At 32.8% G+C, this 46,484-nt stretch carries 47 protein-coding genes (1 of these 47 only partly in view); 11 read left to right on the plus strand and 36 right to left on the minus strand.

Annotated features, from left to right (window positions below):
* The 7 genes from LBV24_RS13480 to LBV24_RS13510 all read right to left on the minus strand — a co-directional run.
* Nucleotides 1-127 carry the start of a CaiB/BaiF CoA transferase family protein gene (locus tag LBV24_RS13480; protein ID WP_224479184.1) on the minus strand. It extends 914 nt beyond the left edge of the window, so the window shows 127 of its 1,041 coding nt (coding positions 1-127); its start codon is at nucleotides 125-127; the stop codon falls past the left edge of the window.
* Between the two features lie 89 nt (nucleotides 128-216).
* Nucleotides 217-2,376 carry a xanthine dehydrogenase family protein molybdopterin-binding subunit gene (locus LBV24_RS13485; RefSeq protein ID WP_224479185.1) on the minus strand — a complete coding sequence of 720 codons (2,160 nt, stop codon included), beginning with the start codon at nucleotides 2,374-2,376 and terminating at the stop codon, nucleotides 217-219.
* Nucleotides 2,377-2,387: 11 nt separating this feature from the next.
* The gene (locus LBV24_RS13490) at nucleotides 2,388-2,849 is read right to left on the minus strand and encodes a (2Fe-2S)-binding protein (RefSeq protein ID WP_224479186.1); all 462 of its coding nucleotides are present in this window, start codon (nucleotides 2,847-2,849) and stop codon (nucleotides 2,388-2,390) included.
* A gap of 73 nt (nucleotides 2,850-2,922) precedes the next feature.
* Nucleotides 2,923-3,417, minus strand: a complete 495-nt coding sequence (locus LBV24_RS13495; protein WP_224479187.1) for a nucleoside-triphosphatase — start codon at nucleotides 3,415-3,417, stop codon at nucleotides 2,923-2,925.
* A complete protein-coding gene (locus LBV24_RS13500) occupies nucleotides 3,410-4,417 on the minus strand; it encodes a hypothetical protein (protein WP_224479188.1) in 1,008 nt (335 codons plus the stop codon). Before LBV24_RS13500 ends, LBV24_RS13495 begins: the two co-directional genes overlap by 8 nt.
* A gap of 11 nt (nucleotides 4,418-4,428) precedes the next feature.
* Entirely contained in the window at nucleotides 4,429-5,001 is a 573-nt protein-coding gene (locus tag LBV24_RS13505) for a nucleotidyltransferase family protein (protein WP_224479189.1), read from the minus strand.
* A complete protein-coding gene (locus LBV24_RS13510) occupies nucleotides 4,998-6,020 on the minus strand; it encodes an XdhC family protein (protein WP_224479190.1) in 1,023 nt (340 codons plus the stop codon). Before LBV24_RS13510 ends, LBV24_RS13505 begins: the two co-directional genes overlap by 4 nt.
* Before the next feature lie 168 nt (nucleotides 6,021-6,188).
* On the opposite strand from LBV24_RS13510, the gene LBV24_RS13515 reads away from it, so the two are divergent.
* Nucleotides 6,189-7,190 carry a 2-hydroxyacid dehydrogenase gene (locus LBV24_RS13515; RefSeq protein WP_224479191.1) on the plus strand — a complete coding sequence of 334 codons (1,002 nt, stop codon included), beginning with the start codon at nucleotides 6,189-6,191 and terminating at the stop codon, nucleotides 7,188-7,190.
* Nucleotides 7,191-7,225: 35 nt separating this feature from the next.
* Here LBV24_RS13515 and LBV24_RS13520 read toward each other — a convergent pair whose 3' ends face one another.
* On the minus strand, nucleotides 7,226-7,639 hold the full coding sequence (locus LBV24_RS13520; RefSeq protein ID WP_224479192.1) for a CBS domain-containing protein: 414 nt from the start codon (nucleotides 7,637-7,639) through the stop codon (nucleotides 7,226-7,228).
* Between the two features lie 128 nt (nucleotides 7,640-7,767).
* Between LBV24_RS13520 and LBV24_RS13525 the strand changes: the two genes are divergently transcribed.
* Together LBV24_RS13525 and LBV24_RS13530 are read left to right on the plus strand one after the other, a co-directional pair.
* Nucleotides 7,768-8,139, plus strand: coding sequence for a hypothetical protein (locus tag LBV24_RS13525; RefSeq protein WP_224479193.1), 372 nt, complete (start codon nucleotides 7,768-7,770; stop codon nucleotides 8,137-8,139).
* A 1-nt stretch (nucleotide 8,140) separates the two neighbouring features.
* Nucleotides 8,141-9,844 carry an ABC1 kinase family protein gene (locus LBV24_RS13530; protein ID WP_224479194.1) on the plus strand — a complete coding sequence of 568 codons (1,704 nt, stop codon included), beginning with the start codon at nucleotides 8,141-8,143 and terminating at the stop codon, nucleotides 9,842-9,844.
* A 46-nt stretch (nucleotides 9,845-9,890) separates the two neighbouring features.
* Here the strand turns inward: LBV24_RS13530 and LBV24_RS13535 are convergent, their stop codons facing one another.
* Nucleotides 9,891-10,496: a hypothetical protein gene (locus tag LBV24_RS13535; protein WP_224479195.1), complete on the minus strand. Its 606-nt coding sequence runs from the start codon at nucleotides 10,494-10,496 to the stop codon at nucleotides 9,891-9,893.
* 215 nt (nucleotides 10,497-10,711) lie between these two features.
* On the opposite strand from LBV24_RS13535, the gene LBV24_RS13540 reads away from it, so the two are divergent.
* The 6 genes from LBV24_RS13540 (at nucleotide 10,712) to LBV24_RS13565 (ending at nucleotide 16,851) form a co-directional block, all read left to right on the plus strand.
* Nucleotides 10,712-11,494 carry an MlaE family ABC transporter permease gene (locus LBV24_RS13540; RefSeq protein ID WP_224479196.1) on the plus strand — a complete coding sequence of 261 codons (783 nt, stop codon included), beginning with the start codon at nucleotides 10,712-10,714 and terminating at the stop codon, nucleotides 11,492-11,494.
* The gene (locus tag LBV24_RS13545; RefSeq protein ID WP_224479197.1) at nucleotides 11,494-12,252 is read left to right on the plus strand and encodes an ABC transporter ATP-binding protein; all 759 of its coding nucleotides are present in this window, start codon (nucleotides 11,494-11,496) and stop codon (nucleotides 12,250-12,252) included. The genes LBV24_RS13540 and LBV24_RS13545 overlap by 1 nt, the downstream gene beginning before the upstream one ends.
* Before the next feature lie 2 nt (nucleotides 12,253-12,254).
* A complete protein-coding gene (locus LBV24_RS13550) occupies nucleotides 12,255-13,247 on the plus strand; it encodes an MlaD family protein (protein WP_224479198.1) in 993 nt (330 codons plus the stop codon).
* A 50-nt stretch (nucleotides 13,248-13,297) separates the two neighbouring features.
* The gene (locus tag LBV24_RS13555) at nucleotides 13,298-13,927 is read left to right on the plus strand and encodes an NAD(P)H-dependent oxidoreductase (protein ID WP_224479199.1); all 630 of its coding nucleotides are present in this window, start codon (nucleotides 13,298-13,300) and stop codon (nucleotides 13,925-13,927) included.
* 74 nt (nucleotides 13,928-14,001) lie between these two features.
* Nucleotides 14,002-15,201, plus strand: coding sequence for a DegT/DnrJ/EryC1/StrS family aminotransferase (locus tag LBV24_RS13560; protein ID WP_224479200.1), 1,200 nt, complete (start codon nucleotides 14,002-14,004; stop codon nucleotides 15,199-15,201).
* An 87-nt stretch (nucleotides 15,202-15,288) separates the two neighbouring features.
* Nucleotides 15,289-16,851, plus strand: a complete 1,563-nt coding sequence (locus tag LBV24_RS13565; protein ID WP_224479201.1) for a family 16 glycosylhydrolase — start codon at nucleotides 15,289-15,291, stop codon at nucleotides 16,849-16,851.
* On the opposite strand, the gene ribB is transcribed toward LBV24_RS13565, so the two are convergent.
* From ribB to pheT, 9 genes are all read right to left on the minus strand, one after another.
* Nucleotides 16,848-17,993 carry a 3,4-dihydroxy-2-butanone-4-phosphate synthase gene (ribB, locus tag LBV24_RS13570; RefSeq protein WP_224479202.1) on the minus strand — a complete coding sequence of 382 codons (1,146 nt, stop codon included), beginning with the start codon at nucleotides 17,991-17,993 and terminating at the stop codon, nucleotides 16,848-16,850. The genes LBV24_RS13565 and ribB overlap by 4 nt on opposite strands.
* Before the next feature lie 28 nt (nucleotides 17,994-18,021).
* Nucleotides 18,022-20,004, minus strand: a complete 1,983-nt coding sequence (locus LBV24_RS13575; RefSeq protein WP_224479203.1) for an LptF/LptG family permease — start codon at nucleotides 20,002-20,004, stop codon at nucleotides 18,022-18,024.
* A gap of 17 nt (nucleotides 20,005-20,021) precedes the next feature.
* Nucleotides 20,022-20,663 (minus strand): LolA family protein, encoded by a 642-nt coding sequence (locus tag LBV24_RS13580; protein ID WP_224479204.1) that lies wholly within the window; start codon nucleotides 20,661-20,663, stop codon nucleotides 20,022-20,024.
* 19 nt (nucleotides 20,664-20,682) lie between these two features.
* Entirely contained in the window at nucleotides 20,683-23,091 is a 2,409-nt protein-coding gene (locus tag LBV24_RS13585) for an FtsK/SpoIIIE family DNA translocase (protein WP_224479205.1), read from the minus strand.
* A 24-nt stretch (nucleotides 23,092-23,115) separates the two neighbouring features.
* On the minus strand, nucleotides 23,116-23,907 hold the full coding sequence (locus tag LBV24_RS13590; RefSeq protein WP_224479206.1) for a M15 family metallopeptidase: 792 nt from the start codon (nucleotides 23,905-23,907) through the stop codon (nucleotides 23,116-23,118).
* 69 nt (nucleotides 23,908-23,976) lie between these two features.
* Nucleotides 23,977-24,345 carry a diacylglycerol kinase family protein gene (locus tag LBV24_RS13595; protein ID WP_224479207.1) on the minus strand — a complete coding sequence of 123 codons (369 nt, stop codon included), beginning with the start codon at nucleotides 24,343-24,345 and terminating at the stop codon, nucleotides 23,977-23,979.
* 17 nt (nucleotides 24,346-24,362) lie between these two features.
* On the minus strand, nucleotides 24,363-24,863 hold the full coding sequence (tpx, locus tag LBV24_RS13600; protein WP_224479208.1) for a thiol peroxidase: 501 nt from the start codon (nucleotides 24,861-24,863) through the stop codon (nucleotides 24,363-24,365).
* A 77-nt stretch (nucleotides 24,864-24,940) separates the two neighbouring features.
* Complete coding sequence (locus tag LBV24_RS13605; protein WP_224479209.1) at nucleotides 24,941-25,249, minus strand: hypothetical protein; 309 nt, start codon at nucleotides 25,247-25,249, stop codon at nucleotides 24,941-24,943.
* A 1-nt stretch (nucleotide 25,250) separates the two neighbouring features.
* Complete coding sequence (gene pheT / locus LBV24_RS13610) at nucleotides 25,251-27,677, minus strand: phenylalanine--tRNA ligase subunit beta (RefSeq protein ID WP_224479210.1); 2,427 nt, start codon at nucleotides 27,675-27,677, stop codon at nucleotides 25,251-25,253.
* Between the two features lie 142 nt (nucleotides 27,678-27,819).
* Between pheT and LBV24_RS13615 the strand changes: the two genes are divergently transcribed.
* Nucleotides 27,820-29,034, plus strand: a complete 1,215-nt coding sequence (locus LBV24_RS13615; protein ID WP_224479211.1) for a peroxiredoxin family protein — start codon at nucleotides 27,820-27,822, stop codon at nucleotides 29,032-29,034.
* A 54-nt stretch (nucleotides 29,035-29,088) separates the two neighbouring features.
* Here LBV24_RS13615 and LBV24_RS13620 read toward each other — a convergent pair whose 3' ends face one another.
* The 3 genes from LBV24_RS13620 to LBV24_RS13630 form a co-directional block, all read right to left on the minus strand.
* A complete protein-coding gene (locus tag LBV24_RS13620) occupies nucleotides 29,089-29,847 on the minus strand; it encodes a DUF6090 family protein (protein WP_224479212.1) in 759 nt (252 codons plus the stop codon).
* A 172-nt stretch (nucleotides 29,848-30,019) separates the two neighbouring features.
* Nucleotides 30,020-30,361, minus strand: coding sequence for a hypothetical protein (locus tag LBV24_RS13625; RefSeq protein WP_224479213.1), 342 nt, complete (start codon nucleotides 30,359-30,361; stop codon nucleotides 30,020-30,022).
* Between the two features lie 117 nt (nucleotides 30,362-30,478).
* The gene (locus LBV24_RS13630; RefSeq protein ID WP_224479214.1) at nucleotides 30,479-31,021 is read right to left on the minus strand and encodes a TPM domain-containing protein; all 543 of its coding nucleotides are present in this window, start codon (nucleotides 31,019-31,021) and stop codon (nucleotides 30,479-30,481) included.
* A gap of 258 nt (nucleotides 31,022-31,279) precedes the next feature.
* On the opposite strand from LBV24_RS13630, the gene LBV24_RS13635 reads away from it, so the two are divergent.
* Nucleotides 31,280-31,798, plus strand: coding sequence for a hypothetical protein (locus LBV24_RS13635; protein WP_224479215.1), 519 nt, complete (start codon nucleotides 31,280-31,282; stop codon nucleotides 31,796-31,798).
* 146 nt (nucleotides 31,799-31,944) lie between these two features.
* Here the strand turns inward: LBV24_RS13635 and LBV24_RS13640 are convergent, their stop codons facing one another.
* From LBV24_RS13640 to LBV24_RS13710, 15 genes are all read right to left on the minus strand, one after another.
* Nucleotides 31,945-32,451, minus strand: a complete 507-nt coding sequence (locus tag LBV24_RS13640; RefSeq protein WP_224479216.1) for a hypothetical protein — start codon at nucleotides 32,449-32,451, stop codon at nucleotides 31,945-31,947.
* Nucleotides 32,452-32,591: 140 nt separating this feature from the next.
* The gene (locus LBV24_RS13645; RefSeq protein WP_224479217.1) at nucleotides 32,592-33,605 is read right to left on the minus strand and encodes a hypothetical protein; all 1,014 of its coding nucleotides are present in this window, start codon (nucleotides 33,603-33,605) and stop codon (nucleotides 32,592-32,594) included.
* Nucleotides 33,606-33,821: 216 nt separating this feature from the next.
* Nucleotides 33,822-34,835 (minus strand): DUF6090 family protein, encoded by a 1,014-nt coding sequence (locus LBV24_RS13650; RefSeq protein WP_224479218.1) that lies wholly within the window; start codon nucleotides 34,833-34,835, stop codon nucleotides 33,822-33,824.
* Between the two features lie 171 nt (nucleotides 34,836-35,006).
* Nucleotides 35,007-35,735, minus strand: a complete 729-nt coding sequence (locus tag LBV24_RS13655) for a DUF6090 family protein (protein ID WP_224479219.1) — start codon at nucleotides 35,733-35,735, stop codon at nucleotides 35,007-35,009.
* Between the two features lie 149 nt (nucleotides 35,736-35,884).
* Nucleotides 35,885-36,646 carry a DUF6090 family protein gene (locus LBV24_RS13660; protein WP_224479220.1) on the minus strand — a complete coding sequence of 254 codons (762 nt, stop codon included), beginning with the start codon at nucleotides 36,644-36,646 and terminating at the stop codon, nucleotides 35,885-35,887.
* A gap of 132 nt (nucleotides 36,647-36,778) precedes the next feature.
* Nucleotides 36,779-37,516, minus strand: a complete 738-nt coding sequence (locus LBV24_RS13665) for a hypothetical protein (protein ID WP_224479221.1) — start codon at nucleotides 37,514-37,516, stop codon at nucleotides 36,779-36,781.
* 81 nt (nucleotides 37,517-37,597) lie between these two features.
* Nucleotides 37,598-37,942, minus strand: coding sequence for an MmcQ/YjbR family DNA-binding protein (locus LBV24_RS13670; protein ID WP_224479222.1), 345 nt, complete (start codon nucleotides 37,940-37,942; stop codon nucleotides 37,598-37,600).
* A gap of 3 nt (nucleotides 37,943-37,945) precedes the next feature.
* Entirely contained in the window at nucleotides 37,946-38,716 is a 771-nt protein-coding gene (locus tag LBV24_RS13675; protein WP_224479223.1) for a DUF6090 family protein, read from the minus strand.
* Nucleotides 38,717-38,900: 184 nt separating this feature from the next.
* Nucleotides 38,901-39,638 carry a DUF6090 family protein gene (locus tag LBV24_RS13680; RefSeq protein ID WP_224479224.1) on the minus strand — a complete coding sequence of 246 codons (738 nt, stop codon included), beginning with the start codon at nucleotides 39,636-39,638 and terminating at the stop codon, nucleotides 38,901-38,903.
* Nucleotides 39,639-39,885: 247 nt separating this feature from the next.
* The gene (locus tag LBV24_RS13685; RefSeq protein WP_224479225.1) at nucleotides 39,886-41,064 is read right to left on the minus strand and encodes a DUF6090 family protein; all 1,179 of its coding nucleotides are present in this window, start codon (nucleotides 41,062-41,064) and stop codon (nucleotides 39,886-39,888) included.
* 232 nt (nucleotides 41,065-41,296) lie between these two features.
* Nucleotides 41,297-42,022: a DUF6090 family protein gene (locus LBV24_RS13690; RefSeq protein ID WP_224479226.1), complete on the minus strand. Its 726-nt coding sequence runs from the start codon at nucleotides 42,020-42,022 to the stop codon at nucleotides 41,297-41,299.
* Between the two features lie 21 nt (nucleotides 42,023-42,043).
* Nucleotides 42,044-42,775 (minus strand): DUF6090 family protein, encoded by a 732-nt coding sequence (locus LBV24_RS13695; protein ID WP_224479227.1) that lies wholly within the window; start codon nucleotides 42,773-42,775, stop codon nucleotides 42,044-42,046.
* A 296-nt stretch (nucleotides 42,776-43,071) separates the two neighbouring features.
* Complete coding sequence (locus tag LBV24_RS13700) at nucleotides 43,072-44,538, minus strand: vanadium-dependent haloperoxidase (protein WP_224479228.1); 1,467 nt, start codon at nucleotides 44,536-44,538, stop codon at nucleotides 43,072-43,074.
* 203 nt (nucleotides 44,539-44,741) lie between these two features.
* Nucleotides 44,742-45,500: a DUF6090 family protein gene (locus tag LBV24_RS13705; RefSeq protein ID WP_224479229.1), complete on the minus strand. Its 759-nt coding sequence runs from the start codon at nucleotides 45,498-45,500 to the stop codon at nucleotides 44,742-44,744.
* 168 nt (nucleotides 45,501-45,668) lie between these two features.
* Nucleotides 45,669-46,376: a DUF6090 family protein gene (locus tag LBV24_RS13710; protein WP_224479230.1), complete on the minus strand. Its 708-nt coding sequence runs from the start codon at nucleotides 46,374-46,376 to the stop codon at nucleotides 45,669-45,671.
* Nucleotides 46,377-46,484 lie beyond the last annotated feature (108 nt).

Genomic DNA, 46,484 nt, shown 5'->3' on the forward strand with positions numbered 1-46,484 from the left:
TAACATCTCCTTTAGTAAGTTTATTTTCTATTTTAATAACCTTTGCGCCTAACTCTGCAAAGAAAGTACCAGTTAATGGACCAGCCAAAACGCTTGCTAGCTCAACTACTTTTAAGTTTTTAAACATATGATGATTTCTAAAAGAGCGTTTATTTTTTCTATAGGAGAATCATGATTGTTCAACGCATTCATAGGTTCTTCCTGTTATTTTTTACATTAAACGCTTAAATCTGTTTTCCGATTTTTAATGGATTTAATAAAAGGCTGTTTTAGCAAAATCTGTCCTGTTGCGGCCTTTATAGCATTTGCTAATGCACCGCCTGCTGGAGGAAGACCTGGTTCTCCAAGTCCGGTAGGAGATAGATCATTTTCAACAAAATGAGTCTCTACAATTGGAGTATCCTTCATGCTAATTAGACGGTAAGAACCAAAATTAAGATCTTGAGGTTTGCCGTTTTTAAAACTGAAATCACCATACATTGCATGTCCTATTCCATCAATTACACCGCCTTCTATTTGATTTTTGGCGCCTGTTGGGTTAATTACTATACCGCAATCAACAGCAACAGTTACTTTTTCTATGATTGGACGTCCGTTATTTAATGTTATATCTACAACTTCAGCTACATGAGTATTATGACTGTAATATGCAGCAAATCCTTGATACGTGTTACCATTAGTTTTTCCCCAATTTCCTTTTTTGGCTGCTAGTTTTATGGTATCTGTCATCCGTTTGGCAGAGTACTCTATAGACTTATCTTCTCCATCTTTTACATTTTTCAATAAATCAAGCCTTAACTGAACAGGATCTTTATTTATAGCATCTGCTATTTCATCGAAAAAACTTTGTTCTGCAAAAGCGAGGAAATTAGTATATGGAGCACGCCAAGCACCTGTAGTGATTTTACTCTGAAAATTACCTGTTTCTACTTTATAGTTTGCAATTGCTCCTGCTGGAAAGAAATTTGGTATAAGCCCATACATATTGGAGTTAATTGCAGCTTCTTTTAAATGGTATCCGGTGACTTCACCACTTTTTATAGAAGCTTTAATTCTATACTTTATAGCAGGTCTGTAAATCCCAGCACCCATATCGTCCTCTCGGGAGTAAACTACCTTAACAGGCTTTTTGGTAATGTTTGATATCTCTGCTGCCTCTAGCACAAAATCACCATATAGTCGTCTTCCAAAACCACCTCCCATTCTAGTCATTTCTAAATGAACTTCCTCTGGATTTCTGTTTATTAAATCTGCTACGCGACGAGCAGTACCGGCTGGTGTTTGTATTGGTCCTACTAAATGAACTTTATCTTCGGATACATTCGCATAGAAGTTCATAGGTTCCATGCAATTATGAGGTAGAAAAGGTGATTGATAAGTGCGCTCAAGAATTTGATCAGCTTCGGCAAATGCCTTATCAATATTACCATCTTCACGTCTTAAATCCAGATTCTTACTATTTAGTATAGCGTCTAACTCTTCATTATGTTGACTACTACTTTCTAAGTCATTACTACTAGACCAATTCACATTAAGAGCTTTTTTGCCTTTCATTGCAGCCCATGTATTGGTTGCTAATACAGCAACTTTATCACCAAACTGAACAATTCTTTTAACACCATTTATGGACTTCGCTTCCGTTTCATCAAATGAAATTAGCTTTTGTCCAAAAGCAGGTGGTCTGCTTACCGATGCAATTAGCATGCCTTCAGCAACATAATCAGAACCAAATAAAGGTTTACCGGTAATTATTTTATCTATGTCTACATTGATAGCACCCTTACCAATAATCTTATAATCTTTCGGAGATTTTAGCGTAACATTTTCAGGTACTTCTAATTGTGCTGCTTCATTTACAACATCACCATATCCTAATTTTTCACCATTTGAATTTTTAATGATACCATTAGATGCTGTGCAAGTACTTGCATCAACACCCCATTTAGCTGCCGCGGCATTAACCAACATTTGCTTGGCAGTTGCACCCGTCTGTCTCAGGGCATCCCAGCCAAATCTAATGGATTGGCTACCACCAGCTACTTGGCGCTGAAAATTTTTAGTATCTAAAGCTCCTTGTTCTACACTCACATGATCCCATGGTACGTCTAATTCTTCAGCGATTATCATTGGCATAGAGGTTTTTACGCCCTGACCAATTTCTGGGTTAGGTGAAAAAATAGTGACATAACCATTCTCAGCTATTTTTATAAAAGCATTAAAATCTTTAAAATCTAATTTTGAAATATCAACAGGAGGTACAGTAGCTTCTTTACAAGAATTAAAAAAGTTAAATCCAATTAAGAGACCACCACTGGCCAGTGCAGAAGTACGAATGAAATTTCGTCTGCTAAATGTGATTTTATCGTTAGTTTTCATAATAATTTAGCTTAAGACATTTTTTTTGCAGCTAAAGCAACCGCTTTTTCTATTCTATTGTAACTAGCACATCTACACAAATTCGCATTCATTGCATTTCTAATCTCCTCTTTGTTAGGATTCGGATTTTGTTTTAAAAATGATGAAGCCGTCATAATCTGACCTGCTTGGCAATAACCACATTGCGGTACATCTAATTCTTTCCATGCCTCTTGGACAGGATGTAATTTATCAGTTTCCAGCCCTTCAATTGTTGTAATTTCAGAACCCTCAAGTCTCGAAGCTGGCAACAAGCAACTTCTTGTAGCAACACCATTAACATGCACAGTACAAGTGCCGCATTGACCAATACCGCATCCGTATTTTGTACCAACTAAATTGATCTCATCTCGAAGTACCCATAATAATGGAGTATCATCATCTGAAGTAATGTTGTAGACCTTTCCATTTACTTTTAAACTATAGTTTGCCATAGATTTTGATATTTAGTTAAAGTTAAAAAATATTAGAATAGATATGTATAAATCTTTCAACATTAACAATAAACTAATTGTTAGTGAGAAACTTGTGATTAAAATCTTTCAAGTTAATAACCTCAAAGTTTTTCAGTTTATATTTTGTTATAAAATCCTGTAAACAAGATTCTCTTACTACAAAGAAAAGCTTTGGATTATTAGTAGCTATTTCTGTTAGTTTAAGAACTAGATTGTGAAAACCTTGATTTTTATTTATTTCTAAGGGTCCTATTTCATCAATAATAATAGTTTGGTTGCTATTACCTGAAGATAATTTGAGGACCAATTCAGCTACAGTTTCAAAACTTTTTTTATTGAATGAATACCTACCAATTATAAGTTCCTTTGATTCTGTTTCCATTGGTAGATAATTATTAGTTTCAATAATTTGAAACATTCTTTTGCCATTTACTATAGGAGTTAAAAACCCTTTGAGTTGAGGATTGATTTTTACCCATTTTTGAAGGCTGGTAGTTTTACCAATTCCTTTTTTGTCTGAAAGTATATAAATTTTAGGGTTATGCATTATCATCAAAATCGTAATAAAGGGAGAGGCTTAACCAGTTTATTGTAAATGACTTAGCTCTTTTCCAAATGTTTTTTTCATTCAAAGAAAGACTATTGGCAGCAGTGACATTTCTTCTAATTGAAGGCATTAACTCTATTATGTTATTTAGAGTTTCATTTTGTGATTTCTTTTTCTTTTTAGCCCATTTCTGAATTAAAATTTTAAATATGGGATTAAAAATAAATAGGAAAAAAATTATAGCACCCATTGTTCTCAATACTATATAAAGTGCGCTATTTAAGGAACCAGAAAACACAAATACCAGAACTGAAAAGAGTAGTAAAAATCCAATTAGATAAATTCTCCTTTTCTTGTGCTTACGTTTACTTAATCCATTGTCATTAAATTTGATTTCAGAACTATTGATTGTTTTTGCGTTTTCATAAACACGGTTTGGTAATCTAATAGCGATTAAGCCAATTACTATACCAATTACCAGGTAAAGTAATGCATATAGACCTAGAAACACCCATGGTAAATCCGAGATCCAATCCATATTTAATTTATCCTGAATTCCATTGAAGAATTCTTTAATAGATTCCCATAATCCAATTCCAAATATTATGGTTAAGGTGAGAATTTTTTGAAATGCTGATTCTAACAAAGCAATTGCTCCGAACATTGTGGTACTAAACTTGTTAACGCCAAAAGCAGCGTAAATACATGCACCTAATACCCCTTGAAATAAAACCGCAATGTATGCCATTGGCGGTGAATGTGGGCTTGCCGTAACTTTAATTAATACTACTAAAAATGTTGCTTTTAAAATTGCATTAAATTTATTGGGGCTGATGTATGCGAGATAGGTGATAATAAGAACCGCAAAACTTCCAAGGAATAATCCACTAAATGGTAACTTTAAAGCGTGTATCAATCCGCCAAGCCCGCTCTCACTAACTGCCCATATAGCAGTGAGTTTTATATTGAATAAATATGGTTTATTTTGAAACTTAATCATTAATCAACCAATTAATTTTTATTCAGTAATTCATAATCATGTGGTGTGTCCACATCAAAAAGATTTACTGGCGTTTCTATAACTTGAACTAGTTGGTAATTCGAATTCAATAATGACTTCGCTCCTGTATCACCTTTTAGATTTAATAGTTCAGAATAGAATTGACTGGGAAAAATGGCTGGGACGCCATTATGTTTTTCATATTTAGAAGCAATTATTTTATTGGGTTTTTTAATGCATAATTCAATTAATTCATTAAAATAATTTGAAGTGACAAGCGGTTGATCTCCAAGGGCGATTATTACTGAATCATAATGTTGTAGTTCAGTTACACCTTTAATTATACTTGAGCTCAATCCTTTTTCAAATTCTTTATTTATAATAACACTTATATTTTTTGGTAAGTTAGGTCTAATCAAATTGGCATGTGCTCCTAAAACAACATGAACACTACTAGCACGAGATTTTAAACTATTATTAATAACCTGACCAAGCATAGTCGTATCTCCATGTTTTAAAAGTTGTTTTGGAGTGCCCATTCGCCTTGAATTCCCAGCAGCAAGTATAAGGATAGCAGTTTTCAATTAGTTCTTTTATTTGATCTCTGATTTAATTCTCTTAAAGAAACTGTTTCTTTTTTTCTAACTACAGACATAATTTCTGATAATATCGATAGCGCAATTTCTTCAGGAGTAATGGCTCCAATATTTAAACCAGCTGGGCTATAAATTGAATCCAAATAATCTAAGTTGAGGTCAGAAGAATAATTGAATAAATCGTTTTTTAATTGTTCTCGCCTCTTAGCAGACCCTAAAACTCCTAAATACATAATCTCTTCTTTTTGCAACCTTACTAAATACTTAAGATCTAATGCATAATTGTGTGTCATTAATACTATTGCAGTGTCTTTGTCAATTTTCACATTTAAAAGCTCAGGTTCTTGTGAATCAACAGAATGCGCACCAGGAAAATCTTTTAACTCTTTTGGGTCTTTCACAGAAGTGATTACATCTACCACCCAGCCTAACAGGTTGGCCATTTCACATAATTTAACTGCATCATGTTCACCACCGATAATTAAAAGTTTAAAGCAAGGATTTAAAATCTGCGAAAAGAGTTTTAAGCCATCCTGATTTTTAGGATTAAATTCTTTTGAAAATGTGAAGCTTTTTTTACCAAAATAAATGGTGCTTCCAAATTGGCCAATAATGTCATCGCCAATTTCAAATTGTGATTCTATTTTATAATTCTCTCGTCTATTTAAGACATCTTCAAAATTATCAAACAACGAATCTGAAACGTTAAAAGGCTCAATTAATATATGCAAAACTCCTTCACAGCCTAAGCGATAGCGACCATCATAAGAGATAACTTTTGGTTTTCCGTTATCAAATACTGATGAAGCTCTTCGTTTAATTTCATTTTCAACGCAACCACCACTCACAGCACCAATCATAACTCCATTTTCACAAATGAGCATTCTTACTCCGGGTTTTCTATAAGACGAACCCGTAAGGTGCACTACTGTTGCTAAGACACATTTAATTCCTAATTGTTGATTTATACGTGCTTTTTGAATAATATTAATTAATTCATGAGTCATGAAAAATGATAATTTTTAAGTTAGTTAATTTATAAAAAAGAAATGGTAATTATGGATTCAATAATTAATTAATATTCATTTATATGGACATGGCTAAAGTGAGCAAAATCATTTCTCTAAAATCTAATTATCCATAGTTTTAAGGTGTTAATATTAACTAGTTGTAACATGAAAGTTTTAATCTATAGTGCTAAAGCTTTTGAAATTCCATTTCTAGAAAAAGCCAATAGAAATAAACACCAAATAAAATTTATAGAAGATCGTTTAAATTCTAAAACTGCTGTAAAAGCAGTTGGTTATGATGCTGTTTCAATTTTTTCTGCCGATGAAGCATGCTTTTTAACTATTGAGAAACTTAAGGAGTTTGGTATAAAATATATAGCATTACGTTCAGTAGGATATGATAATGTAAATCTTAACGCAGCCTCAAGATTAGGAATAAAAGTTGCTAATGTACCAGACTATTCGCCATTTGCAATATCAGAACATGCTGTGAGTTTAATACTGACATTAAATAGAAAGATTGTAGAATCTAATGAACGAGTAAAGAGATACAATTTTAATTTAGACGGTTTGGTTGGAGTTGATCTTAATGGAAAAACAATTGGTATTATTGGTACTGGTAGAATTGGGTCAGTTATGGCTAAGATTATGAATGGTTTTGGTTGTAAACTGCTCGGTTATGACCTTTCTGAAGATCAAAACTTAATTGAAAAGTATCAGCTGGAGTATACATCGTTAACTAATTTGTGTGAACGTTCTGATATTATAACAATACATGTACCACTGAATTCTGACACACATTATCTGCTAAATGAAGATCTTTTGTCATTAATGAAATCTAATGTGATTATTATAAATACGGCAAGAGGTGCAATTATCAAGACTGAAGATGTAATTGATGCACTAAAGAATAACAATATTGGTGCACTAGGTATTGATGTATACGAGAATGAACGAGGTGTCTTTTTTAAAGATAGATCGCAAGAGGTGCCAGATGAATTAATGTTAATGCAATTAAATGCTTATCCAAATGTTCTTATTACTGGACATCACGCCTATTTAACTCATGAGGCTTTAACCAGAATTGCAGAAATGACATTTTATAATTTAAATCAATGGGAAAAAGGGATTGTATCCGAAAATGAACTCACGGACACTTCAGATTGATCAAAAAATTTAATATTAAAGAATAAATAAGGGTTTTATTCAGATTCTGCTAACTCTAAAAAATGTTTTATTATATCTGCAGTAGAGACGATTCCGATTACCTTATTATCTTCTAGTACCGGTATTGCTCTAAAACGACCTTCTTTAAGAACTGACGCTACTTCTTTTACTGTTGCATCTGTTGTAACATAAAAAGGATTTGGAGACATAATATCTTTTACCTTCAGGGTTTTGTACACTTCATGGTTATCGCTAAGACCAGCGCCAGAAATATGATACATAAAATCAACAAGACTAACCATACCCACAAGCTTATCGTTTTCTACCACTGGTATATGATGGTGAAATTCTTTTTTCTCATAAATATGTTTAACATCTAAAAGAAATTGATCCGGTGAAATACAAACCACATTTTTGGTCATTACTTCGGTAATTTTTCGAGTTTTCATGTGTAGTGGTTAAAAAGTTTTACATGTTTAAATGTATCATATAATTCAGTCATTTTAAATGATTATGGTCATTTTAGACATTATATTAATGTAATACATTTAAGTAAGATTACTTTAATACGTTAATCATGAAAACCAAGACCATAATAGAGTTGCTAACCTTAAGTTCAAGTTTATACTTCATGGCCAGAGACGCACAGATTTTAGATAAACTTGGTGATATGTCAGACAAAGGAATTGATAACATCAATAAGTTTATGGCAGAACGCCAATTAGATGAAAATGGTAATGAAATGCAGTTTGTTGAACATATCATTTCTAAGGTTCAAGAACTAAAAGAACAACTTAATGATAAAATCGAATCTCAAGTTGTTAGTTTTTATAAAACAATTAATGTGGCACATCTGGACGAAATCAAGGCGCTAAATGAAAAACTTGAAAAATTAGATGCGTCAGTTGCACTGCTCGAAGCACGAATAAATCACTTGGAACAAAAGTAAAATGAGTATATTTTCTGGTTTAGGAAAGAATTTTAGATCTATTTCTCGATACAACCAAATCCTCAAGGTATTGCTTAAATACGGTTTTGAAGATTTGGTACAATATCTTGAGGAGAAAAAGAGATATACCTTTCTTCAAAAACTAGTGCCAAAGAAATCTCGAAAGCATGCCTTACAATACAGTAAGTGGGCCAAAATGCGACTGGTTTGTGAAGAACTAGGGCCAACATTTGTAAAGTTTGGTCAGATTTTGAGCAATAGACCAGATTTGATTCCACTAGAATTGACCTTTGAGCTAGAAAAATTACAAGACAATGTGCCACCAATGTCTGAGGAGGAAGCTAGAAGGGTAGTGGAGACCGAACTAAAGAATGATGTTAATACTTTATTTGCATGGTTTGATCCTAAACCATTTGCATCTGCTTCAATGGCACAAGTCCATAAAGTAACCTTACATTCTGGGAAACGTGTTGCGCTAAAAGTTCAGCGTTCTGGTATTGGAGAAGTAATAGAAGAAGATATTAAGGTGATGTATAAGATTGCTGAGGTTTTAGAAAACCGTATGCCTTCTTTAAAAAGTTTTGATCCTGTTGGTCTGGTCAGAAATTTTGAAGATTCAATTAAAAAAGAAATTGACTTTATAAATGAATCCATAAACGTACAACGCTTTTACAATAATATAGAAGCAGACAAATCCTTAGATCAATATGCACATGGACCTCAAGTTTATCCGGAGTATACAACCTCCAAAGTGTTGGCATTAGAGTTTATTGATGGGATTAAAATTGATGAGGTAGAGCTTCTTGCCGAAAAGGAATATGATATTAAAATTATAGGTAGACGATTGGCAATAAGTTACTTTAAACAAATATTTGAATATGGATTTTTCCATGCAGACCCACATCCTGGAAACCTGGTAGTTCTACCAAATAGTCATATATGTTATTTAGATTTTGGTATGATGGGTAGTATGCTACCAAGAGATATTTCCATTTTTGGAAAGCTGTTCTTAGCAATTACCGAAAAAGATGTTAAGCGCATTATACAAACCTTGCAACAGTTATCAAACAATGCTCCGGTAAAGGATATGAGACATTTGGAGTATGATATCAATGAATTTTTAGAAAAATATTATGTACGAGATACTCATGAAAATGAATTGAGTACTATTTTACTAGAATTAAAAGATATAATTATGGCTCATGGGCTAAGGGTGCCAACCTATTTCTTCTTATTTGCGAGGTCATTGGTCACTCTTGAAGGTGTAATAAATAAATTGTATCCAGAAATGGAACAATTTGATATTGTAAAACCATACCTGAGAAAAAGTGCAACCCAGAATTATAATCCGATATTAATGGGTAAAAAAGTTGCAAATTCTGTTATAGAATTTACTAATTACTTGGAGGAATTTCCTTCAGATTTAAAAAATGCAATCAGAAAAATCAATTCTGGAGAAGTAAAGGTAGACTTTACACATAAAGGAATTGATCCTATGGTCCATACCATACAACGCGTGGCCAAACAATTGATAACGGCATTTATAATGGTTGCATTAATCGTTGGTGCATCACTATTTATAATTTTTGAAATAACACCATTATGGAATGGTATTTCCATTTTAGGAATGACAAGTTTTTCGCTTGCTGTTATTCTTGGATTTGGAATGGTGATGAATATAAGGAAGGGCGACTATGATACCTGATAATAAAAAGCACAATTTTTAAATTGTGCTTTTTATTTTGAAACTCTTAAACAGGTTTTGAAAATGCCTTTTTAAAGTGATCAAAAGCTTCTGAAATTTCAATTTGAAAATGCTCAAATTGAGAAACTTCTTTCTTCTCAGCATACTTGCCTTTAAGCCTTTCTATAAATGAGTTGAAGTTTTCTTTTCCTTTTTCAAATGTATCTTTCGCCTTATCTTTTTCAGTATCAAATTTCTGTTCTAATATTTCTAATTGAATTTTAAACTGCTCAATTTCTATAAGTGACAAAGCATATATGCGATTTAGAGTATCATTGGTTTTTATTTTAACTTCAATTTCATGAAGCTTAGCTAAAAGCTCTTTTTTCTGCTTTTTGAAAGCATCTTTGGTTTCGGCCTTACCTAAAGCGAGTTGAACGCGCAACTCATCAAACATAGTATTGACTTCTTCTATTTTTTCTTTGATGCCTTTGATTTTATATTCACTATCATGAATAAAATGATTAAACTTTTTCTTAATCTCCTCATATTTATCCTTGGCATCTGCCTTTCCTAAGGCTGCTTGAACTTGAAACTCCTCAAGTTCAACAGCAGATTTTCTTAATGCGTTTATAACTTTATCCACAAAATGGATTTCTTGATTTGCTTTCATGATGTGTAAGATATTTGTTGAAATTAAATGTCATACATTATTGGGAATATCACAATGATTAATATCAGTTAAACAGCCAATTAGTTTCATCTTAATCAATTGGTTTTTAGTACAAAATACTCCATAAACTATGGTATTCCTTATTGATTCACCTGACCATTATCATTTTAAAAGCCTAAGAAATACGATACATTTGATAAGAACCTTTAACCAAAATGAGCGGATTGAATGAAATAAAATCCAGGCTAACTAACTTCTTTATTGAAACAGGGGAAATTGCTTATTTCACCAAACGATTTTTTACGGAAATGTTTAGGCGACCATTTGAAATGAAAGAGTTTTTCCGTCAATGTTATCAAATGGGAAATAGGTCCCTGCTATTAGTTGGCATTACAGGTTTTATCATTGGATTGGTGCTTACATTACAGACTCGGCCAACATTAATGGAGTTTGGCGCTGAATCTTGGATGCCCTCTATGGTTGGTATTTCAATAGTTAGGGAAGTTGGGCCTATTATAACTGCCTTAGTATGTGCTGGTAGAATAGGATCCAGTATTGGTGCAGAATTAGGTTCTATGAGAGTTACTGAGCAGATTGATGCTATGGAAGTTTCTGGGACCAATCCATTTAAATATTTGGTTGTGACAAGAGTGCTAGCAGTCACGCTAATGCTTCCATTATTAGTGTTATTTGGTGATGCCATAGCTTTATTTGGTTCTTATTTGGTAGAAAACATAAAAGGAGATGTTTCTTTTATGCTCTACTTTAATAAGGTATTTGATGCACTTGAATTTGGTGATATTATTCCAGCAACGATCAAGTCATTCTTTTTTGGTTTAGCAATTGGTATTGTAGGTTGTTTTAAGGGATTTAATTGTAAGAAGGGAACTGAAGGTGTAGGTAAAGCTGCTAATACAGCTGTAGTTTTAACATCTCTATTACTTTTTATTATTGACTTTATTGCAGTATTTGTAACAGATATATTCTATGATCTATGATGTCAAATTCAGAAATAGAAGCTAGGAAAACAGTACTTCAAATTAAAGATTTGAGAAAAAGTTTTGGAGACAATCATGTATTGAATGGTTTTAATATGGAATTATACCAAGGTGAGAATCTTGTTATAATGGGTAAATCTGGTTCTGGAAAATCTGTCATGATTAAATGCCTTGTTGGATTATTAGAAGCTGATAGCGGAACAATTCGAGTGATGGACAAAGACATTACAAAGTTAGATCAAAGTGCAATGGATATATTACGCGCAGATATCGGCTTTTTGTTTCAAGGAAGTGCGCTTTATGATTCAATGACAGTTAGAGAGAATTTAGAGTTTCCGTTACGACGTCATTCAAAGAAATTTGGTGATGAGATGAATACAGAGCAAATGGTTCATGAAGCATTGGAAAATGTTGGTCTTTTAAATGCTATAGATTTAATGCCTTCTGAATTATCTGGAGGAATGAAACGACGTATCGCCTTGGCAAGAACATTAATATTAAGGCCAAAGATAATTTTGTATGATGAGCCTACAAGTGGATTAGATCCAATTACTGCTAAAGAAATAATTCTCTTGATGCAAGAGATTCAGAATAAGTACAATACATCGTCATTAATTATCACACATGATGTAGACTGTGCAAGAGCAATTTCAGATAGAATGATTCTGTTAATTGATGGTGTAGATTATGCAGTTGGGACTTTTGACCAACTGGCATCTGATAATGATCCGAAAATAAAAGCATTTTTTAAGCATTAGTTATGAGACGTACAAAGACGCAAAAGGCAAGATTAGGGTTGTTTGTTATATTGGGTACAATCATTTTTGTTGTGGCTGTATATCTAATTGGACAACGACAAAACATGTTCAATAAAACCTTTACTATTAGTTCATACTTTCAAAATGTCAATGGTTTACAGCGCGGAAACAATGTGAGATATTCAGGTATTAATATTGGTACTGTTAGAGATATAAGTATGTTAAATGACTCTACAATAAAAGTGGATATGAATATCCAAGAACGAATTATATCTCACATAAAAAAGAATGCAATTGCAACCATAGGCTCTGATGGTTTGGTTGGTAACATGATAGTAAACATAGTACCTGGAAGAGGACATGCTGAGTTAATAAACAATGGAGATACAATAGAGTCTTTTAGTAAAATTGGAGCAGATGATATATTAAGTACACTGAGCGTTGGATCAGAAAACGCCGCCATTTTGACAGCAGATTTAATAGATGTTACTTCTGCTATGTTACATGGAAAAGGGACTGTTGGTTTGTTGTTAAATGATACCGTAATGGCTCAAGATTTAAAATCTTCAGTGAATAATTTAAAAATTGCAAGTTACCATGCATCACAAACAATTGATGAGCTAAAAGACATCATCGCGTCATTAAAAACCAATGATAATAGTGTATTGGGAATGATTATGAATGATACTATTTCTGGAGAGAAACTTAAGAATGTGGTTGACAATTTAGAGGCTTCTAGTGTCGAAATTGAAAAGGTAATATCTCAGGCCAATACATTTATTGAGGATGCAAAAAATAGCGAAGGCGCCTATAATTATATTGTTAATGATACATCTTTGGTCAATAGTTTAAAATCTACGCTAAAGAATATAGACGAGGGAACTGCCAAGTTTAATGAAAATATGGAAGCAATGAAACATAATTTCTTATTTAAGGGATATTTTAAAAAATTAGAACGGCAAGAAAAAAGAGAAGCAAAGCGTTCTGATAATTAGGGTTAATTTTTAAAGCGTTGTATGTATCTTTGCAAAAAAAAAGAACAGCAATGTCTATTATAGAAAAATTAAATTGGCGATATGCCACTAAAAAGTTCGATACTACTAAACAGCTTTCAGATAGTCAATTAGAAACTTTAAAAGAAGCCTTTAACTTAACTGCTTTGTCCTATGGACTTCAAACCCTAAAAATGGTTGTGGTAGGTGATAAAAGTATAAGGGAAAATTTGGTTGCAATTTCATATGGCCAAAGACAAGTGGCAGATGCTTCACACTTGCTTGTATTGTGTATTCAAAATGAAATTGACACAGATGATGTAGAAGAACATTTTGATACCATTAAAGCTATTAGGAATACACCTGATGAGATTTTAAATCCTTTCAAAGAACAATTAAAATCTACAATTGAAACCATGCCTTATTCTAAGAAATCAGATTGGGCTACGAAACAAGCTTATATAGCACTTGGAAACTTAATGACTGTCTGTGCCGTAGAGGAAATAGATAGTTGCCCGATGGAAGGATTCTTACCAGAAGAATTAGACAAGGTTTTGAATTTGAATAAATATGGTTTAAAGTCTGTATTGCTTTTACCAGTTGGGTTTAGAGCTGAAGACGATATGTTTGCTTCTCTTAAAAAAGTAAGAAAGCCAATTTCTGATACGGTCTTAGAATTGTAAAAAAGAATATTCCAAAACATCTCTAAAGACTTATATTTGTTAGTGAATTTTTAATTTAATAAAGTTTCCAATTTATGCCAGGATTTGAATTATTTAGCGATTTAGAACGAAAGGAAGTAAATGATGTTTTAGACAATGGTGTTTTAATGCGTTATGGTTTTGATGGCATGCGCAAAGGTCATTGGAAAGCAAAAGAATTAGAGAGTGAGCTACAACATGCATTTCAAAGTAAACATGTACAATTAGTGTCTTCAGGCACAGCAGCGGTTTCTGTTGCCTTGGCATCTGCAGGAGTTGGAGCAGGTGATGAGGTTATTATGCCAACTTTCACATTTGTGGCAAGTTTTGAAGCTATAATGATGCTTGGTGCAATTCCGGTATTAGTTGATATTGATGATACATTAACCTTAGATCCAAAGGCAGTAGAATCCGCAATAACACCAAAAACAAAGGCTGTAATGATTGTACAAATGTGTGGAAGTATGGGTAATATGGACGCACTAAAGGCAATTTGTAGGTCAAATGACTTAATATTTGTTGAAGACGCCTGTCAGGCCATTGGAGGAACTTATAAAAATAAGCCATTGGGTAGTATTGCAGATGTTGGTTGTTTTTCTTTCGACTTTGTTAAAACCATTACATGCGGAGAAGGTGGAGCCGTCGTAACAAACAATCCTGAATACTATCGTCATGCGGATCATTATAGTGATCATGGTCACGACCATATTGGTAATGATAGAGGAGCAGAAACACATCCGTTTTTAGGTTATAATTTCAGAATATCAGAATTAAATGCCGCCGTAGGATTGGCTCAAGTTAGACGTTTACCAGAATTTATAGCCATTCAGAAAAAGAACTTTACCATAATAAGGGATGAACTATCAAAACTATCTAGTGTAACTTTCAGGACAGTACCTGATGGTGGTGAGGAAAGCTATGCTTTTTTAAATTTCTTTTTACCGAAACTTGAAGATGCAAGACAAGTTTCTAAGGCATTTAAGGAGAATGGTATTGATGCATGTTTCCATTATTACGATAATAATTGGCATTATATCAGAAAATGGGATCATCTTAAGGATCTAAAATCATTGTTTCCAATTACGCAGGAAGTAAAACAAGGATTAAAATATCTTGAGACAAAAACCTTTGAGCAATCAGATCAGTATATTGCTCGTAATATTTCATGCTTAATAAAATTGTCCTGGGCAGAAAATGAGGTTATTGAGCGTGCCAAAAAAATGTCAGAAATTATAAGCTCTACAATAGCAAAATAGGCTTTTGTCATTATTGTATGGTTAAAGTATAGGTAATCCTTTCCCTTCTGGTTTCATTGTTTCGTATATTTCAAAAAAAATAAATATATGTTAAAGAATTACGCCTCAGTAATATTGCTTTCAATATGTGTACAGATCTCAGTAGCACAGCAAATGCCAATTGACTTTGCCGATAATCAAGATGTGTTTATTCCATTTGCGGGCAGTGGTTTTGCATTAACCGTAGATCCGCAGAATTCAAATGATGAAGCTGGTCAGTTTTTAAATGATGGCAGTGATATTTGGCAGGGATTTTATATTGATCTTAGCCAACCTTTAGATCTTAGTGTTGAACAACAGATTACCTTAGATTTTTATCAGTTTGATCCAAATGCTCATACCATACTACTAAAACTAGAAAATGGTACAAATCAAGATGTTGAGGTACAGCAAACAGCTTCTGGTGCTGGTTGGGATAACGATATTTTATTTGATTTTGCAAATGCTACTATAAGTGGTACAGGTACTAGTGTTAATGCCACAGGTAGTTATACAAGACTTGTGATATTTATTGATGGAGGTGTAGCGCAATCAGGAACTTATATCATTGATGATATTGATGATGGTTCTGACCCAGGAGATCCTCATGCATTGGACGTAATTTACACTGATTTGGTCTGGTCTGATGAGTTTGATAGTACAATTCCTGAAGCCTTAGACGCCACAAAATGGTATCATCAGACATTCGGTCCAAATGGTGGGCAATGGTTTAATGGAGAGCAACAGCATTACACAGATAGACTTGATAATTCTTATGTGGAAAATGGGAATTTAAATATTGTTGCAAAAGTCGAGAATTTTACACAAGATGGTGTAACTTTAGGCTATACATCGGCACGTCTAAATTCTAAATTTGCATTTACCTATGGTAGAGTAGATGTAAGGGCTAAACTACCATTTGGTGAGGGAACATGGCCTGCAATCTGGACTTTAGGAAAAAACATCACAGAAACGGGTGCTTATTGGGAAACTCAAGGTTTTGGAACAACAGGCTGGCCTGCTTGTGGTGAATTAGATATAATGGAACATGGTTTAGGAGCCACAAATCATGTAAGTAGCGCTATACATACACCTTCAAGTTTTGGAGCGACTGAAAATTTTCAATCTTACATACTCCCTGATGTTGCCAATAATTTTCATGTATATTCTATGAATTGGTCTCCAAATCAAATTACTTTTTTAATTGATGATGTTGGTTTTTATACTTACAATCCAGCAGTTAAGGATTCTAGTACTTGGCCTTTTGATGCAGATCAATATTTACTTCTAAATATTGCAATGGGTGGTGTGTCAGGTGCAATAGACCCTAATTTTGTAGAAAGTAATATGGTAATTGACTATGTAAGGGTATTTCAGAATAATGGATTAAGTATTGATGAGAATTTTGCAAATAAATTTAGCGTTTATCCTAATCCTACATCAAGTCTAATCAATATAAGTTCAACCGAGCAAGTTGATAGAGTAGATCTATTTAATCCGTTGGGTCAAATTGTACTGAGTAAAACCAACAACGTAACAAAATTAAATGTAGAAAACCTTAAGCAGGGTTTATATGTATTGAAGTTATACTCAGGTAATAAAAGCGTAACTAAGAAAATTATTATAGATTAATAATTTACGTAATCTACAATCTCCAATCCATAACCAATCATTCCAACACGTTTAGTCTGAAGACTGTTTGAGATTAGCTTTAATTTGCTAATCTTTAAATCGTGAAGTATTTGAGCACCTATACCAAAGTCTTTACTATCCATTCCAATACTTGGTGCTTTTACCAATTTTCCTTCAACTTGATTCTCTTTAAGTATAGAGAGTCTCGTTAAAAGATTCATAGACTGTGATTGTTGATTAATAAAGATAATAGCACCCTTGCCTTCATTATTGATAACATTAAACATGTCATCTAATTGCTTGTCAGCATTATTGGTGAGTGTACCAAGAATATCATTATTGACTAATGTTGCATTAACACGCGTCAAAACAGATTCACCAGATTTCCAATTGCCTTTGGTTAAGGCGATATGAATTTGATTGTTGGTTGTTTGTAAATAAGCTCGAAGTCTAAATCTCCCAAAACGAGTTTCAATTTCGAAATCTTCTTTTTTCTCGATTAAAGAGTCGTACTCCATTCTGTAGGCTACTAAATCTTCAATTGAAACTATTTTTAAGTCAAACTTATTTGCCACTTCAATTAATTGAGGTAGTCGTGCCATAGTACCATCCTCATTCATAATCTCCACAATTACTCCAGCAGGAGAAAATCCTGCTAGTCTAGCAAAATCAATTGCTGCTTCAGTATGGCCTGTTCTTCTTAAAACGCCTCCTTCTTTGGCAACAAGCGGAAAAATATGTCCAGGTCTTGCTAGCTCAAATGCTCGTGTCTCGCTGTTAACCAATGCTTTAATAGTTTTAGCACGGTCTCTAGCTGAAATACCAGTACTTACACCATTTCCTCTTAAATCTACGGATACCGTAAAAGCTGTTTCCATTGGGTCAGTATTATTTCTAACCATCATGTTTAGCTCAAGTTCTTCACATCTGTTTTCGGTTAGTGGTGCACAAATTAAACCACGACCGTGTGTAGCCATGAAATTGATCATTTCTGGAGTAACCTTATCTGCAGCAGCTAAGAAATCGCCTTCATTTTCTCTGTTTTCATCATCAACCACAATAATCACCTTGCCCTGACGAATGTCTTCAATGGCTTCTTCAATCGTATTTAGAGAGGTTTTGGTTTTTGCAGTAGTACTCATAGAATCAATTTATAGGGCAAAGATAAGTTTATTTTATATTACTAATACAGCTTAGATAGAAGTGTTGTTCTATTCTATTTTTAAGGAAGATATATTTTAAAGGATAGAGTGGAAGGGTAATAAAAAACCAAAGTGGGTTGACTCGTTTTTTCTCTTCTTTGATTGTTTTGTAAAACTTTGAATAAACAAGTGCCGACACTACAGCATATATTGCCAGGAATATAAAACTTATAATGCTTAGACTTAAAGATGCTTCAGCCAATTCAGGTAGTTTATTATTTCTAAAAACAAAATGCAATATCAATAAGATACCACCTATTGAAAAACTAACTAAGCTTGTCTTGGAGTAATCCTTAAAGTCTTTGAGTATGGATTTGGCATCTATGAGTTTGTTTGGTATCTCTAAACCTTCAGTTTTTAAGTTTTCAAGTGAAATATTACGGTTAAGTAAGTTATGAAGCGCAATCTCCTTTGGTCTTTTGTCTAAATCATATTCACCTTGACTTTTAATGACATTCACCAGTTCTTCAACTGTATACTTTTTGTAATAATTATATTCTTTGGTCTCACTTTCTGATAATCGGATAGGACTTTTAGAGGTAAACATCTGTTTTAACGGGACAAGAACAGCATCGAATTGGAACACGCCCTTATCATTGGTAGCACGTGATGTCAAATAAATACTCAACGGCAACATAACTGATGTGGATAACCAAGAACCTATAATAGGATTTAAACTTCCTTTTTCTGCACTGTTAATAGCAAAAATCCCAAAGAAATGATAGGTGAGAAATAAAACAATGGCAACGACCATGGGTAAACCTAAGCCGCCTTTACGAATTAAAGCGCCCAAAGGTGCTCCTACAAAAAACAAAATAATACAAGCGACAGCCAATACAAACTTGTCGTGCAAAGCAGTGATATGTTTGTTGTACCATATTTTTTTGGTCGCAAAATTTCTTTTGTTAGATTCAATTATCTGAGTGGTGCTATTGGCAGAATTTGTAGCTAGATTTATGATTTGAAGCCTGTTTTGAAGATTAAACAAATCCAATAACTCACCTGTATAGAGCGAGTCTTTTTCACTCTTATCCATATTTAAATTTAATGCAGTATAAGTAGATCTGTTATATAGGGTATTAGATAATGCTTTTAAATCATCTTCACGTTCTTTATCTAAAGTATCTATAGCCCTGTTTAACTGTTTTATATCTAACATACTGTACCTATCACTTTGACTTTTTTCGTCTAGGTCTTCAGTATTTAAAATTTCTAAATCAACATTTATGATATAACTTTCAAAATAACTTTTGGCATGAGGTTTCTTTTCGTTTCTACTGTTTTTGGAATCAATTATTTCCTCATAATAATTGCCGTTCAATAGCTCTAACTGTAATACATTAGAATCTGGACTACTTTTAAGCTCGCCTTTCTCGGAAACTATAACTTTATGGTTTCCATTTCTAGTGCTGCTTTTCTCGTGAATGATAACGCCATCTAAATATTGACCTCTTTCACCTGTTTTTTTATCAACCTTAATATTAATATTTCCAATTTCATTGAATTGACCCTCTGCGATGGCAAGAGCAGGCTTAACTTTAGCAATGTTTTTGCGAAGATTGTAGAAATGATACTCGCCCCAAGGGATTACATTATTTGCAAAAAAGAAACAAGCAACGCCTAAGATCACTATGAAAACACTTAGACTTCGCATTGCGCGTTGCAAAGAAATACCAGTGGACTTCATTGCGGCAAACTCATAATTTTCTGCGAAATTACCGAATACCATTATTGAAGTTAATAATATGGTGAGTGGCACAACCAATGGTATGAGCCTTGGCATGTAATACAGTATAAATTTGGCTGTAACAGAAATGTCCAAATCTTTACCTGCTAATTCTGATATATAAAGCCAAAGCCCTTGCAGAACAAAGATGAACATGAATATGATAAAAACGCTAAAAAACGTTCTAAGAAATGTGATAAGTATGTACCTATCTAATATTTTCACAAATTGCTATTTAAACCTTAATCAATTTTATTGATAAAGTAATCACCGTATTTACTTTCATCAAATGTAAATAAGGTTTTTGAGATAGGCTCGTCTGTTTTAAAAGAATTAACGGTTAATGTGGTTTTTGTTCCGTTTTTGCCATTTTCTATAAGGTTATAGATGTGTTTTGTAGTTGCATCGATACCCAATAAAATGTTTTTTATTTCTGAATTTGTATCGATAGGATTAAGTTTAACATACTGAATTTTTCTTCCTCTTACATTTTGAATAATATCCATTTTGTAGGTATAGCCATCTTCGTAAAAAGAAAGCATTTTACTTGGAGTTATAGTGCCTTCTTCATCTGTGTTATCTGAAGAAATGGTTACTTCTTCATCCTCTGGACTAATAGTATAAAGTGTTTTGCCGTCATAAATACGAGTAATTCCCAATATATTTAGTTTGTATTTTTCGCCTTCAATGACAACATCGCCTCGAGTTTCTTGATTAATATTTTCGCTGATGTTATTGAGCTCATATTTAAAATCTAAGCTAATATTCTCATAAGCTTTAATTTTCTCACTTACTTCATTAAGTAGTGTTACAGCTTTAGCATCATTTTGTGCTAAGGCCGAAAATCCAAGGGCCAAACTTAATATTAAAACTAACTTTTTCATGTCGTCTATGTCTACTTTTCTATTGTTTTTCGTTTTCTAATAATTGATCCAATGCTACAAAATCTGGTACTAAGACTTGTCTTGCCTTACTACCTTCAAAAGGACCAACAATTCCGGCAGCTTCTAACTGATCAATTATTCTACCAGCTCTGTTATATCCTAATTTTAATTTACGTTGTAATAGTGATGCAGATCCTTGTTGTGCTGTCACAATTATTTCTGCGGCTTCTCTAAACAACTTATCTCGATCTGCAATATCTATATCAAGATTTGTGCCACCTTCTTCACCTACATATTCTGGTAATAAGTGTGCATCTGGATACGCTTTTTGAGATCCGATAAATTCGGTAATTTTTTCAACTTCTGGAGTATCTACAAAGGCACATTGTAAGCGAATTAAATCATTTCCTTGCGTATAAAGCATGTCACCACGGCCAATTAACTGATCTGCTCCAGAACCATCTAAAATGGTTCTTGAATCTATTTTACTAGTTACTCTAAAAGCAATTCTTGCTGGGAAGTTTGCTTTTATAATACCAGTAATAACATTTACAGACGGACGCTGTGTGGCAATAATAAGATGTATACCAATTGCTCTTGCCAATTGTGCTAATCTCGCAATAGGAGTTTCTACCTCTTTACCAGCTGTCATTATCAAATCAGCAAACTCATCTACAACCAATACAATGTATGGTAAGAATTGATGCCCATCATTCGGGTTTAATTTTCTTGCCTTAAACTTTGCATTATACTCCGAAATATTTCTACAAAATGCATTTTTAAGCATTTCATAGCGATTATCCATTTCAATACATAATGAGTTTAAGGTATTAATTACCTTGGTGTTATCTGTAATGATAGCTTCTTCACTATCCGGAAGTTTTGCCAGGTAATGGCGTTCTATTTTATTGAAAAGCGTTAATTCTACCTTTTTGGGATCTACAAGAACAAATTTTACTTCCGCAGGATGTTTCTTGTACAATAGAGAAGTCAACACAGCATTTAAACCAACGGACTTACCTTGTCCAGTAGCACCTGCCATAAGTAAGTGAGGCATTTTAGCCAAGTCTACTACAAAAGTTTCATTGCTAATGGTTTTACCAAATGCAATTGGTAATTGCATTTTAGATTGTTGGAATTTTTGCGAGGCTATGACACTACGCATAGATACAATAGTTGCTTTTTTATTAGGGACTTCAATACCTATGGTACCCTTGCCTGGAATTGGTGCAATTATTCTTATGCCCAAGGCTGCTAATGACAATGCTATATCATCCTCTAAATTTTTAATTTTAGAAATTCTTATACCAGCATCAGGTACAATTTCATATAGTGTTACAGTTGGTCCAATAGTCGCTTTAATACTGCTAATACCAATCTTGTAATTGTTTAAGGTTTCTACAATTCTGTTTTTGTTTTCCTCTAATTCTTCCTGATCAATTGATATTCCTTCGTTATCATACTTTTTCAATAGATCTAAATGAGGGAATTGATATTTGCCCAATTCTAGAGTTGGATCAAATTGACCAAAATCTTCAACTAATTTATCTGAAAGATTATCTAACTCAGATTTTTCTTCCTCTATGGCTTCAACTTCAACCTTTAATTCTGGAGTTTCAACTTCTTTCGTCGCAGGTGCTTCGACCTCAACTTTAATTTCTTCCTTTTTTGATTCAGGTTTAGAATATTTTGAAATCGTTGGTTCCGGATTTTCTAGTGGAATCTCAAATGCAGATTTAATAGATTCAGCTTCCTCTGTTAAGCTATTATCAACAGCAATAGTAGTCAATTCCTCCTCAGAGGTTAAATCTTCTTTAATGTTACGTTTTGCACTCTTAAAAATATTGACAAAGGTATCGCCTGTTACCTTGAATCTAATGGCTAAATAAGTGATCAAACCAAATAACAGTAATAGAGCTGTTCCTATTTTGCCAATATAATCTTGTAAGAATTGATTTATTTCAAAGCCAATCGTACCACCAAGAATATCATATTTATGAGTAAAGAACCCAAACAAGATTGATAGCCATATGACGATCAATGTGCCCCAAATCCAATGTTTTCTGAGGCGGTCTTTCTTTAAATTAAGTGTTACATAGACACCAGAAAGAAAAACCAAACCTGAAAATATAAAAGAAGGGATACCAAATCCTTTAGAAATAAACAATTCGCTTACCCAAGCACCTAATTGACTTGCCCAATTCTTATACGCCTCAGTTCGTTCGGGAAAATTAGACAACACACTTTGGTCTTCTTTACCCGTGAAAATGTATGATAAAAAGGAAATAAAAAGCAACACGCCAACTATAATCAACAAACTGCCAAATACTAATTTTTGTTGATTAGATAATTTTAGCGAAGGTTTTTTTAATGAAACCTTCGACTTCGTTTTTGTTGTGCTTTTCTTTTTAGTTGTCTTTTTTGCCATATATGATCCAATATATTGGAATCCTTATTTATTTCTGTAATCTATAACTTTTTTGGACAGGCCATTAACATAATCATTTATCATATTCATTTCAGTAGCTAGATAATCACCTTTAAATCCCTTAATGTCATTATAGTCTATATGAGAATTGTAATAATTCAAATATTTATTAGCCAACGGCAAATAGGACCAATGCCATTTCTCTAAATTATAACCAGTTCTACCTTTTGATTTGGATGTGTAAACCTGATAAAAACCGAACCTATTAGCATTAGCTTTAAGCCATTTGTATTCTTCATATCCAATTCCGCTGTTAAAATACGAATTATTAAGACTATTTAAATCTAAATCTGTGCCCCAATGATGTCTAGAAGTAGACGGCATGGAACTATATTCAAGTATTTTTTTTGCACGCTCTTTTGGGTTTAAATCCTTGTATTTTAGCCACTTGCGTTCCCATATAGCTTTTTGTTCGTTGAAATTTCGAGTACCTGACAAGATTTTTAAATTAATTCCATCTTTGCTAGCCGCGTCATACATTTCAATAAATGCTTCATAAACCTGCTTGTTGAGATAAATTTCTTTGGCCGAATATTTGGAATCTATTTTAGTAAATCTAGTGCTATTGCGGTAATTAAATTTACCTAAAACCAACTCCTTAGTAATGCTTTCTGTTTGTTGAATCCTGTTATAAAAAATAAAAAGATGCCCATTACAGTCTTCACTAAAAAACTTAAATGTTGCATCTGTACTATTTAAATACTGAATAGAGGGTAGTAGGATTATTAAAAACAAAAAGTACTTGATTTGTACCATAGTAAGTTGTTGTAAACAAGGGTAGAACAAAAATACAAATATGTAACGCTAATCCTAAGGCTTTTGGTATTAAAGAAATTTAGGAATATAAATTATTCCGGCAATGATAACAGCTATAATTGACGCTATAAAAACAGCACCTGCTGCAATATCCTTAATTAAACCAATTTTTTTGTGGTGCTCTGGATGTACAAAATCAGCCAAATATTCAATTGCAGTATTTACACCTTCAATACTCATAACCAATCCTATCATGGTTATTTGTATCATCCATTCTGTTCTAGAGATATCAAAATAAAATCCTGCTATCGTTACTGCAATGGCTATAAAGACTTGAATCTGAATACTTGATTCCGTCCTTATAAGCATCAGCATACCCTTAAAGGCATAGCCTACGCTTTTAAGTCTATTGACAATAAACGATTCCTTTTTCTCCATTGAGTATTAGCTCCGTTTTAGCCTAAAGCATTTAGTGCAGCTTCATAATTTGGTTCTTCACCAGTTTCAGGAACTTGTTCTGTATACAAAACTGTGCCGTCAGAATCTACAACGACCACTGAACGCGATAAAAGAGCTTCAAATGCACTGTCTTTAAATGTCACACCATAAGAGGTTCCGAAATTACCTGTTTTATAATCAGATAAAGTCATGACATTATCCAACCCTTCAGCACCACAAAAACGAGCCATTGCAAATGGTAGGTCCTTAGAAATACACAATACTTTTGTGTTGTCTAGGCTACTTGCCTTTTCGTTGAATGTTCTTATGGATTGGGCACATACTCCTGTGTCAACACTAGGGAATATGTTTAACACTAATTTTGATCCTGAAAAATCAGAAAGAGATTTTTCACTCATATCAGATGCTGTTAATTTAAAATCAGGTGCTTTTGAACCTATTTCAGGTAATGAACCTATTGTTGTAGCTGGATTTCCGCCTAATGTAATATTTGCCATAGTAGTTTTTAATTTTCTTGTTAAAAGTAAAAAATATAGATGTGTTATTTGTAAATAAAATGATAAATAATAACCTTCTAAAAAGTTCCTATTAATCCTATTTGATTTTGTGCGAATCTTCTAATCGGTTCATCAACCGATGTTATACCTGCTGTTCCTCCAATGAGAATTATAAATTTTGTAAAATCTTTTTCTTTCCAACTCAGTGGTTTGGTAAATGCATGTATTACACTTTTAAAAGTATATTTGGTATCATACTTAACCATTCCCCAGGTTGTTACTGGTTTTGGTTTAGAAAAGTCAATCTGAGAATTAAGACTCTGGGCTTGTATTTTCACAACCCCTAAAAGAAATAGTAGTGTTATAAAAATATAACAAAATCTCATATTACCTCAGTTCTGCACCTAACTTACTTTCAAAATTAGATTGAAGCTTAGACATAATCTTATCAATCTGTTTATCTGTTAAGGTTTTATTTTCATCTTGAAGTGTAAAACTTACGGCATAACTCTTTTTGCCTTCTGGTAAATTTTTACCTTCATAAACATCAAAGAGATTGATAGTTTTAAGTAGTTGTTTCTCTGTCTGTTTTGCTGAAGTAAAAATATCTTCAAATGTAACAGAGCTATCGATTAATAAGGCAAAATCGCGTCTAACTTCCGGGTATTTTGGTATGGCTTTAAACTTAATAGTGTTATGCTTTGCCATATCTAACACATTATCCCAATTTAAATTTGCAAATAAAACTTGTTGAGAAATTCCGAAAGACTTTAATATTGACTTCTTAACCAATCCAAAGTCAACCAATTTCTTCTTGCCAAGCGATAATGTCATTCCTTCGCTGAACAAATCAGATTTTACTGGTGCAGACCTTAGGTTGTTTAAACCAAGACGTTCTAAAATTCCTTCAATGGTTCCCTTTAAATAAAAGAAATCACTTGGGCTCGCTTTAGAATTCCATCTTTCTTTAGATTTATTTCCTGTCACAAACAATGAGAGGTGTTTATATTCTTCTCGAGACTCATTGTATTGATGGTAAGATTTACCAAACTCAAACAATTTAAGATCACCGCGTTTTCTATTTATATTGTGTGCAACAGCTTCTAAACCAGAAAACAATAATGATTGTCTCATCACACCTAAATCATTACTAAGCGGATTAAGCATTTCTACATTATGCTCTGCATTTAACTGATCACTCAGTTCAATGTAATCTGGAGTTGTTAGGGAATTGGTCATGATTTCAAAAAACCCTTGAGATGCCAATTGATTACCAATGATATTCTGAAGTTTATAATCCTCAAATCTTGTTGAATTAGATATCGAAGCATTTAATTTTTCAGTTGTACCAACATTGTTGTAGCCATAAACACGGAGGATTTCCTCGATGATATCTGCCTCTCTTTGTACATCATTTCTATATGCAGGAACAGTTAATCCTAAACCTGCTTCAGTTACATTGTTAACCTTAATATCTAGTGAGGTCAAAATACTTTTAATTGTTTCCCGCGGGATTTCTTCTCCAATGAGTTTTTTGGCGTTGTCAAAACTCAATCTCACTTGAAAATCGTCAATCTTTACAGGATAGGAGTCAGAGATGTCACTTGTAATCTCACCACCAGCAACTTCGCAAATCAACAAAGCCGCACGTTTTAAGGCATACTCTGTAATATTAGGATCGATACCACGCTCAAATCTAAAAGAAGCATCAGTATTTAATCCGTGTCTTTTTGCAGTTTTACGAATACTAACAGGATTAAAATAAGCACTTTCTAAGAAAATATCTCTTGTATTTTCCGAAACACCAGAATCTATGCCACCAAAAACTCCAGCAATACACATTGGCTTTTCACCATCACAAATCATTAAGTCATCTGAGTGTAATTCTCTAACAACTTCATCTAAAGTGGTAAATTTCGTACCCGCTTTACAAGTTTTTACTACAACCTTATTACCAGATATTTTTTGTGCATCAAAAGCATGTAACGGCTGTCCTAGTTCGTGCAGGACATAATTTGTAATATCAACAATATTATTAATTGGTGATAGTCCTATAGACTTTAAACGATGTTGCAACCAGCTAGGAGAAGTTTCAACTTTAACACCAGAAATGGTTACTCCACAATAGCGTGGACATTTCTCTTTGTCTTTAACATCAACATCTATTTTTAAGGATCTTGCATCAACATGATAAGAGCTTACAGAAGGTGTAATTAATTCTAATGCCACTTCTTTTTGCAATAAACCAGCTTTTAGATCCCTTGCTACACCATAATGGCTCATTGCATCAGCTCGGTTTGGTGTTAGGCCAATTTCAAAAACCTGATCATTTTCAATTTCAAAAACTTCTGCTGCAGGAGCCCCGATTTTTAAATCAGCATCCAATACCATAATTCCATCATGGGATTCACCAAGACCAAGTTCGTCTTCAGCACAGATCATTCCATGGCTTTCTTCACCACGGATTTTACCTTTTTTGATTTTCCATGCTTCACCCTCAGCAGTGTATAATGTTGTTCCGATAGTTGCAACAGGCACTTTTTGTCCTTTGGCCACATTAGGTGCACCACAAACAATTTGCACAGGTGCATCGGCACCTATATCTACAGTAGTTAACTTAAGTCGGTCTGCATTAGGATGTTGCTCGCAAGTTAAAACCTCGCCAACAACAATTCCATTAAGTCCACCTTTTACAGATTCATACGCTTCGATTCCTTCGATTTCTAACCCTAGATCTGTCAGTAACTCTCCGGTTTTCTCTGCATCCCAATCAATCTTAATAAACTGTTTGAGCCAATTATAAGATATCTTCATAATTTCAGTTCAATGAAGCCACAAAGATAATAATAGTTGTATGGTATTAAAAGATAGAAGCAGAAAATTAAAACACACTTTAACATCCTTTTTTTTGTAAGGTAATTGTTGTTATTTCGAACTTTATACAAAGCCTTTTTAAATGAGAAACATATTAGTACTATTTGTTGTTTTATTTCTTTGTTCATGCAATAATGAAAATAACTCAAAAACTCTAAAAGAGGGTAATTACCGTGTTGTTTTAGACGTACAGGACAATGAGGAATTACCTTTTAATATTGAAGTAACGAGTGCAAATACATTGAAAATATTTAATGCCGAAGAAGTCATAGAAGTAGATGAGATAGAATACCGCAATGATTCTATATTTATCATGGCTCCTGTATTTGAAGGCTATTTTGCTGGTGTTTTTGAGGGTGATAATATAAAAGGAAACTTTATTAAAGAAAGTCTTGATAGAGTAGTGCCATTTAAGGCCCAATTTAGTAACGATAAGAGATTTGTTACCAAAGATGAAGCTTTGGAAAATGTTACTGGTACTTGGGAAACAGTATTTAGCCAAGGCATTACAGGTGATGAATATATTGCCAAGGGTGTTTTTAAGCAAGAAGGCGAAACTGTAACAGGAACCTTTAGAACAACTACAGGTGATTATCGTTATCTCCAAGGCGTTATGGATGGTAACACAATGAAGCTGTCAACTTTTGATGGTGCTCATGCCTTTTTGTTTACGGCAAAAGTTACGGATTCTATAATGGAAGGGACATTCTATTCTGGTAACCATTGGAAAGAACCCTTCGTTGCAAAACGCAATGCTAATTACGAATTACCAAGCGCCAATGATCTTACCTATTTAAAAGAGGGTTATGATAGCATGGAATTTTCATTTCCTGATGCTACGGGAAATATTGTAAGTCTTAAAGACGAAAGTTTTAAGGACAAGGTAGTTATAGTTCAAATCATGGGAACATGGTGCCCAAATTGTTTGGATGAAAGTAAATACTATACAGATTTCTACAACAAAAACAAGGATAAAGGTATTGAGATTGTTGCGTTGGCATTTGAATATGCAAAAACCAAAAAGATTGCATTTAATAGAATTAAGCGATTGAAATCTAGGATAGGAATCGATTACCCAATTCTGTTGGCACAATATGGTACTTCTGACAAAAAGAAGGCGCAGGAAAAATTACCAATGCTCAACCATGTTTTATCCTACCCAACATCAATATTTATTGATAAAACTGGTAAAGTCCGTAAAATACATACGGGTTTTAACGGTCCGGCAACAGGCGAAAAGTATACAGAATTTAAGACGGAGTTTGAAGGGTTTGTTGAGGAGCTCATATCAGAGTAGATTGAGACTTAGTTGCTTCTGCTAGAATGAATTATAGCTATTGTTGTGCTTTCGTTATTTTTTAATTTTTATTTTCGGGTAATTCTCTTCTATATAGTTAATTAATTGTTGAGCTTCTGTGGATAATTCTCCAAAAAATTTAATGTTGTAGCGACAAGTTTTCAAAATTGATAATAAGTGCTCATATACCTCTTCATTGTTTAAGTATTCAGTTATGAATGCTGTCGACAATTTATTGTTTTTTATTTCATATTTAAAGTCTTCCATATTTCCAATTGGGAATGAAATTTTTCTTAAATCCATCCTAATTTGCAGAGGGTACTCTTTAAAGTTAGAAATACGAATGTCAAAATTTTTATAGAATCTATCTAATAAGTTAGAAAGAGAATCATTTTTCAGTAAACCAGGTTGTCCATTACTTCTTAATTTATCAAATGTATTTATGTCTCGCTGTACAATAAATAATCGTGCTGGTGCCCAATGATTTTCAGTGAACTGGACAGTATCTTTTATTACTTTATCTTTTGATTCAAAAAAAGACAAGACATTTTCGGTACCATTAGCTTGAGTTCTTAAGCCAATCAGTATTTCTTCAATATTGGACACTTCATTTTTTAAATCTGTATATATTTCGCCAATATATTCTTTTCCCATGTTTTCAATTTTCCTCTCTTCATTCCAATTATTTATTTGAAGTGCAATTAAAATCCCAATCACTACAAGAACAATTTCTCCAATTGCGTAGATCAAATACTTACTGAATTTGTTTTCGGAGAGAAGATTTTGTCTAATTTTTCTAAAGAATTTTATCATTGGTTAGTGTTTGGTTATGATGTAGCACAACGGTTTTGCATATGATAATTAGCGAACTTTATACTCTTTTTTTTAAGCTTAAAGTAACCTTAAATTTATTAATGTCTTTTCTCTTTAAGTGATTAAACAGCTATTTTTATATACTTTGTTGTAAGTAGTTTATCTTTTAATTTCATTTTATATTTTCTATCTCTAAAATCTTAATGTCTGCTTTTAGGCAATTATCGGGTGCGCTTTGAACAATAAATGTTTTATCATTAGCTTTCAAAAAAGGAAGTTTTTCATTTCGGTAGTCATTACCCATTTGATAATCTAAAGTATCTACAAGTAATAAATTATCTGAACTGTCTAAAAATCTGATTTCTAAAGTTATTTTACTAATATCTTTATTGCTATTATTTACAACATCAAATCGAGCAATTTTGTTTTTAATTTCTATAAATTCTGCTTCGATATTATTATTTGCACAAGAAGTCACTAAAAGGGTTGAAATTAACATTAAAATATTTTTCATATACTTTGTTTTATTACTCTAATTACTTAAAAGGTCTCGTAGAACCGTCAATTACGGGTTTGTATGCGTTAACATTCGGTTTGGTAAAGGAAAAGATAATTCAGTTATACATTATTGTTATTCCCATTGTTCTATTAATTCTGCTACTCCATTTTTAATTCCGTCATAAAAGTTACCCTTCTTAAATTCTGGAATTATAGTCTGGTCAATTACTTTTTTACATATGTCGTCTGTTAATATCTGTTCGGTTCCAGTTCCTGTTGCAATTCCGATTTGTCTACAAGGATTGCACACAACAATTGTGAGTCCGTTATTTATTTTAGCATCTCCAACTCCCCAATAATTGCTTAAATCAGTTGCATATTTTTTGATGTCCGAATAAGGTGAAATACTATCAATTGTCACAACAACTATTTGTCGAGTAGTTTCCATGTTGTAGTCATGAATAATATCCGATAGTTCGTTCCTTTGTGAAGGACTGAAAATACTATCATAATCATTTATTATTTGACCTTTTATTTTTGTTTCTCTGTATTTGTCAACTGTTGAGAAATCAAATTCAGGTGTCGGCTTTTTTGTTTCAGTTTCTTGAGCAGTTCCTTTGCAAGAAAGCACATTTAGTGTTAGAAATAGGATTAATATTTTAGTTCCGATTTTCATTTTTCGTATTATGGACAACTTGATCGTGCATGGTTTCCATGCGATTTTACTAAGATAATAAATAGAGTCGAACTCATTGTTGAGTAGTTTGTAAAATTACCATTGGAATATTAGCTAATACAACTGGTTTTAGCAATTACCTAGCAATAAATTATATAAGTTGTTGCGCACTGATTTTGATAAGTAATATTTCAAAAAAAGCTTGCACATAGTATCTATTTCTTTTTTAGTAAATAATAAGCATTAAAATCTAATTAAATGAAAGAATCATCAATTTTATTGACATTTACTCAAGTTACAGTAGCATTTGTAGGATTTGCTGCTATAGTAGCAACATTTCGGTTTAAAGATGAATATTCAATAAAGAAAAATGATACAAATGATTTACAACTAATCGTAAATACTGGATTGATGGGAGCTTTTTTTTCCGTGCTCCCTTTGGTATTTTCAAGTTTTGGGTTAAAAGATTCTTCTGTTTGGGCTTATTGTAGTGGAATAATGAGTATAAACTATTTAGGTTTTATTTTCTATTTATCTAGAAAAGTTAGATTATCTAAATTTCGAAAGAAAAAGTCTAAAATGATCGTAATTATTTATTTTACAATTGGTTTTCTAATATTAATTCTTAATTTTTTGAATGCTTTTAATATTGTATTTCATCGTGAGTTCGGACCATTTTTTATTTCCTTAATTTATCCACTATGTTTGGTTGGTTATATGTTTACACGGATACTCTTTCTGCCAATATGGAGAAATTTAAAAAAGCAACAATCTTAATAATATATGATTAGGTTTCTTTAATTACTGCCGATTGTCTCGTATAACCATCAGTTACGGTTTAAATTAGCCTTATTTTAGATTTTGGTACAGGCGCTTAAGCAATTACAGGGTAATGAACTATACACGTTGTTAGCATCTGACCTCTAATCAGTGTCCTTATGATAAACACCATCAGAAACAATATCTTTAGATTTTAGAAGATCATCGATATAATCTCTATATTCTTCAAAGAATATAGATTTTCGTGCATCCCAATAAAGTTTAAATCCAGGTTGGTCTTTCACACCATAGACAACTTGATTTAAAGATTTTGGAATTCTTTCATCAAGTGTACCTTCCAGAGAAAGATAAAAGCTATTTTGAAAAGTTAGAAATAGAGCATGAAAACTATAAATGTGTTGTATTCGTTCTTCTTTGGTCATAGATTCTGGATTTTTAAGAAATCTATAAAAAGATTGGCTAGCCTCTGCATCTGAGCCCATTGTAACGTACCAATTTGTCATTGTATCAATTGTAGCAGTTGCCGTAGCTGATCTTGTAGCAACTGTGTTTTCTTTTAATTGTATGCCAACAAAAACCAAAGAGATTAAGATTCCTAATCCTCCTAGTATCTCTATCAAGAGTGCAATTTTTTTAAGTTTAACTTTCATATGCTTTTGCTTTTTTGATGCTAACGGTCTCGGCTATTATTCCGCAAAAAAATTAGTCGTTGAATTATACTTTTATTTTGGTGTGGCACAAAACCACAATGAAATATACGCGTTGTTTTGCTTTCGTTATTTTAATTGAATTATTTTTTAAATTCTAGGCCTTCACTACTTTTAATAACATTAAAACTTCCTTTTTTTAGAATCGTATAAAACTCTCGGGACCTACTCATTATCTTAACATACCCTTTTGTTTGATAAATAAAAAAAAGTTCCTTTAATTTTGAATCTTGATTTGAGCTCCAAAAAAGTCTATTATTTTTTACAATAAATCTGACTTTGAGATTAGGCAGTTCATCGCATCCCCATTCACCTGACAATAAATGGATAACATCATCATTAAATTTAAACGATTCATCTATCACAGGTTTATCTAGAAGCTGAGCAATTTCCTGATAACATTCAATAGCACGAACTCTATAATCAACGGCTGCTTGCAAATGATCAAAACCTAAAATTCTGTAAGTTTTAACCGTGTTTTTATATTTATAACTATTAAGCATGAAATTTATAGCATCGTGATTTTGACTATCTGGGATGTCCATAGAATACCATTCATAATTATCATTTAGATGCATTAAATTTTTATTTACGAAATCAATTGTTTTCTCATTACCATTTTCAACGCCTTTTTTTCTATATGTATAAAGTGAGTTTAGCTGATTAGTAACATCTCTAAATTTTAGCGGTATGGCATCTGAATAATTTAGTAAATTATCATATGAAAAGTTCGTTAGTGTAATAAACCAACGGTTTAATGTAAGGTAATATAGCTTTCCACTAAATTGCGAATTTGCATAGTCATTGTAGGTTAATCGATTTTTCAGTACAAGATTGGTAAGCGTATCTTGTACTTCGTAAAATCTCATAAGGTTAGTGGTTTGTTTAATATCTGCAGATAATTCTACGAGGATTTCTGCAAAAATATTCTCTACTTTTTCCTCCACTTGTTTTTGTGCATTCCAATTATTTATCTGCAATGCAATCAAAATTCCAATTACAACAAGAACAATTTCTCCAATTGCATATTTAAAATACTTACCTGTTTTGTTTTCTGTGAGTAATTGCTTTCGTATGTTTCTAAAGAATTTTATCATTGGTTATTGGTTGGTTATAATGAAGCACAAGGGTTATGTGTATGGCTCATTGCGATTGAACTAAGATAGCAAATAGGAGCGAACCCAATGTTTAGAAGCGAAGAAATTCCACTTAGGACACGAGCACAAAGTGCGAACTGGGACAAGCAATTTCAGCTGTAATGAATTATAGCCGTTGTTGTGCCTGCAGGCGGTAGGCAGGCTTTTGTTTTTTTATTAGTTATTAACCTTAAGAAATTCAACTTTATCATAATCAAGAAATTGAAATAAAAGCTTAGTTGTTGAGTCCTCATCAGTAATGAAATTTATCTTTGCATCCCAAGTAATTATATGAAAAAGAGAGTCATTGATTTCTACGAGTTCCCATTTACCATTTTTTGTATGCAGATAAAGAGACCCTTCTGAATAACTAACCTCATCTATATACTTGTTTTCTTCATGAGTATAACTGCCAATGTATTTACTGTATCTATTTTTTTCGGGCTCGAAGTTACCTAAAACCTTATTTAAAGATTTAAGTAATTCCTTTTGGCTTGTTAGGCGTATTTGTTCCCACCTCACTTTTTCCATTAAATAGGATAAAAAGACTTCGTTCTCATAAAGATGCTTAATGGCTATTTCTTTTTCTTTCGTTGAGTATTCCTTTTTAAGATTAAGACTAACCCTCGTGGCAAAATCACTCAAAGTGGGTAAAAAGTCTTTTGTATTGGACATCATTAAATTATAAAGATTATCAGATTTAGTTTCATCTTCATAACCAGCTTTATATTGCGAAGAGAAGTCTGCTAAATCATTGAGCAATTGCTTGTTTTTTATGATTGAAGTCTTACCAGATCCAATGAGCGCATCGTAACTTCCCAAAACAGCTTCCTCTCTAAAGTGTGAAAAGGCTCCGCGATATAGTTTATCTATTATTCTTTTAGGTTTTATGGTATCATCTTTAGTTTGTATAGCATTAATTAAATCTCGACAATTCAATATTACCCTATTTTGATTATTTATAGTTTCAATGAAATTTAATCTTGATGCTTCAAAATCTTCTCTTATGTCTGAAAGAATTATGGCTTCCTCGGCTTTCTCCTTTCTTAATTCATTACTATTGTTAATCTGCAAAGCAATCAAAATCCCAATAACTACAAGTACAATTTCGCCAATGGCATATTTAAAATACTTTGCTGTTTTGTTTTCCATAAGTAAAGATTTTCTAATATGTCTAAAGAATTTTATCATTGGTTAGCGGTTTGTCATAATGAAGTACAACGGTCTCGGCTATGATTTCGATGTGTTGAAATTTCCGCGAAATTTTCGAGCGTAGAAATCCAGCCATATAAAGTTAAACTAATTCTCAGAAGTAGGCGAGTGCAAGCAATTACTTATAGCCATTGTTGTGCTTTCGTTATTTTATTCTAATTCTGAATTTATCAATTTGATGAGATCTTCAGCCTTTTCTTTAAATTTTCGATATTGTTTGTTTTGGTTAGTAGTGAGGTCTTTCTTAAGATAAATCGCGGTTGCTAGTTCAAATTCCTCACTAAATTTTTGAGCAATAATATTAGGTGAAGCTGGATTTTGATTAAAGTTCTTGTAGACCTTGAAGAGATCTTTAGTTAAAAAATTATGCTGATAAAGTTGAATACTCTTTTCAAAGTTATTTTCATTTACATCGTTAGCAGTGTAATATGAAAATAATTGGTCTTTTAATGTTTTTGAAGTTATCAAATGACTGCTGTTAGAGGATTCAAACTGCCTAATAGTCGTTTTTTCTGGAACGTAATACGTTTCACCCATCAAACTATTTACCCAACTAAAAAAGCTATTATTTTCTTTTTCTGAAAGCACATCTTTTTGAGATGCTATAATAATGGAATCGGCGTTTTTTATAAATTTCTCATTTCTTAATATTTTTTCCTCTAGGGTATTTATATCTGCTTCAAGATCTCTTTTAAAGTCCTCTAAATAGATTCTTGCTATTTTGCCATTATTATACTCTTGGTTTTTGTTATTTATCCACAGTGCAATTAAGATGCCTATGACAACAAGTATTACTTCTCCAATGGCATATTTTAAATACTTGCCTGTTTTATTTTTTTCCATAAGGTCGTAGCGTATTTTTCGGAAGAATTTTATCATTAACGGTTGGTTTCTTTAAAGATATAATTTTTTTAATGACGTATAGAAGCAATAAGCTATACACGTTGTTGGGCTTTCGTTATTGTTTCAGTCACTTAGATATATTCTTAGCCAATTTTTGTGATCGAATGTACCTTAAGAATTTATCATCATTTCCTATTAGTTTCTTGGTCTATTAAGGTTATAATTTCGTCAATAGTATCAGATAATGCCAAATAGCGTCTATTTAGAGCTCTATACTGGACAAATTTAACTCTAAGCATATGTACTAATTGATCATCTGCACGTCTCAGAACGTGAAAATGAGCTGGAGTGCCGTTATTAGTATTATGGACTTCATATAGATCCACACAATTTTCGCATCTGCTGACATAATCAGAATTAGCATCTAAATACGGCATTAAAACTTCGGTATTAAGTGTTTCTAAACGTGCTTCTGACCATGCCACTCTATTAAGTTGTAACTGATAAAAGTCTGTAATTTTTTTTCTCAATTTCTCATTAGAAATTATTGTAATTCCTTCTGATCGTATTGCTTCGTGCGCACTTAATTTAGGAAATAGAATAGTGGTTTGAAAAAACGATCCGGGTAATTTGAAAGGATCGGTATCCGAAATTTGGTCTGTTATAATGGCTTTATACAGGGCGTTGGTAACTTCTAGTAACCGTGGTATTTTTTCGATATCTGTTAGTAGATCATTCTTGGTCTCTACAAGATCATCTTTTAATTCAATTAAAAGTTTGAGTTCTTTGTTTTCAGCTTTTCTTTTTTCATTCCAGTTGTTTATTTGCAAAGCGATTAAAATTCCAATAACAACAAGAACAATTTCGCCAATGGCATATTTAAAATACTTGCCTGTTTTATTTTCACTCATAAGATTATAGCGGATTTTTCGGAAAAATTTTATCATGGATTTATGGTTGGTTATAATGAAGGCTAACGTATTTAAGGTATGCACTTTAGCTCGGGAAAGGCATACATTCTCTGATGCCAGTGCGTGGGATTTGTGGGCTATAGTGTATTACCTGTTGTTAGCCTTTTGCTATTCTTTCATATTCTCATTGATAAGGTCAATAATAATATCAGCGTCTACTATTAATTCACTAAGCCTTTTGATGGTCCCTTTCTCTCCAAAAGTTCTCCAACTAAGATAGCCATGAAGTTTAGTAAATATTTCTGGCCGCTTATTATCAACATTTAAATAGTTGGCAAATTCTGGTTGATGCTCCAACGCAAATTGCAGAAAAACGCCTCTCATAAATGCACTTTGATAAATATCATTTGCATCATCATTATTGGTTTTCGATAAACTCAACAAATTAGCCTTACTACCGTTATAATTGGTTAATTTATCTCGCAGGTTTGATTCTAATAGGCTCATATCTCCTGTATTTATTAGTGATTTAATAGTACTTGTCTTGAATTCTAAATTCCTAGTAAAAAGATTATTTTTCCAAACGTTATTAAAAGATTCATTGGAGCTGATATAAGGTTGTTTTAAAGATTCTATATAATTTTTGTGTTTTGTAATGGATGAGTCTAAAGTAGAAATCATAAGTTGGGCGTAATTCTTATCCGATTCCAGATCTATTAAAAGTTGTTTATAATAGTTTTGTTTTACATATTCTGATTTTCTATTCTCATTCCAATTATTGACCTGTAGGGCCAATAGTATTCCGACCATCACGAGCACAATTTCACCAATGGCATATTTTAAATACTTACCTGTTTTGTTTTCCATAAGCAAGTTTTGACGAATTTTTCGGAAGAATTTTATCATTAACGGTTGGTTTCTTTAAAGATATAATTTTTGAATGACGTATAGAAGCAATAAGCTATACACGTGGTTGGCGGTTCGTTTTTAACTTTTGCGCTCTTTTATTAGCTCAGATAGTTTTTTTGGTGCAACCTCACAATATCCTGCTGTCAAAACTTTTTTAAGCAAATCCGGATTTACTTTACTTAATTCTATGAAAGTCCAACCTTGTTTTCCCCACTTATTATTCACAGGATATATACTTGAACTTAAAGATGAGAAATTATCCTGGTCATTTTCCGATAGTTTCACCGTTACTCTATTGTGTTTCTCGTCATAGGTTGCAAATATTTTCTTTTTTACCCGAAATGATATTTTTTCAAAATGGGGTTCGATTGTAATTTCAGGAAAGTTTAGAGTTATTTTTTCAAATGTTCCGAAAGTAACCATTAGTTATTTATTTTCTAATTCTTCTTCAATCAGGCTTATCAAACTTATTATGTCTTTCTCAAAATTTAGATACATTTTATCGAGTTTAATTGATGTCCCGAGATGAACTAATAATATATTCTGAAATGTTCTTGATTTCAATAATGGCTTATTACTTTCTGAAATTGAATAGTTTTTTATCTTAAAATAATTTGAAGCATATGTTTGGTCAAATACTGTACGCCTATTGCCATTGGTTTCAATAAAGTTATGTACTCTTGTCAATTTTGCTGCTACATATTTCTCTTGCTCTTTCAATCCATGAATTTTTCCATCCCATGATGATAACAGTCCTCGAATACTATCGTTTTCAATGTCCTTTAAACTCCCAGATGAAATTAGTTCGGAGAGAGCCCCATTTTCAAAATCAACGGCAAATGCTTTTGAAAATGCATAAGACATTAGTTTAGATAAATCAGTCTCATTTATACTATCTATTTTTTTGTTATCAGGCATCAAATCTAGCAATGTCCGATCACATTCAATTACAGATGTGAGTGTTTTATGATCTGCTTTTAATGTTTTAAGATTATTGGTCATTTCTCGCTTAATTAAGGCCAAATAATTTTCTTGTTTTATATGAGTTCTTTTTTCTTCATTAAGATTGTTCAGTTGTAACGCAATGAGAATACCTAAAACAACAAGCACTATTTCACCAATGGCATAAATCAAATACTTACTAAACTTATTTTCAGAGAGCAGTTTTTGTCTAATTTTTCGAAAGAATTTTATCATTGCTTAGTTTTGGTTATAATGAAGTACAATGGTTTTGTGAATGACTCGTTGCGGTTTTTTTTCCGTTATGTTCCGCAACGAAATAAAGATAGCAAATTGCAATGACACGAGCCACTTATGTGGCGAACTGGCGTAAGCAATTCAGCCACAATGAGCTTTACATGTTGTTGTACTTTCGTTATTACTACTCAAACTGTGTCAATTCATCAGCAATAGAACCAAGCAAATTGTCGGCTTTCTCTTTGGCTCCATTTAATGGACGTTTCATATACCAGTGGAGATAGTTTTGTTGCGTTTTTAAGTAATATAGGTATTCCTTGTCCTTTTTCAATGCTTCAAAGTCATTTGGGACCATACTGATTTTTTCCTCATCTGGGATTGCCCCAAATCCTGTAAAGCGGGTGTTAAATATATTTCTTACACCATCTTCAATATAATTTGTGTAACGTTCAATAGATGTATCAAACTCTCCATTGGCGTACGAGTAATAGGCTATAATTTCTTTTTTCAAAGAGTCATTCGAAATGGTATTCAAATCAGATGACGTTATGGTGGCGAAAATTTCCTGATCAATCTTAGGCCAAAATATCGCAGTTGACATGGCAAAACTCAACGAATCATTATACGATAAATCTTTTTCTATATAAAGATTGATTCTATCATTGGATTTTTCAACTGCAGAAAAGAAATTGATATAAAAATTTATTCTTAAGGTATCAGCTTCAATACTTGTTTTGACATTTTGTAATAGCTTAATTTCTGCTCCTCTCAGTTTTCGGTTCTCGTTCCAGTTGTTTATTTGTAAGGCAATCAAAATCCCAATTACAACAAGAAAAATCTCGCCTATGGCATATTTAAAATACTTTCCAGTTTTGTTTTCCATAAGTAAAGATTTTCTAATATGTCTAAAGAATTTTATCATTGGTTATTGGTTTGTCATAGTTTCTGATCCGTAGCTTCAGCGCAGGAGTAATGAAATATAACGGTTTTGTGGATGGTTTCGTTGCATGTTTCAGCAACTAATTTAGCAAATACAAACCGAATAGAAAATCCGCGAGACACGAGCACGAAGTGCTAACTTTGCGTAAGCAAATTTTAAGAGGTAGGCGAGGACAAGCAATTACTTATACACGTTGTTAGCCTTTTGTTTTTATAGAATTTAAGATTGACTATTTTATTTTTTTGAATTCATAAGTACCACCCCATCCCTTAAAAGTTAAGCCATCTACTTGATTTTCATTATTTCGACCAAACAAAAGCGATGCTGTGTCGGAATCATCATTAAATAAAAATGATCTGGAATATTTAAATTCATCAGGTGCCACCAGGTAGTATGATGTACGGTTTCCCAATGGAAGAGTATGCGCCACTAAATGATTGTTGTGAATATATATCATATTTAACTGGATGCTCTCCGCAGGCAAATAAGCACTTTTTGACTTTTTTACAAATTGATATTTGCCTTCGTACGCTTTCAATTCTTCATCCGAAATGGGCATCTTGTTTTCAGGTGAAGATGGAATAAATGCCCCTTTCTTAAGAACAGAAGTAGACTCATCCTTAGAATTCGATTCTATTTGTATTCCTAGATATTCTTTGGTGTCCTTTATTAATTGCCTTGCTTGTTTGATTAAACTTTGCCTTTTTGTTGCACTACTCTTTACCAGAGTTTTCATTGCCGATAGGTTATAGACAAACTCTTTTACTTCATCGTCATTGCCGTCTTTGTTAAAAAAGGAATTATGCGTCTCATTCAATGCACCATTCCATTGTGGTGGATTCATAGCTTCTAATCTGGCACTCATATCTATATTTGTACCAAAAGCTTTTCTTTTATAAAGCTGAAAATCAAGCATATTCGTATTTGCTGCATCAATCATTTTTTTACAAGTATTATAATATTGCTGAATGCCATGTTTTAGAGCGTCCGATTGTATTAAATTAATCTTACCGGAAGACATCATATCATCGAAGAGTACCCGATTTCCATCAAATCTTAGAACCTCCCAGGTAGCCCATATGGCCTGGCCCATTAAGGTTCCATCTGACCTAATGTTTTCATCCACCAAGGCCTTTTGTAGAAGCGTATAGTTGTTTAGTCTAAGCGTGTCTCTTTCGAGAAGGCTATTTAATTCAGATATATCGTCATTGATGTTCTCAAGGATGCCCTTAAGGTATTTTTCTTCTTGAAGCTTATTCTTTCTATTTTCATTAAGGTTGTTTATTTGTAAGGCTAGAAGTATACCTATTACTACCAAAAATATCTCGCCGATAGCGTATTTAAAATACTTTCTAGTTTCCCCTTCTGAAAGTAATCTCTGGCGTATTTTTCTAAAAAATTTTATCATTGGTATTTGTTTTCTCTAATGAAGGCTAACGGTTTTGTGTACGGACTCATTGCGGTTTTTTTTCCGTTATGACCCGCAACGAAATAAAGATAGCAAATTGCATGGAATTCGCCAGTGGTGAATTCCACCTCAATGAGCTATACACATTGTTGTGCTTGCCTGCGGTAGGCAGTCTTTCGTTATTTATATATTAATAAATTCTTTATATCTAACCGGTTATGTTTCCGTCATTTTAATAGTTATTCTTAATTTCTCTACGAATAACATTTTGCAGAATGGAATTCTGCTGCAAAGCAAGGTAAATGAAATAAGCAACTTCTTTTGTTTTTATGTTTGATTCAAATAGCAATTGTTGAAATTGTGGTTCTTTTGATATTTCGATAAGCAATGTTTTATTTACAGCTTCGTCATTTTTTCCGAAAGCAGAGGACAAATTATGAGCTTCTTTTTTACGCAAATAACCTCGTATTTGATTTCCAACTATTTCTTTTAGTTGGTCTAAAGACTCATCAATGTTATCTACACTTATAAAGTATTTAATAATTTCCTGTCGTACTTTAGTATTCTTTATTTTATCTGCAACAAACGGATCATTCTTTTTTCCAATTGGCGCATATAATATTATGGACCTTATAGCACTTGGATGTTTTATTTCTATGTCAGTTGCTCCAAGTACGCCAATATTGTAAAGCTGGTTATGCAAGCTATCTATAGTTCCCAACCTGCGAAGGTTTTTACTAAATGATAAAGAATCTAACTTCAAGTTTTCAGTTATAGTATTAAGTAAATCCTTCTCTATACTTTTATATTTTCTATTCTCATTCCAATTGTTAATTCCTAGTGCAATTAAAATTCCAATTACAACAAGGATGATTTCACCAATGGCATATTTAAAATACTTTCCAGTTTTGTTTTCTGTGAGTAATTGCTTGCGTATGTGTCTAAAGAATTTTATCATTGGTTAATGGTTATGCTTTCATTACTTATTTAACTCTTCGTTGATTAATTCAGACAAATCTTTTGAGGAATCTAATAATTTATCCATTTCCGCTAATAAATATTTTTCTGTAAAAACTTTTAATTGAAAGGTTCCATTTATCATATTTATAGCGGAAACAATATCTTCTTTTCTGATTAATTGATTAGATAATTTAGAATTAATATTTAAAGCAAAGTTTATTGGTCCAAGACCAATTGCTTTTTGGCTCTCTCTTAAAAAAACCTCATTATTACCAATAGCAACTTTATTAATTTCGTTTTGGGTAGTTCTTAGATCTAAAAGGCCATTTCTAATATTATCTGGCATTAACTTAATATCGCCGGTAGATATTAAGGATTCTAGGGTGTTTGTATTAAAAGTAATGTATTCAAATGTCCAGTCAAGTGAACCAAAAAGAAGCACAAAATCATTAATGTCTTCTGCTTTAGGCAACTTTTCTAAATAACTCTGATATTTTGAAAGACTTGAATCTAAATTTATAATGATTCTATTAATATAAATACTATCCTTTTTTAAGTCTTTTAATACCTGTTGGTAGTAATTATTACGAATTTCAGTTGTTTTTCTTTTTTCATTCCAATTATTAATTTGAAGTGCTATTAAAATCCCAATCACCACAAGTATAATTTCACCAATGGCATATTTCAAATACTTGCCGGTTTTGTTTTTCTCCATAAGGTCGTATCTAATCTTTCTAAAAAACTTTATCATTCATTAATGTTTAAGTTACCAATTGTATTCTCACCAAACCTCTTCAAGAGCTTTGATTTTGTAAAGACAAAATTTAGTTCTAATAGTCTAAAGAACTTTATCATTTAATGTCGGTTGGTTATAATGAAGCACAACGGTTTTGTATAAGATTAGTTGCGTGGGTTAGCGATTAACTTTGCAAGTACACAATAAACTGAAAATCCGTGAGACACGAGTACGAAGTGCGAACTGTGCGTAGCAAATTTTCAGAAGTAGCCGAGAACGGTGCCATTGCTTATAGCCATTGTTGTGTCTCGTTATTTTTCTCCAATGTGTTTTTTATAGAATTTCCAAACCTCATTAGCTACATTTCGACCTAATTCTAGTCCAGCTATATTGTCAGCTTGTATGTGGTATCCACCTAATACTCTTGAGATGCCAGCCATTTCTGCTGTTTCTGTAAAAGTTGGGAATTCCAATGTTACTGTATCTCCCAAATTATCTGGTTCGGTCATCGCGCCTGCAACTAACTCTGCACTAGAGCCAAATTCATCACTACCAGTCCAAATTTTTAAGGCTTCACCGCAGCCACCACTAATGGTACTATGTCCAGAAACATAACTTGGAAAAGGTGGACATAAAAATGTCTCGGGTGAATAAGGTCTCCATTGTTTACCGTCCATTTCAATCATTCCTTTTCCTTCTCCTCCCCATGCTTTTATTTTTTGATTCTCGTAGTATTCGTGAACTAATGCATATGGTCTGGCATAATCGTAAAACATTTTAGAATCCCAAGAGGCAATAAAGGCATCCATAGCTACAACTTGGTTGTAGAAGTACATTTTTACATCTTGGTCTAATGTATGATTATCCCTTCTAGAAACGTCTTGCGCAAACTTTAACCAATGTCCTGCTTGCTGCACGGATTGTGGTCCATCTCGCATAAATTCAACCAATGCTTTTTGGTAATCGGTTAAATTTGCCTGCATTTCAATAACTTCTTGAACCTCTTTCTCCAATTGTTCACTACCTATCATTGGCGGTGGGCCTGGTCTAAACTGGTCACCAGATTTTAATGCAATTGGCTTGACTTTGTCCCAATAAGGTGTTAGGCAACCTGGTGCAAACTTTCCACCTTTGCCGTCCGAGAAATATTTTGGTTGCCAACGATTTGCGTCAACGTTCTTATCGGCTGAATTAACAGGTTTATAGCCTATATAATTGAAGTAAGGTTCTCCGTCCGACCCATCTTCTTCTCCATATTGATTCGCTCCGTCTCCTTTTCGTGCCTCGATAACGGCTTTAGCTGCTAAATTCCCAATTCCTTCTGGTGTTTTTGGATCAAGGCTCTCATTGCTTGGGTCTAATCCCAATTCTCTCATAAAATCTTCAAATAGTTTTTTATCAGAGTAGTAATACTCATTCATTGCTCTGAATGCAGCATAGCTGATGGCTATTTCCTTGTTTTTCAATGATTGCTCATTTTTTGGTCTTCTTTCAACATCATTTAAATAAACAGGAATTGCTTTTTCATCATATCTTGACCAAGCATCAAAAACAGCAACAGAAATTAAGCCTAAATAACGAGAGGTAATTGTTGGTCTTGGTTTGAATCTTTCAGTGTCATTCGCTGTTGCGATTAAGGCCATTTTACCCCATTTATAAGCAATATTTTCAGCTCCTTTGGGTCCAGTTATTTCAACCGAACTTTGTTGTTTTTTTTGGTTATTCTTACACCCAAAAAGGGTCAATGTGATCATTGATAACAGTAATATTCTTTTCATTATTTGTAGGTTGATTTTACTTCATAAATTTAAAATAATTTTTTAAGATTGCGATTTTTCATAATGAGACATACGGTCTAGGCTATGATTTCGTTGTGGAATCATCCGCAGGATTATTCCGCTTAGAAATCAGCCTTTAATTAATACTTTTATTTTGGTGTGGCACAAAGCCACAATGAATTATAGCCATTGTTGTGCTTTCGTTATTTCTTAATATCATCTTCAACCAATACTTTTGTTTTTTCTACAATGTCCAGGATGTCTTTACAAATTGAAGCGATATATCGATTATTTGATGAAGCCAAGACATATGTGTTTCTTAAACTTTTATCTCCTTTTATCATTTCAAGATTCTCCTTTAGCAAAATTGAATCCTGTTTATCAAAATCCGTTTTTCTGCGTGAAGTGAACATAAGTTCATAATCAATAGATTCAATATTCTTTTTATACAGAAATTCGTGATACTCAAATTTTAAATGCTCTTCCATCATTGAAAGTTGTAAATACTTGGCATCTAAATTTAGAAGATGTTGTCTGATGTCATTACTATTAATTAAGGACAACTGACCCGAACTTTTAAGTTCGCTAAATGAGTTGTTATTTGGATGATAAACGCGCCAAATAAATGCTCTAAACTGATTTCTATTGAAAGATATCAAATCGTCTTGCCGGTTCCCATCAATATAATCCCTAATAGTGTCAGACGCGTTAGCTTGTGATTCTTTAAAATTGATCATCCAATTTAAACCTTTGACCTCTTTATTTAGATCCTGAAGAATATTATTTAGATGTACAAGCTCAATTTTTCTTAAATCCTTTTTCTCTCGCGTAATATTTAATTGCAGAGCAATTAAAATTCCAATAACGACAAGAATAATTTCTCCAACTGCATAAATCACATACTTACTGAATTTATTTTCAGAGAGTAAATTTTGCCTAATTTTTCTAAAGAATTTTATCATTGGTTTGCGGTTTCTGTTAATGAAGCACAACGTGTACGTGTATGGTTTGTTGCGGGATCGTCCGCAGGATGATTCTGCTGAGAACCATTTTCAATAAAAGTAAGAATTTTTCCTTTGCTTAACCAGCTAAGCAATTAATTATACACCGTGTTGTGCTTTCGTTATTTTTTAATTATCATGTTGAAATTCGGCAAAAGTAGTTTTAAGTTCCTTTAAGGCTTCGATAGAGTTTACATATTCACGTATATTCTGACTTAAAAGAGTAGTTCGTGTTATGACCATATTTTCAAATATGACATCTTTCCCAAAGTTTTGTGAAGACTTAGACATATCAATAAGTTTTGAGTACGGTAAAAAATATTCCGCAAAAAATCCATTTTTAGCTTCGCGGTCAATTTCCTCAGTACTTTTAATTCTATTGAATGAATGATATGCATTAGATATAGAATTTCGAATTTTTAAATCACTGAATAACTTAAGATCGCCTGAAAATTTTAAGTTTTCGTAAGTTACCATATGCGGTTTAAAGTGATATGACACATAAAGTACATGTGATTTTGATAATAGTTTGGGATTATCATAATCTTTGTTTGTGACTAAATTTCTTAACGAATCAATTTCCCTAAGAATATTATTTGACCAATCTACATGACGATTTAGGGCATCTATGTTACGGTCCACTTCATCATTTATCTGAGTAATATACAAGTCTCGTAGTTTATTATTCTCTTTAATATTGGATTGTTTATTCAATGCTAAGGCGATTAAAATTCCAATAACCACAAGAATTATTTCTCCAATGGCATAAATCAGATACTTGCTGAATTTGTTTTCAGATAGTAGTTTTTGTCTAATTTTTCTAAAGAATTTTATCATTGGTTATTGGTTGGTCATAATGAAGCACAACGCTGCGCTATGTGCAGTTGTCTGTTTTTTTGTGAAGATAATGAAAAATCGTGTTGATGATTTGCAATACTTATCCCA

Origin of the sequence: Winogradskyella vincentii (assembly GCF_020166345.1) — a bacterium.
Classification (GTDB): Bacteria; Bacteroidota; Bacteroidia; order Flavobacteriales; family Flavobacteriaceae; genus Winogradskyella; species Winogradskyella vincentii.

Excerpts from the sequence above, each read along its gene's own strand:
- LBV24_RS13515 (WP_224479191.1), top strand. The coding sequence starts at position 6,189 with ATGAAAGTTTTAATCTATAGTGCTAAAGCTTTTGAAATTCCATTTCTA.
- LBV24_RS13555 (WP_224479199.1), top strand. The coding sequence starts at position 13,298 with ATGTCTATTATAGAAAAATTAAATTGGCGATATGCCACTAAAAAGTTC.
- LBV24_RS13685 (WP_224479225.1), bottom strand. The coding sequence starts at position 41,064 with ATGATAAAATTTTTTAGAAAAATACGCCAGAGATTACTTTCAGAAGGG.
- LBV24_RS13530 (WP_224479194.1), top strand. The coding sequence starts at position 8,141 with ATGAGTATATTTTCTGGTTTAGGAAAGAATTTTAGATCTATTTCTCGA.
- LBV24_RS13650 (WP_224479218.1), bottom strand. The coding sequence starts at position 34,835 with ATGATAAAATTCTTTAGACATATTAGAAAATCTTTACTTATGGAAAAC.
- LBV24_RS13485 (WP_224479185.1), bottom strand. The coding sequence starts at position 2,376 with ATGAAAACTAACGATAAAATCACATTTAGCAGACGAAATTTCATTCGT.
- LBV24_RS13535 (WP_224479195.1), bottom strand. The coding sequence starts at position 10,496 with ATGAAAGCAAATCAAGAAATCCATTTTGTGGATAAAGTTATAAACGCA.
- LBV24_RS13695 (WP_224479227.1), bottom strand. The coding sequence starts at position 42,775 with ATGATAAAGTTTTTTAGAAAGATTAGATACGACCTTATGGAGAAAAAC.
- LBV24_RS13545 (WP_224479197.1), top strand. The coding sequence starts at position 11,494 with ATGTCAAATTCAGAAATAGAAGCTAGGAAAACAGTACTTCAAATTAAA.
- LBV24_RS13615 (WP_224479211.1), top strand. The coding sequence starts at position 27,820 with ATGAGAAACATATTAGTACTATTTGTTGTTTTATTTCTTTGTTCATGC.
- LBV24_RS13705 (WP_224479229.1), bottom strand. The coding sequence starts at position 45,500 with ATGATAAAATTCTTTAGAAAAATTAGGCAAAATTTACTCTCTGAAAAT.
- LBV24_RS13660 (WP_224479220.1), bottom strand. The coding sequence starts at position 36,646 with ATGATAAAATTTTTCCGAAAAATCCGCTATAATCTTATGAGTGAAAAT.
- LBV24_RS13500 (WP_224479188.1), bottom strand. The coding sequence starts at position 4,417 with ATGATTAAGTTTCAAAATAAACCATATTTATTCAATATAAAACTCACT.
- LBV24_RS13490 (WP_224479186.1), bottom strand. The coding sequence starts at position 2,849 with ATGGCAAACTATAGTTTAAAAGTAAATGGAAAGGTCTACAACATTACT.
- LBV24_RS13565 (WP_224479201.1), top strand. The coding sequence starts at position 15,289 with ATGTTAAAGAATTACGCCTCAGTAATATTGCTTTCAATATGTGTACAG.
- LBV24_RS13640 (WP_224479216.1), bottom strand. The coding sequence starts at position 32,451 with ATGAAAGTTAAACTTAAAAAAATTGCACTCTTGATAGAGATACTAGGA.
- LBV24_RS13670 (WP_224479222.1), bottom strand. The coding sequence starts at position 37,942 with ATGGTTACTTTCGGAACATTTGAAAAAATAACTCTAAACTTTCCTGAA.
- LBV24_RS13605 (WP_224479209.1), bottom strand. The coding sequence starts at position 25,249 with ATGAGATTTTGTTATATTTTTATAACACTACTATTTCTTTTAGGGGTT.
- LBV24_RS13585 (WP_224479205.1), bottom strand. The coding sequence starts at position 23,091 with ATGGCAAAAAAGACAACTAAAAAGAAAAGCACAACAAAAACGAAGTCG.
- LBV24_RS13645 (WP_224479217.1), bottom strand. The coding sequence starts at position 33,605 with ATGATAAAATTCTTTAGAAACATACGAAAGCAATTACTCACAGAAAAC.
- LBV24_RS13710 (WP_224479230.1), bottom strand. The coding sequence starts at position 46,376 with ATGATAAAATTCTTTAGAAAAATTAGACAAAAACTACTATCTGAAAAC.
- LBV24_RS13495 (WP_224479187.1), bottom strand. The coding sequence starts at position 3,417 with ATGCATAACCCTAAAATTTATATACTTTCAGACAAAAAAGGAATTGGT.
- LBV24_RS13675 (WP_224479223.1), bottom strand. The coding sequence starts at position 38,716 with ATGATAAAATTCTTTCGAAAAATTAGACAAAAACTGCTCTCTGAAAAT.
- LBV24_RS13620 (WP_224479212.1), bottom strand. The coding sequence starts at position 29,847 with ATGATAAAATTCTTTAGAAAAATTAGACAAAATCTTCTCTCCGAAAAC.
- pheT (WP_224479210.1), bottom strand. The coding sequence starts at position 27,677 with ATGAAGATATCTTATAATTGGCTCAAACAGTTTATTAAGATTGATTGG.
- LBV24_RS13655 (WP_224479219.1), bottom strand. The coding sequence starts at position 35,735 with ATGATAAAATTCTTCCGAAAAATACGCTACGACCTTATGGAAAAAAAT.
- LBV24_RS13690 (WP_224479226.1), bottom strand. The coding sequence starts at position 42,022 with ATGATAAAATTCTTTAGACACATACGCAAGCAATTACTCACAGAAAAC.
- LBV24_RS13595 (WP_224479207.1), bottom strand. The coding sequence starts at position 24,345 with ATGGAGAAAAAGGAATCGTTTATTGTCAATAGACTTAAAAGCGTAGGC.
- LBV24_RS13520 (WP_224479192.1), bottom strand. The coding sequence starts at position 7,639 with ATGAAAACTCGAAAAATTACCGAAGTAATGACCAAAAATGTGGTTTGT.
- LBV24_RS13540 (WP_224479196.1), top strand. The coding sequence starts at position 10,712 with ATGAGCGGATTGAATGAAATAAAATCCAGGCTAACTAACTTCTTTATT.
- LBV24_RS13630 (WP_224479214.1), bottom strand. The coding sequence starts at position 31,021 with ATGAAAATCGGAACTAAAATATTAATCCTATTTCTAACACTAAATGTG.
- LBV24_RS13550 (WP_224479198.1), top strand. The coding sequence starts at position 12,255 with ATGAGACGTACAAAGACGCAAAAGGCAAGATTAGGGTTGTTTGTTATA.
- LBV24_RS13580 (WP_224479204.1), bottom strand. The coding sequence starts at position 20,663 with ATGAAAAAGTTAGTTTTAATATTAAGTTTGGCCCTTGGATTTTCGGCC.
- tpx (WP_224479208.1), bottom strand. The coding sequence starts at position 24,863 with ATGGCAAATATTACATTAGGCGGAAATCCAGCTACAACAATAGGTTCA.
- LBV24_RS13680 (WP_224479224.1), bottom strand. The coding sequence starts at position 39,638 with ATGATAAAATTCTTTAGACATATTAGAAAATCTTTACTTATGGAAAAC.
- LBV24_RS13590 (WP_224479206.1), bottom strand. The coding sequence starts at position 23,907 with ATGGTACAAATCAAGTACTTTTTGTTTTTAATAATCCTACTACCCTCT.
- LBV24_RS13510 (WP_224479190.1), bottom strand. The coding sequence starts at position 6,020 with ATGACTCATGAATTAATTAATATTATTCAAAAAGCACGTATAAATCAA.
- LBV24_RS13665 (WP_224479221.1), bottom strand. The coding sequence starts at position 37,516 with ATGATAAAATTCTTCCGAAAAATTCGTCAAAACTTGCTTATGGAAAAC.
- LBV24_RS13700 (WP_224479228.1), bottom strand. The coding sequence starts at position 44,538 with ATGAAAAGAATATTACTGTTATCAATGATCACATTGACCCTTTTTGGG.
- ribB (WP_224479202.1), bottom strand. The coding sequence starts at position 17,993 with ATGAGTACTACTGCAAAAACCAAAACCTCTCTAAATACGATTGAAGAA.
- LBV24_RS13625 (WP_224479213.1), bottom strand. The coding sequence starts at position 30,361 with ATGAAAAATATTTTAATGTTAATTTCAACCCTTTTAGTGACTTCTTGT.
- LBV24_RS13560 (WP_224479200.1), top strand. The coding sequence starts at position 14,002 with ATGCCAGGATTTGAATTATTTAGCGATTTAGAACGAAAGGAAGTAAAT.
- LBV24_RS13635 (WP_224479215.1), top strand. The coding sequence starts at position 31,280 with ATGAAAGAATCATCAATTTTATTGACATTTACTCAAGTTACAGTAGCA.
- LBV24_RS13525 (WP_224479193.1), top strand. The coding sequence starts at position 7,768 with ATGAAAACCAAGACCATAATAGAGTTGCTAACCTTAAGTTCAAGTTTA.